Genomic DNA, 57,671 nt, shown 5'->3' on the forward strand with positions numbered 1-57,671 from the left:
TGTGTCTCTCTCTTTTAAAACTCCGTGCACCTCTGTGTAACCTATTGAATAATACTATATCTGTTCAAAATACCTTCTCCGTTCCCAATCCGTCACCGACTTGTCGTATGCTCTTTGTTCAGTTTTGAAGAAGTGGCTGTAATGTTCAATCACCTCTTTACCAAATGTATTTCTTGCAAATTCACTATTCTCAAACATCGCTGTGGCTTCTGCCAAAGTATACGGAACCCTTGGCAAATGCGCTGCGGCATATATGTCTCCTTCAAAAATTTCAGGTGGTTCAATTTTGTTTTTAATACCATCAAGTCCCGATGCAAGCGATGCCGCAAATGCGAGGTATGGATTACAGTCCGCTCCCGGAATCCTGCACTCAATTCTTAAACTTGCTCCTTTTCCTACCACACGGAAACCGGCTGTACGGTTATCATAGCTCCATGCCAACCTGGTTGGTGCCCACGATCCGTCTACAAAACGTTTATAGGAATTGATCGTTGGCGCATAAAACGGCATCACATCAGGGACGTGTTTGATCCAGCCTCCTAAGAACCACCTGAAGATATCCGACCCTTCAACTGGCCCGAACTTCTCATTTCCTACAAAAGCATTTTTACCATCTTTCCAAAGACTCATGTGAATATGGCTGCTTGACCCTGCCTGATCGGTGGCGAATTTGGCCATAAATGTTACCGATAAGCCCATTGAATCAGCAACCTCTTTCAGGCATTGCTTGTATACGATGTGATTATCTGCCATAGGTAACACCTCCGAATACCTCACATTTACTTCGTGCTGACCAAGTCCCCATTCCCCTTTTGAAGTTTCAACAGGTACTCCCGAATATTTCAAATGTCTGCGAACGGCGGATGTAAATTTCTCGTTACGTGTTCCTTGTAAAATATGGTAGTCTTCCAGATAATAACCTGCGGGTTTCAGGTTCTGATAATTTTGCTCAAACGCCTGTTTGTAGCTGTTTTCGAGTAGATAATATTCAAGCTCAGAAGCAGCAAAACAGCTTAGTTCATTACTTTGGAGCTCTTGAAGTTGTTTTTTCAGAATAGAACGCGGAGCTATGGATTCCGGCTCATGTGTTTTGTCGTTGTGCAGATCGCACATCACCATTGCCGTTTTTTCGAGCCAGGAAGCAATTCGTAACGTAGCCATGTCGGGCACCATATGAAAATCCCCGTAACCCAGTTCCCAATTGGCATAGTCGTAACCCGGCACGGGTTCCATGGTAATGTCGGTTGTCAGCAAATAATTGCAGCCATGTGTTCCTGAGTCGCAAACGCTGTCGAGGAAATACTCTGCATCAACCCTTTTGCCCATCATTCTGCCATAGTGATCGGTAAAAGCAACGACAACTGTTTCCAGCATATCATCTTTCACAAGCTGTTTAAACCCTTCCAGTGTTAACATATTCCGTTATTTTGTCAGGACAGCATGGTCCATTTTCATTTGAGAAAAAACATTACCTTAACTTATCGATCTGCGTATTCATCGGAAATTTCAACATCACTTTTTTACCAGATGCTTTTTCCAGAATGGGTGTGAGTATCTTGGTCGCGTTCTCTTCGGTCTGCTTCAAAATACCCATATCCAATGCTGACTTCTGAATCTGTTTTTCAGCCTGTTTGTAGGCTTCCTGCACCAATTTCGCTTCTTCTGTAAATGCGTATTCAGTGTTGTAAACCTTCGATTTATCGTGGTCAATTTTGAAAACACATAGTTCCGGTTCAGGCATATGGACAACCAGTGTTTCCTGCTCAGACGTAATATCGGCGATGTTGATTTTGGTCATATCAATACATCCAATAGCTTCTCCCTGCACGATCAAAACAGCTTTTGCATTTGGAAGCCACATTTTAACGATCTCCTGCTCTACTACATCTTTGAAATTGTACTTAACAAGTTCCAGCTTACCCATGGCAGTAATTTCCTGTAACACTACCGTATGCATCGTTTCTGTTTTGTCCTCTTCCGAAAATATTCCCGAGAGCCATCCTCCGCTCCCAACGTTTTTCCAAAGAGACTGAATCCCCAGCAACAAAAGCACCAATACAATTAACCGCACCAACCAGGACAACAACCGCATAATATTTAAGATAAAGGGTACATCTACAATTTCGCCAACGGCTCCTGATCCTGATGATGGAGCCGGGCCATGCGCTGAGCTATAACACTCGCCGAAATCAACTGAAGTGCGTGATAAAGCATAATTGGCAATAACATAACACCTGCATTTGCACCCGAAAATAACACTTTTGACATCACTGCGCCTTGTATCAACGATTTTTTTGAACCGCAGAATACAGCCGTAACCTCATCTTCTTTACTGAAACCAAGTATGCGACAGAAAAATGTCAGCAAAAAATACACCGCGAAAAACAAAACCAGCATTCCTACACCAAGCAACACAATATCCTTTGCCTCGAACTCACTGAATAAATGCTCTCCAAATGATTCACAGAACGAAGTGTACACAATCAGCAGAATGGATGACTGATCGAAATAACGGATGTTTTTTTTATATTTTTCAGCAAACCCGCCCCATTTTTTGTTCATCAAAATTCCAAGCGCTACCGGAAGTAATACTTGCAAAGAGAGTTTTCCGACTACCGACATAATATCATAATGTCCGGAATTTGTATCCAGCACCACGCCCATCCAAAGCGGTGTTATAAAAACACCCATTAAGCTGGAAATGCTGGCATTAAAAATTGCCGCCGGAATGTTTCCTCCCGCGATGGAAACCATAACCACAGAAGAAGAAACGGTGGAAGGAAGCGTGGTTAAAAAGAAAATAGCCAGCCACATCATTTTATGATCTTCCCCCTGAAATAACGGGCGAAAAGCCAGTGCCAGCAGAGGAAATATTACAAATGTGGATATGTGTACCAGGGCATGTAATTTCCAGTTGGCCAACCCTGCACGCAGTTTATCGGGACTGAGCCTTAGTCCATAAAAAAAGAAGATCAGCGATACCGCGTAGGTAGATATTTGGGCAAGAGGTACCGGGCTCTCTTTCATTCCCGGATAGGGCCAGAGATATGCGAGACCAATCATGCTGATCAATGCTAACATAAAACCATCTAAACCCGCCTTTTTTGCTGTATCCAGTATCCTGTTCATTGTTCAATTCTTAATTCGCACAATCGGTCACCTGCCAATATAATACTTCCGAAAAGCCTGGCAGGCAAAGGAAAGTTAAATGTATGCTAAATAAAGTCACTAATACTGGTTTTGACAAATAATGCTTTAAACCGCTAAATCGCTATATATGGTAGATTATTTTCAACGTTATTTGTTTTCTTTGTTCAAATAATTCACTCACTTCCTTACTATTCATTAGGCTTAACAGATGTCTCTACTCAACAAAGGATTACTATTATGCAGCTTTTTATTCGTTTCGTTTTCACCGGTGCAGGCGCAGTGGAAACTGGTATGGTCCGACGAATTTAACAAGGACGGAAAACCCGATCCCGCCAACTGGAAAGCTGAAAAAGGGTTTGTGCGAAATCATGAACAGCAGTGGTATCAGGAAGATAATGCCTATTGTAAAGATGGAAAACTGATCATAGAAGCAAGACGCGAAGCGATAAAAAATCCAAAATTCGTAGCCAATAGCAACAATTGGAAGGAAAACAGGGAATATTCTGAATATACCTCAGCCAGCATCATCACACAGGGAAAACAAAGCTGGCAGTACGGCCGGTTTGAAATGAAGGCAAAAATAGACACCCGCCTGGGAATGTGGCCCGCTTTCTGGACGTTGGGAAATGAAGGTGAATGGCCTGAAAACGGAGAAATTGATATCATGGAATATTACCGTGGAGATCTCCTGGCTAATACGGTACATGGTTCCATGCAAAAATGGAAAGGGAATTGGCACACCACCAAGAAGCCAATTTCAGAATTTAACGATCCAAAATGGTCCGAAAAGTTTCATGTGTGGAGAATGGATTGGGATGAGAAAAACATCAAACTTTATGTCGACGATATTCTTCTGAGCGATGTAGATCTCGAAAAAACTTACAATGACAAAGACCCGTCAAAAAATCCTTTCCGCCAGCCACATTACATTTTACTTGGAATGGCCATTGGTGGAGACAACGGCGGCGATCCATCCAAAACCGTTTTTCCTGCAAAATACGAAATAGATTATGTGAGGATTTACCAGAAGTGATAAAGAGAGCTTAAAAGGTGAAAAGCTAAGAAGGAAAGAGATAAAAGAATTTTCACAGAAAGGTATTTTATGCTCTCTGAAACTCTATCTTAAACCGCGCGACAGTGTGTTCAAATTGTAACAGGAAGAATTTTTTGTAAAAGGAAAAGGTGAAATGAGACTTTAAAAAGTTTCGTTTCACCTTTTTTGTTATTTGTGAGCAATTTTACAAATAAGATTTACTTGTTAAGCAATATAATTTGTTAAGAATCAAAAAGATAACCCTCTAAATTCAAACGACTACTCCTGATTTGAGGGGCAAAATTGCATCATTGTAAAATCTCCCCCTCAATCATAAGTAGCTCCTCCTCCCATTCACAGAAAAAATCCGTAATTTTGCACTCCCAAAAACAAGAAACAGAGGATCTTTGTTATAAAGAAAAGCTAAAAGCCAACCGTATGACGGACCACGCTAACAGCTATAAGCTTATTTATGAAATACAACGAATTTAAAAACCTGAGCTATCCACAGATTGCAGACGATGTACTGAAATTCTGGAAGGACAACAAGATATTTGAAGCTTCCGTAGATACACGTGAAGGATCACCTTCTTTTACATTTTTTGAAGGACCACCGTCAGCGAACGGAACACCTGGTATTCACCACGTTATGGCTCGTTCGATCAAGGATATTTTCTGCCGTTACAAAACTTTACAGGGTTTTCAGGTAAAACGTAAAGGTGGCTGGGATACACACGGACTACCCGTTGAATTGCAGGTTGAAAAAGAACTGGGCATTACCAAGGATGATATCGGTAAAACCATCTCCATCGCTGATTACAACGAAAAATGCCGACAAACGGTAATGAAATTCACAGATCAATGGAATGATCTTACTGAGAAAATGGGATACTGGGTTGACCTGGACGATCCGTACATTACATATAAAAGCGAATACATCGAAAGTTTGTGGAGTTTACTTAAAAAGCTCTACGACAAAGGATTGTTATATAAAGGCTACACCATTCAGCCTTACTCTCCGGCGGCAGGAACCGGGCTTTCGAGCCATGAGCTGAACATGCCGGGTACATACAAGGATGTAAAAGACACCACCATTGTGGCTATGTTTAAGGTAAAAAACCAGGAAACATATCCGGTATTTGCCAATACATCAGGACTTGATATCCGGATTCTTGCGTGGACTACCACACCCTGGACTTTGCCTGCAAACTCAGCGCTGACTGTTGGTGCAAACATCAATTATGTACTGGTTAAAACCTTTAATCCATATACCTACGAGCCGGTTCATGTGGTTCTTGCCAAGGATTTGATCGGAAAATATTTTTCTGACAAATATCAGGATGGCGACTTTGACGGATTTGCCGCAAGTGATAAAAAGCATTTGCCGTGGTCTGTGGTTTCAGAGTTTAAAGGTAAGGATCTGGAAGGAATTGAGTACGAGCAATTGATGCCTTATATCCAGCCCGAGCTACCTGCATTCAGGGTTATCGTTGGTGATTTTGTTACAACAGAAGACGGTACGGGTGTGGTACACACCTCCCCTACTTTTGGCGCGGACGATTTCCGGGTGGCGCAAGCCAACGGGATCCCTTCCATCATGGTGAAAGACGAAACGGGCAAAGAGGTGCCGATCGTGGATCGCCAGGGACGGTTTGTGAAAGAAATCACGGATTATGCAGGTCGTTTCGTTAAACCTGAATATTATTCTGAGGCTGAGCAGAACGATCCTGAATTCCGTGCTACGGATGTATTGATCGCGATCAGACTGAAAGAGGAAGGCAAAGCTTTCAAAGTTGAAAAATACGAACACCCTTACCCACATTGCTGGCGTACGGACAAGCCGGTATTGTACTACCCGCTCGACAGCTGGTTTATCAAAACCACTGCCGTAAAAGACAAACTGGTAGAATTGAATAAAACCATCACCTGGAAACCGGAAAGTACCGGAACGGGCCGTTTTGGAAACTGGCTGGAAAATCTGGTTGACTGGAACTTGTCGCGTTCGCGTTACTGGGGAACTCCGTTGCCGATCTGGCGCAGTGAATATGGTGAAGAAAGATGTATTGGTTCTATCGAGGAACTGAAAGATTTGCTGGAAGAAGCCATCATTTCCGGGCATTTGACACGTGAACAGGCAGCTCATAACTCCGAATATCTGCTCAAATTGCAGCATGGAGATTACGATCTGCACCGTCCTTATGTGGATACGATCGTGTTGATATCTCCATCCGGACATGTCATGCACCGTGAGCCGGATCTGATCGACGTATGGTTCGATTCAGGTGCAATGCCGTATGCACAGTGGCACTATCCATTTGAAAATCAGGAGATATTTAACCAGAGTTACCCAGCCGATTTTATTTCGGAAGGTGTGGATCAGACACGTGGTTGGTTCTTTACTTTGCATGCAGTAGCAGGAATGCTGTTTGATTCCGTTGCATTTAAGAATGTCGTTTCAACTGGTTTGGTTTTGGATAAAAACGGTAATAAGATGTCCAAACGTCTTGGCAATGCCGTTGATCCGTTTGAAACTCTTGGAAAATATGGCCCGGATGCAACGCGCTGGTACATGATCACCAATGCGGAACCCTGGGATAACCTGAAATTTAATATTGATGGTATTCAGGAAGTACAGCGGAAGTTTTTCGGAACGCTGGTGAATACTTATAATTTCTTTGCACTGTATGCCAATTTGGATGGTTACAACTTCCATGAGGCTACATCGGTACCGGTTGAACAAAGAACGGAACTGGATCGATGGATTTTGTCCAAACTGAATACGCTGATCAAAGAAGTGGGCGAACAGTTTGATGACTACAATCCGACAAAAGCAGGCCGTTTGGTACAGGATTTCGTTACGGACCAATTGTCCAACTGGTATATCCGCCTGAACCGTCGTCGTTTCTGGAATCCTTCCAGCGAACAAGGATCTGGCCTAACGGAAGATAAAAAAGCAGCTTATGAAACGTTACAACATTGCCTTGTAACTGTGTCTCAACTGATGTCGCCTATTGCTCCATTCTTTGGAGAATGGTTGTACAAAAGCCTGACGGACGGAATCAGGGATGAAGCGAAGAAGGCCGATTCTTTATTGAAATTCGATTCCGTGCATTTGACGCACTGGCCGCTTGTAGAATACCAGGCCATTGACCTGGATCTGGAAGAAGCAATGGAAATGGCTCAGTCGATCAGTTCGTTGGTACATTCGATTCGTAAAAAACATAAATTAAAAGTACGTCAGCCGCTTTCAAAAGTATTGATCCCGGCATTGACAGAGAAAACCAGTCGTCAGATCAAACAGGTTTCTGCCATTATTTTGTCAGAAGTGAATGTGAAAGACGTTGATGCGATTAATGACAACGACGGATTTTTCCATAAAAAGGCCAAACCTAATTTCAAGGTTCTGGGTCGGAAGTTTGGAAAAGACATGCAGGCAGTTGCTGAAAAGATCAAACTTTGGGACAATACGGAAATAGCTCAACTGGAAAAAGATGGTCAGTACATGATCATCGATCTTCAACCGGTAGCTGTTATTTTACCCGAAGAAGTGGAAATCTACACGGAGGACGTTCCGGGATGGCTTGTAGCAAGTGAAAACGGTCTGACTGTTGCGCTTGACATTACCGTTACGGAGGAACTGAGGCTGGAAGGCATTGCCCGTGATTTTGTAAACCGTATTCAGAATCTGCGTAAAGACAGTGGATTTGAGGTTACGGATAAAATCAAAATTACGCTTCAAAACAACGATGAGTTGTTGGCAAGTGCAGTTACTGCCAATAAAGAATACATCTGCCAGGAAGTACAAGCTCTGGATCTAGATCTGGTTGGCGACTTAAATGGTGCAGCCAGTGAGATCGAAATGGATGAGTTTTTATTGAAGGTGAAAATTGAGGTGGTTTCGTAATGGTTTATTAACACGGAGTTACACAGAGGTAAAAAAGGAGAGCCGCGGAGATAAATTTTCTTCTCTGTGAAACTCTTATTAATCTCTGTGAAACTCTGTGTCACCTTAAATGTTTAATAACTATGCAACTAAAAAACGCAACAGCTCTTATTACCGGCGGTGCTTCGGGACTTGGAGAAGCCACAGCCAGATTGTTCCTTTCCGAAGGATCTAATGTTGTTGTTCTGGATGTTAATGAAACTGCTGGTAAAAATTTAGAAAATGAGTTTTCTGGTAAACTGAAATTCATCAAAACCAATGTGTCTGATGAAGTAGATGTTAAACTGGCCATTAACTCGGCGCTGGAAATATTCGGTTCAATAAACATTGTGGTGAACTGTGCGGGCATTGCACCAGTTGGAAAAACTGTTGGAAAAACGGATGGTGTATATGGTCCGCATTCTCTTGAAATTTTTGATAAAACAATCCGTATCAATCTTATTGGAACGTTCAATGTAATTCGTTTGGCGGCATTTGCCATGGAGAAAAATGAAGCCAACAGTGAAGGAGAACGTGGCGTGATTATTAATACAGCTTCTGTGGCGGCGTATGACGGTCAAATTGGTCAGGTTGCTTATGCGGCAAGTAAAGGTGGTATTGTCAGTATGACGCTTCCTATTGCTCGGGATCTTGCCAAATCAGGCATCCGTGTCATGACCATTGCGCCGGGATTATTTGAAACGCCTTTGATGCTGGGGCTGCCTGAAGAAGCCCGCCTGTCTTTGGGACAGCAGGTGCCGTTTCCTGCACGACTTGGGAAACCTCATGAATATGCCCTCTTGGCAAAATCCATTGTGGAGAATGTGATGTTAAACGGAGAAGTGATCCGACTGGATGGTGCGATCAGAATGGGACCAAGATAAGAACATGATAGAAACAGCTCACTCATACAAGACTAAATTTCCCATTTTTCAGTGGTTATTTCTGGCGTTTTTGTCGGCCGGCCTTGCCAATGGCACATTTCAGTTTCAATCAGTAAGACCTGTTCCGACTGTTGAAAATGTTATCTCAAACAGGTCAAATTTTACAAAGACTGCCGGAACAATCCGTTACAGCAGCTTTACCAAAAGCCCATATATACCTCAAACGATTCGTTTACAAACAATCAGGCTGGATTCCCTCTCTCAAAAACTAGAAGTAAGCTCAACAATCTCCTTCCAGCTTTATCCAACCACAAATCATTTTCAGTCCTGCAATAAGTCGGTTTTTACGGCCAGATGTACTACAACTTCTCCTGACGAAGACCTCATTCATTCCTGAGTAAGAGTCATTCCCTATTATCCGTTTGCCTGTTCTGCAACTGAACTGTGCTCCAATTCCAGTGTACTGCACCTGGAACGTAACGGTATTTCTTACATTTTAAAGGAATAAAAAATGAAGTTAAATTGTGTTTCTCACACCGTTGTAAAATGGCTGAGAAGGTTCGTCATTGCATTCATGCTGGGCTTTTCCAATGTCCTGAATCAGGAAACCAGAATGATTGACGACACCTTTTTCAAGATTGAACAGACCTCCGAAGATAAGGATGATCAGCAATAGCAAACCATTCACTAAACCATTTTGATCCCAATTTCACGGTAAATTCTGAATTCTTCCCGTTCGTCCGGCTGATCAGTTACTATTGTTGTAAGCTGGTTAGTCGGACAAACATAATATGCTTCCGCTGTATCCAACTTTTCCATAGTGGAAAGCGCAACAACTTCACGCGACGATTCGATCATAGCCCTTTTCACTTCACTTTCTTCAAAATCAGGTCCGGTAACTCCTAGCTCCGCATGAATGCTGCAAATTCCTAAAAGACATACATCAGCCCGAAATTTTCTAAAAAACTGGATGGTTTCGTTTCCAACCGTAACAAATGAATTTTTCATAAGTCGCCCGCCAGCAAACAGCACTTCTACTTTTTCATGTTCTTCAAGGATGTTGGCAATAGGAAAACTATTGGTCACAACTGTTAACCGTATATCTTTTGGCAGCGACTGCGCAATAAGCAATGCTGATGTTCCCCCGTCGAAAATAACGACCTGCCCATCCTGTAAAAACTGCAATGCCTTCTTTGCAATTATTTGCTTTTGTTCGCTTCCGTAACCAATCCTGTCCCGAAAATGATGCGGTCCCGGAGAATGTGGAACAGCCCCTCCTCTCACGGATTTCAATAATCCCTGATCGGCCAGCTCTTTTATATCTCTCCTCACAGTGTCCTCTGAAACCTTCAAAAGATCACTCAGCTGCCCCAATTGCACTTTTTGTTCCTGATTCAGCTGTTCTAAAATCAACTGAAAACGTTCTTCTTTTAGCATACTCAAATTCGATATTTTGCAAATATAGAAAAATAAAACCGCAAATTATTGCAATATATTGCAAATTTTAAATACATTTGTTGCACAATAAAGCAACACATATCATGAGAAAAACAATAGCTATTGACATGGACAATGTCATTGTGGACATTGAAACCAACTGGATCAATTTTTACGAAAAGGAATTTGGAGTGAAGATCAACAAGAAAGATTTATTGGGAAAACCAGAGGACGAAGCCTTCCCGGATGCCGTTGCGGCACGCAGTTTATTATACAAACCCGGTTTTTTCCGCAACGCACCTGTAATGCCAGGCGCAATTGAAGCATTAACAGAACTCGCACAGGACTTCGAGATTTACATTGTGTCAGCAGCGATGGAATTCCCCAATTCATTGGCAGAAAAGTACGACTGGCTCGCCGAACATTGCCCTTTCATTTCATGGAGAAACATCATTTTTTGCGGAGATAAAAGCGTTATTGCCACCGATTTCCTGATTGACGATCACTTGAAAAATCTGGATTTTTGTAAGGGAACACCCGTCCTTTTCACAGCAGGACACAATATCAATGTTACCAGACACCAGAGAGTGAATAACTGGACGGAAGCCGTGGCGTTTATTAAAGGAAGTGTTGCGGTAGAAGAATTGGCATAAATAAAGGTGATACATGGAAGTGATCACCTTTATCTGACTACCAACACAACGATTACTCAATCCGGTCTTACATTTTCCTATTTACATAGGGCATAGTTTAAAATTATTTGAGGTACAATTATCTCAGTATTTTCTGTACAATTACCGGCTGATCCTCCGATTTAATACTGAGAAACATGATACCGGAATTGAGTCGGGACATGTCGTCTTTTATATGGTTTTTCCCGTCAGAAATCTGCCGGTCCCATGTTCTCACCTTATTACCCATTACATCAAATACGGTAATGGTAACCAACCTGCTTCTGTTCGACACCAGATCATAGGAGATATCATTTCCATTGATCAGGGTCTGGCAGTTTACAAGGGCGAGGCCTGATTTAAAACTGTTGTTTTTGATATAAACAATTCTGCTGAAAGTTGACTTTCCATCCAGCTCAGCCATTTGAAGTTTATAATAATAACCTCCCGTTTCATCCGTGATTTGATCATCTTTAAACTCGTATAGAAACTGATCACGCCCTGTATTTTGGGATGATACCGCACCAATATCAAAAAATTGAAACCCGTCTTCACTTCGCTGTACCGTGTAGGATTTCATCCCAGTTTCGTTTACAGTTCGCCACTGTAACAGATTGTGGCTCTCTAAACTTTTTCCATTGAAAGAGATCAGATCAACAGGCAGCGAACTATTATTACTCATTTCTCCTCTGAAAACAACGCCATAATCTTCCACCTGACCATTCACCGGATTGTGGCAGGCACTGCCCGGTTTTGTAGTATCAGTAATGATTCTTAACCTCAATATTTTGTTTGTAGTAATTTGAAATGGCGTTGTAAATCTGAGCCAGGAATTTGCGGCAGTATTGTAAATAAGGTGTCCCGCCCATGTATTGTCAGTTGCAATCACCCGCTCATCGGACTCATTAAACATGCCATCCCCATTGTAATCAATGTAAATGCTTACATATTCCTGTGCACCTGCCTGGCCTACATTAATGGTAAAATCGTAGGATGTGTTCTTTTGCAGGTCTGCAATCTGTGAACAGGATCGATCAACGTACCTTGCTCCGTCCGTTGCAGCATTACCCGACGAAAAAGAAATTTCATTCAATCCAAAATACTTAATACCACCCGTCCCTCCGGCACCGGAAGGGATAACACACGACTCTTTGTTAAGAGCAACATCGTTCACAATAACGCGCCCCGGAATGTGTAAAGTGTTGGTGTTGTCAGCTGTTAAACTCACATCGTATACACCCGCAAGGGCATAAGTCACAGGGACCTGTGCCACTGTGGAAGTGGATGGACTTCCCGACGAGAATCCCCAATTACGAGCTTGGCTATTTGTTGATTTATCCTTAAACAAAACACTTCCCCCAACGCAAGCCGCACTAGGTGAGATCGCGAAATCCGGCGTCACGGAGGGTGAACAGCTTTTGAAACAGCTTCGTATTGAAATTTGGTTGCTAATGTCTGACTTGGAAACGGGCGACCAGTTTATTGACATATTTACCGATGGCGCCATGATTGTTGCAGAGCGGGATGCATCGTGATCAGCTCCAAAATTGTGGCCTATTTCATGCGCTGCCAATACGGCCATTGCAGCCATGTTCCCACCAAAGTCCTGCAAAGCATTGTACCTGCCAGCGGTGCAAACCCCACGCACCCAGGCTATTCCTACTGCCGCAGCATTAAAATCCCTGTTTGTCCACAACTGCCCAATCCCATAATCGACCTTAAAGTTGCCAGCTTCGGCCCAAGCTGTAAAATTCCATAACACAGTTGAAGGATCTGTTGAATCAGTTAAAGGCAGAAACGGCTCAGCTGATGGTGCCTCGGCAATGTATTGCGCCACAATACGAAATTCAATATTGTCAGAGAACTCATGCCGGTAAAGTACAGCTACGTTGTTCATAATGGCAATGTTGTGATTAAATGCAGCCGAAGCGCTGCCGTATTTAGTAAACATGGACAGATCGGACGCAATAGCAAGTTCCACAACTTTGCAGCCGTCAGCCGCAACCCGAGCCGATGATTTTGTTTCTTTAAATTCAGCAACCTTGCTTTCCGTATCTTCCACACCACACTGCGCACCTTCCAGAGGAATGACATCACTCGAATTATAAACTACTACTACATCGGAATCGGTTTCTCCATTCAGATATTGTGCCTGCTCCACATACCAGGTCTGCCCGCCATCGGTGATCGCCGCTGAAAAAAAACCATGGTCAACAGTCATCGATATACGTCCCCTTCCTCCTTTCAAAATACCTGAATAACTTCTCGCTGATGACACCTTTCTTTTTATTTCCCCACCCTCTCCTGCAACAATTTCAACGTAAGCAGGAGCAAGCAATTCATTCTTTTCCAAGTCGAATTCCCAACTAAGCTTATCCGAAAATGTCAGTTTGAAGCGTTTTTCGACACTTTTATTAAGTTGTTTATAAATATTACCTACATCTGCTTTAAACAATTCGTGCTGCTTAAATTTCCCTTTGAGATCAAAACCGCTGGTCACGGCCGGTATACGAAAATCAATCCTTTTCTGAGCTATACTGGTAACCGCGCATAGCGTCAGAATTCCTAACAGACAGAGCGTTTTCATAAAAGAGGATTTAATGATAGTAGATAGACTGCTTATCACGCATTAACAGATACCAATATCAATATGTAATATTAATTAGGTATGTTAAAGTACTCAAATGTAGTATTATTAATAACTAATTCTAATCAATATAAAGAATTTATTTATTAAATAAAGTGTCGTTAAGAAGAGCAACAAGCAGTGCCAGGTAAAACCCTGGTTACAAGAATATTTAAAAGGTTTAACCAATAGATATGAAGGAAAAACAGAATTGAAGAAACATTTATTTGGAGGACCTTTTTCAATCTTTACACAGGTTATCCCCATAACGAAGCCCTTATAAAACAAAAACAGGAAGCCCTTCCAAGCTTCCTGTTTTTGTTTTACGAAACGCACTTAAAATACGATCTAAACTTTATTTTTCACCTGTTCTTTTAATTGCAACAGCTCATCACGAAGCCTTGCAGCTTCAAGAAAATCAAGATCTTTCGCCGCAGATTCCATTTTTCTCTGGGTTTCGGCGATCAATTTCTGAAGGTCATTTTTACCCATGTATTGCACTACCGGGTCAGCAGCGATGCGAATTTCGGATGGCTCTACATATGCCCTTCTCGGTTTGGAGTCGGCAACGGATGTTTGTTCCATAATGGCCTCCCGCGATTTAAGAATCGTTTTTGGCACAATACCATGAGCACGGTTGTATTCCAGTTGAATACTTCTACGCCTGTTCGTTTCATCAATAGCCTGTTCCATAGAACCGGTCATTACATCGGCATACATAATTACTTTTCCCCGATCATTACGCGCGGCGCGGCCAATCGTCTGGATCATGGAACGTACATCACGAAGAAATCCTTCTTTGTCGGCATCCATAATCGCAACCAGCGAAACTTCCGGTAAATCCAAACCTTCTCGTAACAGGTTGACGCCAACCAAAACATCAAATACACCTAAACGCAACTCTCTCAGAATTTCCACCCTATCAAGTGTTTTTACTTCTGAGTGAATATAACGGCACTTAATACCAACACGATCAAGGTACTTACTCAATTCCTCAGCCATTCTTTTGGTCAAAGTTGTGATGAGCACCCTGTCGCCCATTTCAATACGTTTGGTTATTTCGTCGAGCAGGTCATCTATCTGATTCAAACTTGGCCTCACTTCTATTTCAGGGTCCAGCAAGCCGGTTGGACGAATAATTTGCTCAACCACAACACCTTCCGATTTTCTCAATTCATAATCCGCCGGTGTGGCACTTACGAATATGGTCTGCGGGGTCATATCCTCAAATTCCTGAAATGTAAGCGGTCGGTTGTCCATTGCTGACGGCAGTCGGAAACCATATTCAACCAACGACTCCTTGCGAGACCGGTCGCCACCCCACATTGCACGGATCTGAGGCATGGTTACATGACTTTCGTCCACCACCATCAGGAAATCTTCCGGGAAATAATCTAAAAGACAGAACGGCCGTTGCCCTGGAAGACGTCTGTCAAAGTATCGCGAATAGTTCTCAATACCTGAGCAGTAGCCCAGTTCCCGCATCATTTCCATATCGAATTCCGTGCGTTCTTTCACACGTTCCGCCTCTGCAAGACGTCCTTCCTTTGTAAAATATTTGATCTGCTGAACAAGATCATCCTGAATTTCCTTGATTGACTGATTAAGCACATCGCGACCGGTTACAAACAAATTCGCCGGAAAAATAGCTACTGCTTTGTCATTGGAAATCTTCTTGCCACTTTCAGGTTCAATTCGCTGGATTTCTTCTATTTCATCGCCGAAGAAAATGATACGGTAAGCAAAATCTGCATACCCCGGAAAAATATCCACTGTATCACCTTTCACACGGAAAGTACCCCGGCTAAATTCTACTTCGGTGCGACTGTATAGTATTTCGACCAGCCTGAACAGAAACTGATTTCTGCTGACAATGTCTCCAAGTTTTACACTGACAATACTTTTTTTATACTCATTCGGGTTTCCTGCACCATATATGCACGATACAGAAGCTACCACCAAGACATCACGCCGCCCGCTCATCAGTGAAGAAACAGTGTGTAATCTCAGCTTATCAATTTCCTGATTGATCATCAGGTCCTTTTCTATATAGGTATTGGTGCTGGAGATGAACGCTTCGGGCTGATAATAATCGTAATAGCTTATAAAATACTCAACTGCGTTATTGGGGAAAAACTGCTTAAATTCTCCGTAAAGCTGTGCAGCTAGCGTTTTGTTATGACTCAAAACCAGCGTAGGTCGGTTAATTTCAGCCACCACATTAGCAACCGTAAAAGTTTTCCCCGAACCGGTTACACCAAGTAACGTCTGCGCGGGCTCGCCGGCGTTGACACCATGCAAAAGCTGCCGGATCGCTTCCGGCTGATCGCCGGTTGGTTTGTATTCTGATGTGAGTTCGAAATTCATAACATGTGATGATGCGTAAAAGCTTATAACCTAAAATACCCCGGCAGGTTTCTTGCCAGGGTATATTGGTAACAATATCAATAACTATGCCTGTTCCTGCAAAATCGCTTGTGCCTTTTCAACAGCTTGTTTTTCCTTCCAATGCTGCCAGCCAAGACCAAGTAACTTCGTCATGCTTTTATCAACAAACGTATGGCGAACGATATTCATACCACCACGCATTGCTGTGAATATAGAATTGTTGGCACGCAAAGCCAGACTGAATCCGCCATCGATGTAACGAATGTAGTGCCACCAAAGTGATGGAATAAAAATCGTTTCACCGTGTAAAAGCGTCGTCTCATGTCCAACCAATCCTTTCAATGCCGGGAATTTGGCATAATCCGGATTAATCGGATCCACTTTACTCATTACCGTGAACGGATGATGATAAAGCCTTGCGCTATCTTCGGGCGCAAACAAAATCACCTGCTTCCTGGTATGGAACTGCGTCAGAAACACATTGGAACAGTCCATATCGTAGTGGAGGTTCGTAATTGCACCTTGTCCTCCGAAAAACACAAATTTGTAGGATTTCAGAAAGCCATCCATGATTGTCGGGAAAATGATATCTTTTTCCAACGAAGGTGCTTTTTTGAATATATCAAACAAAAACAACCGAAGGTCTGTGGGACCGGCTTCAATAGCCGAAAGATATTCGCCAAACTTCATCGTTTTGGCGGTTTGGAAATATTTATCTGCGTCGTGCACGTGGTTATCTACCAAAGGCACTTCAATTTGCCCGTGATTTTCTCTTAGCCACTCGAAAGTCCATTTTTGCATTGCCGGCCAATCCTTCATCAAATCCGTAAAAACAACGGGGCGGCTTGGTTTTAAATAGTTTTCGATGAACTCTTCACGGGTAAGTCCGCTACGCTTTTCTATGGGCACTAATTTCATGACAGAAACTGAATTAATGGTAAGCTACTGAATAAAAGGATCATAAAAGTTACAATGTGTATGCTTCTAAACCTGTTACAGAACCAAACGGGTCAGATGTAGCTGTGAACTTTAACAGTCGACACGGATAGATAAGTTCTGTAATTCCGTTAATTCTGATATCCGGTCCAAATTTATTAAAGAGATTTGAGAAACTACATTATTTTCATACTTAATATAAAATTATCTCTTCTAAGTTTATAGATTATCTATTATATAAAATTAGCAAGATCCTCCGCAATTGTCATTTTGAAATATCCTCTCCTATTCGACATCATCTCGCTCTTTATATAACTGTGAAATTTTGTATCCTGATAACGTATAGAATAGCAAATTCGTAAATTGGGAATCAAAATTGAAAACATGGATACCGAAAAAGACGATACTGAGAACATACTTGACGTACAGGGAGCACAGATGAAAAAACTTCATGACATTGTGCTGCAATCCATAAAAGATCAGGATGTGCTACTGAGTAACCTCTTACACCCACCGGCAGAAAAGTCAACAACCGGCCAGAGAATTTCAGATCAGGTCGCCAAATTCGGAGGCAGCTGGACATTCATAATTACTTTCTCCGTCATACTGATCGCCTGGATCGCTTATAACTCAGTGGTACCGGCATCTGCTCAGTTTGACCCTTTTCCTTTCATTCTGATGAACCTTGTTCTGTCATCCGTTGCAGCATTGCAAGCACCAATTATTATGATGAGCCAGAACCGGCAGGAGGAAAAAGACCGGATCAATGCGGAAAACGACTACATGGTAAATTTGAAAGCAGAGCTTGAAGTACGCAGCCTGCACCAGAAAGTGGATCTTTTGTTGGAAGAACAAATCAAAACTTTGTTCGAAATTCAGGCCAAACAGGTCGAAATGCTTAAAAAACTGGATGAAAAAATTGACCTTGTACTAACGAAATAGTCATTCAAAAAGCCGCAACCCAAAATGGAAATTAATTACAACAACAAAGTTTTCAATCCGGTTTCTAACTCAGAAAACGGTGAGGTAGATCTGAGTATGCAGTTCAGATACAAACAGGAAGGCAACATAGTGACGTCAACTTATGCTGGCGGGAGGATCCGGTCAGGACATCTGATCGCTCTTGTGGACGAAAATGGCGGACTTGACATGAGATATCATCAGATTAACACACACGGTGAAGTAATGACCGGCATCTGTAAATCAGTCCCTGAAATGATGCCGAATGGAAAAATACGTTTATATGAAAAATGGAAATGGACGGCTGGCGATTTTTCTGAAGGTGAGTCAGTTCTTGAGGAACAATAATTGCTGGTCATTAGCTGTTGGCTATTAGCTGCGAGCGGCTAGCTGTGAGCCACTAGCTGTGAGCGACTAGCTGTGAGCAATTAGCGCGCATACTGCAATTCACATAACTGAACCCATTTTCTCTAACTTATCCACAACTTTTCATCATGAAACACTTACTCACACTTTTTATATTCGTTATCATTCTAAGTTTTGGCAACGCACAAGCTCAGACAACCCGCATCGTTTCCGGATCGACCAGTTTCAGTGTAAAATTCATTCTTGGAACCTGTGATGGCACATTCGACGCACCCAAAGGATCGGCTGTTTTTGATGAAAAGAATCTTAAAAATTCGTCTTTCAATATCACGATTGCTGCCACTTCATTTAAGACCAACAACAATTCGCGCGATAAGGATATGAAAAGTGAGAAATACTTTTTTGTATCCAAATATCCCGAAATTCATTTCAAATCGTCCAAAGTCGAGAAAACCGGCGGTCAATACCAGGCGACCGGCACACTCACAATCCGCGACGTTTCTAAAACTGTAACCCTACCGTTTCAGGCAAAGAAAAATAACGACGGAGGTTATTCCCTATACGCCAAGTTTGACATCAACCGACTGGATTACAACATCGGCAGCAAAGACTGGAAACTGAAAGATATTGTGTCGGTTGATTTAAAGGCTGAAATCCGATAGAACTGAGTCCTGGGATAAACACCTCTTTGCAACAGACTTTTCCTCACACAATTGATCCCGTCTTTCTAAATCAAAAATCTTAGGTGGTTTGCGCTGTACCTGATGCAGACTAAATGCCTATGCATTCCTTCCGCTGCTCATAACTACAACAGCTAAAAAACTTTTAATTTCAGTTTACTTTGTAATTAGTCTAAATACCATTTCCTTTGCGTCTATATAATTGGTCTAAATTGCAATTACACTCATGAAATACCTTTCCCTTCTGGCAATCTGTTGGATATTCGTCTGTACTGAAACCAATGCTCAGACTAATAAAGGGGTCATTTCAGGAAAGGTTCTTAGTAAAGAAGGTAAACCAATTGAGGGAGTAAACGTAGTACTGAAACCATCGGACGCCGGACAAGCGACCGATGGCAATGGTAAATATTCCATTACAGTGCGTGAAGGATCATATAAAATTGTCATATCCAATTTGGGTAATGATAAAATAGAAAGAACTGTACAGATCAAAGCCGGAGAGACGGTATCACAGGAGGATATAGTTTTAGGTGAATCACCCGCTATCTTGAAAGATTTGGTAGTTACGGGACAATTTGAAGCCCAGTCTTTAAAAAATTCAGTATATCAGGTTCGAACCATTGACAGTGAACGTATAAGGCTGCGCGGTGCTACAAACGTGCAGACTATTTTGAACACCGAGCTAGGTATGCGGTTTACGAATGATCCTGCAACGGGCGCAAGCGACATCGAACTGATGGGAATGACTGGGCAGAATGTCAAAATACTTCTTGACGGTATTCCGATGGTTGATCGTGGAGGAACGCGGGAAAGTTTGGGGCAAATAGACATCAACACCATAGAGCGAATTGAAATTGTAGAAGGCCCCATGTCCGTAATTTACGGAACGGATGCACTTGCAGGGGTGATCAATATCATTTCAAAAAAAGGTATACATCAAGATAATCTGATGATTACGGCTCGTATTCAAGAAGAAACAGTGGGCAAGGAATACAACGCATTTACCAAAAACGGAACGCACAATCAACATATTGGTGCCATCTGGCAAAGAAAGGGTTTTCAGCTATCAGGCAACTTTACCCGCAATGATTTTGGCGGATGGCAGGGAGATTCCACTGGTCGGAGCAAGTCCTGGATGCCTAAAAGTCAAGCATTGTATACAGCTTCGGCAGGCTACAATGCGGACAAGTGGAACGTTTGGTATCGATTCAATGGAACCGACGAGACAATTAGTTTTTTGGGACCTGTCAACGAGAACTTAAACCTTGCGGGCGATACAGATTACATCTCGAAACGCTGGTTTCATCAGGCTCAGGGGGAATTTAAAGCGAACGAAAAACTGAGTTTCAATGCCGCGGTGTCCTACACAGATTATAGCCGGAAGACTTTAAATACGCAAATTGATTTTGAAACAGGCAAACGTACCCTCGCGATAGGCGCTTCACAGGACAAGTCAATATTTACTACGGCATTTTTCAGAGGAACATCGCTTTACAAATTTTCTCCGAATTTCACCTTGCTGGCAGGAATTGATGTAACAAACAACAATAGTTCAGGAGACCGTATTCTCGGCTCTCCTACTATCAACGAATATGCGCTATTTCTGGCTCCGGAAATTAAAATCACACAGAAAATTAAACTGAGCCCCGGATTAAGATTCTTACAAAACTCAGTGTATGATGCGCCTCCGGTGATTCCTTCCCTTAACGGTAAAATTGTACTGAACAAAAAACTTGATTTCCGTTTCGGCTACGCCCGTGGTTTTAGATCACCGGCATTGCGTGAACTTTACTTCAAATTCAAGGATGCGTCCCACGACATTATCGGCAACGAGAACTTAAAAGCTGAGTATTCCAATAGCTTCAATTCTTCATTTGTACTCCAATTGGCAGAAAAAACAGACCTGCGGTTAAGTTCAACGCTAGGTGCATTCTACAACGTGTTTCATGATCAGATCACGACCGGAACAGTCGCCGGAAATGCATCGGTATCCACTTATTTCAACCTGAACCTCTTTAAAACAAAGGGACTAACCCTTGAAAATAAGTTGTACTGGAAAAACATCACGGCAACGCTTGGCGGCTCTTACATTGCACGCTATAACCGGCTTTCCGAATCTCCCCAGGAACTTGGTGATACCCCCCAATTCACCTGGTCGCCGGAAATCAATACCAACCTTTTATACAGTTTCCCAAAATTAGGAGCTACTGTTAACTTGTTTTACAAATACAACGGAAAACGTCCCAGCTACCAGACAATCACCTTACCAAGTAAAGAGGTTGTTGCTCGCCTGGCAGAAACCGAAGGATACCACATGGCTGATCTGACGTTAACGAAAACCATCTCAAAATACATCAATGTGATAGGCGGAGCCAGAAACCTGTTTAATGTGACCAGCATCCTGAGCACATCGCAAGGTACTGGCGCCCATGATCCCGGCAATTCCATTCCTACATCCTACGGTCGCTCCTATTTTCTCGGTCTTACTGTAAACTGGTCAAAAAATTAATTAATACCCTTTCAAACAAATAAACAATTATGAACAAATTAGTTAAATACCTGTTAGTCATTGCATTTCTGTTATCGTTTAATGCTTGTAAGGACGACGAACCACCACTACCTGATAACGTTGCAGGTTTTGAAAGCACAGAACTTGGGTTTGACAATACTAAAACCGAGGTGGAGGTTAAAATCACGCTTAGTCGTGCAGAAACCGCTGCTACTGCTATTAAAGTGGATCTTACACCAACAAAACTGGTCTACGGAACAGACTTCACAACAGATCCTGTTACAACAGCGAATAGCATCAATGTAAGCATTCCTGCCGGGCAAACTTCCGCCACTATTAAGGTAAAGAAAACAGCCGGGATTACCTTGAATGGTGACGAGAACATCGCTATGAAGATATCCTCAGTTGCTACTCCTGCACTTACCGGAACAAATACTAATTTAAAACTTTCTTTTTCCGCGATCACTTCGACCGGATCCAACGTAACATTGAATGGAAAAGTTGGAGATGTAACTTATGCCAATTCAGTTTATTTTGATTTGAGTGGAAGCAACCAAACTGGTGTTGATCGCAAAAGCTGGAACCTTGGATTTTATAGCGGTGCGGATTTTAGAGTGATATTGAATCCCGCATATCAATCAACTGCAAAAGCAACTACTAAAACTGATATCAATGCGGTAACATTAGCAGATTCAGTTGGCATTGCGTTGAATCACAATGTTGAAGATCCTACAACAGTTTCTGTTGCCGACGACTGGACGGGCGATCTTACCAAAACAGCTATTGCAGAAATCTCAGCAACAGAAGCGGAAAACAAAGTTTATGTTTACTCATTTGAAGGAAATAAGTCTGCCGACAAATGGTTTAAAGTTAAAATCACACGTAACGGAACCGGATATAAAGTACAATATGCACGTCTGGGATCTACCACGATCAAAACGCTGGATGTTGCCAAAAATGCTGATTTCAATTTTGTATTCGCATCTCTTGAAACAGACAAAGTGGTATCGGTGGAGCCTCGTACAAAAAGCTGGGATTTCTCATGGAGCTATAGCACATACAATTCTGGCTTAAATACACCTTACTGGGTTCAGGATTATGTTGCGATCAACAAGCTGGGAGGAGTTTCAGGCGCACAAATTATGAATACGACTGTAACCTATGCAGATTTCAAAGAAGCTAATATTGCAGCTGTAACGTGGTCGACTGCTAATGATGTGATTGGTACAAAATGGCGCGGTGCTGCTGTACCAGGCACTACAACTCCGGCAGGTGTACGCACCGACAGATTTTATGTAATTAAAGATGGTGCGGGCAATGTGTACAAAATTCAGTTCCTAAGCTATACCAACACGGATGGCGGCGAGAGAGGCAAGCCAACTCTGAAATACGAACTTGTCAAAAAAGGTGCATAACCTTAATTTATAACTGAATAAGCAGAGGGAAGCCGCCATAGCTGGACTTCTCTCTGCTTATTTAAAACCATATCAAAAATTATGATAAAATTAGTTCTTAGCTCCTTGATTGCACTGGGAGCCAGTGACGCAAATGCGATGTCTGTAAATACCCGGACTGAAACTGTATCTCCTGCAAAATCGGAGATCGTGGTGGTGAAAGACCTCAATGCCAATACCAAACCATATATCTATTTTAGTCTGGTTACAGGAAAAGATGTTCCTGCAGGTGATTCAAAAACGGATAAATGGGATGTTGCATTTAGCAAAACGACCATTACTGTAAATGGTGGTACGAGCGGTCCCGGTCAGGGCGGCGCACAGGTTTTGGAAAAATCTTTTGATCAGGTTTCAGAAGCTCCGAAAGACGGCTACAAAACGGATGGAGAAAGCGGGAGCGCTATTCCGGGCGGCAGCGGCAATTCATGGTACAAGTATGACATGAGCGTTCATGCTATTTTACCTATTGTGGGCAGAACCATTCTTGTAAAAACTGCGGCAGGTAGATTTGCCAAAATAGAAATAATCAGCTACTACAAAGGTGCTCCGGAAGAAGTACCAACTGAAGAGTCGAGCTATTTTACCTTCCGTTACAGCCTGGCTGACGAAAACGGTAAGTTTTGATTTTTTTTGCCACGGATGCACCAATGTTCACGAATTATGACTGGTTTTAAAACTTTGGGAATCCGTGGCATTAAGGCCAGCCCCTCCTTTGTAAATCAATCCCAGAGCTTTGTCAACCACGTTTTTATAACGAATTTGGTTTGATGTGCGTAGCGGAACTTATACTTGACTTCGTCAAGATCTTCGATCAGTTCGACATTTAACATCCCTACTTTTTCCAGTACGCGGATGGATGCCGCATTGTTAATATTGACAAATGCAATAACGTCTTTTGCCCCAATTTGCTCTCTTGCAAAACGGATCAGCCCCTCAGCAACTTCGGTAGCAACACCTTTTCCCCAATACTCCTGCCGGATACGATAACCAACCTCTATCTCCTCGCCCACTTTATCCAGTTTGGCTGCACCAATGAGTGTACCCGTAACTTTCTCTCTGACAAAATAGCGACCTAAATTAACGTCAAGGACATTTTCCAGCAAAAAAACCTTAAACATTTCATCGGATTCTTCTCTTGTCAGGGCGTATCCGGTTACAAATTTCATCACTTCTTCATTACAGCTTAAACTGTAATATTCCTCCTGGTCACCATCGACCATCTTTGTAAGTATGAATCTATTTGTCTGCGGCAGGTTGCTACTCATAATGCCTAAATTACGAGCACTTTTGTAAAATAAAAACTGCCTTTATGCAAAAAAGTGCGGATCAAAAACTGACCCGCACTTTAAGTTGAAATTATCACAACGCTTAACTTCTACAGAATATAAAATCTTGATGGCGCAACAGCTTCCGGCATATCGTACTTTTCGCGCATCATCTGTTTAAGGTCTCTTTCTATGTTTCGGGAAATAGACAAAACTGGTGTATCCGTCGGTTTATTTTCAAACGGATCCTGCAAATGAATGGCCATTTTTTCGATCAGGAAGAAACAAGCTGTAATCACCACAAGCACCGGAACCATCAGAAATCCAAAAAGCTCAACAAGTCCGAATGGCAGAAGTAAAATAAAGAAATGCAAAGCAAGGTGTATGTATAGACTATACGTTGCAGGAAAAACTGTGTTTTTGATCCTCTCACATTTCCCCATGGAATCGCAAAGCTTGGTAAGCGTTCCGTCAATTTCAATCTGCTGGTATGAGTTCACCCAACCCTGCTTTAATGCGTTGTTTAGATCACGGGCATGCAGCTGCAACAATCCAATGTGTTTGTTGTCAAACTCTTCCACAAATTCAGCTTCTTCCGCAGAAACAAACTTACGGATCAACGGCATCGGGTCATTTTTACGCAAACCTTTTCCAAGCGCATAACACCAGGCAATTTGCCTGTTAATCATACGGTGTTTGAAAGGCTTTATGTTATCGTTGTCATACGGATCTTCCATCAAAAACAGGATTTGCCGCGCCAGAGTACGCGAATCGTTCACGATAGCGCCCCATACAATACGTGCTTCCCACCAACGGTCATAGGCCTGGTTGGATCGGAAGGCTAAAAGGAGTGATATAATTGTACCCAACACGGTATGAATCGTCATGGGTATCGATATACTCGTAATATGATAATTCTGATAAATGACCTCAATCAAAATACCATAGATCGCTACGAACAGAACCTCATATTTGATCTTTCCGAATACATATTTAATCGGTATGTTCTTTTTAAGCAGCATAATTTATAAGCTTTAAAGGTGATTCAAAGCATTCATTTCCGACGGGAATCATTTCTCCTGACCCATATCCGCAAATTCCGCTTCGTTAATTGCGTCTGTGTTGATCAGACGTATTCCGCTTTTTCTAAGAACGGGCATTGCATCAATACTGCTTTTGCTAAGTTTCGGAATTCCGTAACTTTCTGAGTATGCAATTCCGTCTGCTTCGTTGTAGTCGAGGAAATTTTTAAAACCGGCTAGTTTACCACCGTAGAAGAATTCAGTTTTAACACTTACCAGATGCGGATGCATGCTTTTCAGAATGCTTACCTCCCTGTTAAATTCGTCTGACACAAATTCGTATTCTTTCTTTCTGTAACTTAAAAAAAGCAAGTCCTGAATATCATCAGCAACATAAAACAAGTGAGTGAAAATTATTCTAACCTCATTTTTTTCATTTCTGACAATTGCTTCAGCAACCTGTACCGAATCCAGACTAAAATCACTTGGAATTACTATAGTTTTCATAATCCTACCGTTTTGATTAACAATGCTTTTAAGTCATTTAATTGACATTACAATGTTACGGCGGGCATATTAGCACCAGCTAAAAACAGGATTATAATACGATGTGTATTTTATTAGAATGAAATAAGAATATTAAAATCAGATAAGAGAATCAGTATCCGAAAGGCAAATATGTGATAAAACGGGTACCTACTCCCACTACACTTTTGACCATAATACTCCCCTGATGCATCTTAATGATGTTATTGGTAAGCGGAAGACCAATTCCATATCCTTTATATTTGTTGGTATTGGAAGCTCTGAAAAAAGGAACAAAAATTTGAGCAATTTCCCTGTCAGGAATGCCTATACCCTGATCTGTTACCTCTACAACAATATTTGAACCCTCATTTCCTATTTTAACTGACACTGGCTTATTATCTGAATATTTGCAGCTATTAAGTACAATGTTGGTAAATGCTGCCTTCAACAACGCCTCGTTTCCATTCACTTCCAGCTTCTTTTCATCATCTGGCAAATCATCAAAATTGATCTCAACACTATTGGTAGGCAAGATCTGATCAATAGCACTTTTAACGGAAAGTATAAGTTCGTCAATACGAATCTTGTCCCATTGTTCACGTTTACCATCAAAACCCGTTTGCGCCAGACTAAGCATACTGCTCGTAAGATGTTCAAGTTTCTCAGCTTCTCTAAAAATCATTTGGAACGATTCACGGGCTTCTTCCGGAATTTGTGGTAGTGACAAGCCAATCTGAGCCTCACCACTAATTACGGTAAGGGGAGTCCGAAACTCATGAGAGGCATTACTCACGAAATTATTCTGCATATCGAAGGTGATTTCGAGCCTGTCCAGCATGTCGTTAAACGTGTTAGAGAGCGCATCTATCTCATCTTTTGTACCATCAATCGTAAGCCGCTGATTGAGATTATGGGCATTAATACCTTTTACATTTCGGATGATGCGTCTGATAGGTTCAAAAATCTGATTTGAAAACAGTTTACCGAAGGTGAATACGAAAATCATGGCGATAAAAAAACCAATAACCATCAGATTTTTAAGATTATCCATTTCCTCCAATCCGTAAAGATCTACTGCTTTGGATATGACAATCAGATTTTTGCCCTCCTGCGTAATGTTGAGACCAACATAAGAAGTATCATTTTCAAAATAACGGGCAGGTTCTTTTCTAACAATCTGATCGTAAAAGGAAGGTGGAACCGGCAACTGTGCCTTCAACTGGTTCACCTTCTCAACCTCACCGGAGCGGATGATGTTGTGCTGCTCATAAGGAAGGTCTCCCAGATGCTTTTCCTTGATGTCGTAATAAATTGAAGTCTGGGACTTGTTTTCGTGCAGAGATGCATGTCCGACAATGTCAGCCCGAACCTCCAGACGATGAAAAAAGCTGTTTTCTATTCCCTTTCTTGTGAAGGTATAAATGAAAACACTCAGCGCCAGAATAATCCCTGCTGTCAATATTGTGAATATAAGGGCAATTCTATTTTGAATCTTCATAAGTCTGGCGCAATACGTATCCCATGCCGAACACCGTATGAATGAGTTTGACTTTATGTTTCTTATCGATTTTCTTTCTCAGATAATTAATGTAAACATCCACAACATTCGTACCCAGATTGAAATTTATGTCCCAGACATTTTCGAGTATCTCCATTCGGTTGAGAACCTTGTTCTGGTTCATCAGCAAAAATTCCAGCAGTCTGAATTCAGTTGCTGTCAAATCGATCGGCTGTCCATCTCTGGAAACCGTTTTGGTAACTGTGTCCATCACCAGATCTCCAATTTTCAAACCTGAAACAGGTTTTTCCTTTTCCGCTTCCTTTCCTCTTCTTGTTAAGGTGCGCAACCTCGCTTCCAGCTCAGCAAGTTTGAAAGGTTTTGTCATGTAATCGTCTGCACCGGCATCCAGTCCCGACACGATGTTTTCGGTTGTACCCAATGCCGTAAGCATCAGTATAGGCGTAGCAATTTCGGCTGACCGCACTTTTCTGCATACCTCCATTCCGTTGATCACGGGTATCATCAGATCCAGTATTATAATATCAAATTCGTGCTGAAGAGCCATTTGTAAACCAGATTGCCCATCCATGGCAACGGCAATTTCGTGACCAGATGCGGAAAGACTTCTCTGAATTAGCGAGATAACACTCGGCTCATCTTCAATTAACAGTAATTTCATAGTTGCAATAAGAGGTTATACCAGTGCGGGTTTCAAAAGTGACAACCCGCTTTTGGAGTAAATAAATCCCTTTCCGGCGACCTCGGCTCTATTTATAGTTTAACAATTATCCAGTCCGGTGACCAGTAATATAGCAAAAATATGGTTTTGTCGACTCCCTTTTCAATCTATTCCCCAATTATATAGATGCTACAACAACATACGAACCTGGTAGTCGAAACCCTTGTTTAACAACCATTAACATTCTAAGAAATTTTTAATCTTCATTCAAATTATTATATTTGGATTATTACTAAGATCTATCAAATTTCCGTTCTTATAATTCCAATCATTCTTGAATTCATTATAAAAGTATGAATTTTTTAATGTACTGATATTCGTCAGCATCATGATAAAAAGAACTTTTGTATTGTTTTTTTGCCTGGTACAAGTCCTGGCTCTTTCGCTGTTCCCTGAACAGTCCAGGGCTTCCTATAAGCCAGATGTACTCGCAAATGGTTTCGTAACTTACGTTGTTGCGAATCAGGAAGTATTAGAAGAATTTGATATATGCCAGGACGAATGCCCCGTTGATTCGCCCATCATTCAGGCCAATGAATGTGAATGGAAAGAAAGCCTCGCCGATATGCTTCGTCACAGGCACTCTTCCTACCGATTCACATTATTTGAAACAGCTCCATCGTCATTTATTGATTTGATTCCCGGCTTTAAAGGCCTTTCCAAGGCCCTTAAACCACTTTCTGTTTATTTAAGCATTACGGTCCTACCCGACTATTATAGCTTTCTTCATCGTCTTTGCCCGTTTTAAATTCCTGCCGCAAGCAATTTTATTAGAGCCTATGTCATGCCAGTTATGGAGTAATCTATAACGCTGCATTTATGCATTTTTCTGTGTCCTTCATCCGGCACACCAATCTGCCATGCTCATCCCTCACTCAATCGGGCGCCATCAGTCCGGAAAGAGCATTATTGTTAAGTCATTTAATATTCAATAAAATTTATCTACTCATCATGAAAAATCACATTTGGCCAGGATTTATTTTGTTCAGTGTTTTCCTTGCGGGATGCGCTACACAAAGCCAGGATACGTCGGAAACGAGCGACAGTGTAAGGACCATACCAGTTACAGAAATTAAACCTCAGCATACCAAGCTTCACAGGGAATATGTTGGGGATATACATGCTGTGAAAAACGTTGAAATATATGCACGTGTGAAAGGATACCTGGAAGAGGTATACGTGGACGAAGGCAAGGAAGTCAAAAAAGGGCAGGTTCTTTTCAGGATTAATAATGCCGAATATGAATCGCATCTTGCAAAAGCCAAGGCAACACTTCAAAGCGCTATTGCTGACGCAAAAGGGGCAGAACTTGAACTAAAAAGGGTTCGTCTGCTGGTTGAAAAAAATGTAGTTGCCAAAACGGAAATAGAAGTTGCGGAAGCAAAACTTGCCGCTGTCAACGCGAAGATTGAAGAAGCCAGATCGGAAAAAGCGAATGCCGCTTTACACCTTTCTCAAACACAGATTCGCGCACCTTTCGACGGTATTATAGACCGCATTCCTTACAAAACAGGAAGTTTGATTAACGAAGGAACTCTGCTTACTACGCTTTCGGACACCAAAAATGTGTTTGCCTATTTCAATGTTTCTGAGAATGAATACCTTGAATATGTAAAAGCAAGAGGCAAAGCAGATAACAAAGAAGCCGTTGTGGAACTTGAACTGGCAGACGGTTCTTACTTCAAACACAAAGGAAAAATCGAAACTATGGAAGGCGCATTTGATGAAGGAACGGGCTCTATTGCTTTCCGTGCTCGTTTTTCGAATCCGGAAAAACTCCTGAAACATGGCTCAACAGGAACCATCCGCCTTACCAATTCTGTGGACAATGCCATATTGATTCCTCAAAAAGCTGCATTTGAAATACAAGACAAGAATTTTGTCTATGTGGTACAAAAGGATAACAAAATTAAAACCCGCAGTTTCACGCCTCAGTCGAGGCTAGGAGATTACTATGTGATAAAATCAGGATTGGAACCTGGCGAAACAATTGTGTACGAAGGGTTGCAGGGGCTCAAAGAAGGAGCTACAATTAATCCCAAAACAATTTCGCTCGACAGCGCCAATAAGTCTGCCAGCACTGTTGAACTCACTGCTCGCTAGACCACTTCGTTCCACCTGAATCAAAAATCATGTTTCAAAAATTTATAGAAAGGCCAGTGTTATCACTGGTCATATCAGTCTTTATAACCCTGCTTGGGCTTTTGGCCTTTTTAGACCTGCCCGTTTCTCAGTTTCCCGACATCGTACCGCCATCGGTGGTTGTAACGGCAACCTACACCGGAGCCAACTCGGAGGTTTGCGTAGATGCCGTAGCCGTGCCTTTGGAAAAAGCGATCAACGGTGTACCCGGCATGACCTACATGACCAGTGTCTCCGGTAATGACGGGGTAACCACCATCACCATTTCTTTCAACGTAGGTGTAGATCCCGACCTGGCGGCAGTAAACGTTCAGAACCGTGTTCAAACCGTTATTGACGAACTCCCCGAAGAAGTAATTAAAGCCGGTGTAACCACCGAAAAAGAAGTAAACAGTATGCTGATGTATCTGGACATCATGAGTTCAGATTCAACAGTAGGTGAAGATTTTGTATACAACTTCGCCGATATCAACATTCTGAAAGAGCTAAAAAGGATAGACGGCGTTGGTAGAGCGCAAATTATGGGTAGCAAGGATTACTCCATGAGGGTGTGGCTTAAACCAGATCGCATGAATGGTTACAACGTGTCCGCCGACGAAGTAGTACAGGCCATCCGTGACCAGAACGTAGTAGCAGCTCCTGGAAAAACAGGGGTAAGTTCAGGAAGAGAGATTCAGGCTTTGCAATATGTTTTGAAATACACAGGAAAGCTGTTCGAACCTGAACAGTATGAAAATATAGTATTGAGATCCAATCCGGATGGCTCCATGCTCAAACTGAAAGACGTTGCCGACATCGAGTTTGGAACGCTTGAATACGACATGGCATCCAAGTCGAATGGAAAACCTTCGGCTTCTATTATGATTAAACAACGGCCGGGATCCAATGCGCAGGAAGTAATTGCCAATATCAAGTCGAAAGTTGCCGAACTTAAAACGAGCACTTTCCCCCCCGGCATGGATTATTTCGTTTCTTATGACGTATCCCGCTTTCTTGATGCATCCATTCACGAGGTAGTTCGCACGCTGATCGAGGCCTTTATTCTCGTGATTATCATTGTATACCTTTTCCTGCAGGATTTCCGATCTACACTGATTCCCGCACTGGCAGTTCCGGTTGCTTTGATTGGAACATTCGCTTTTATGCAGCTATTTGGATTTTCTATCAACCTGCTTACATTGTTCGCCCTGGTATTAGCCATCGGTATAGTCGTGGATAATGCCATTGTCGTCGTCGAGGCCGTTCATGCAAAAATGGCCGAAAAACATCTTGATGCCCGACAGGCGACCATTGAATCCATGAAAGAAATGAGCGGGGCTATCATTGCGATTACCCTGGTAATGTCAGCGGTGTTTGTTCCCGTCGCTTTTATGTCCGGACCTGTTGGTATATTCTATCGCCAGTTCTCTATCACACTCGCCATTTCCATTGTCATATCCGGTATCAACGCATTGACCTTAACACCGGCACTTTGCGCCTTGATGTTGAAAAATACCCATGGGCAACCATCCAAGAATACACTGCTTGACCGGTTCTTTAAAGGGTTCAATAACGGTTATGATGGTATTTCAAATAAATACAGAGGCTTGCTTTCCATGATCGTAAACCGACGGGTAATTACAGTAGGGTTGCTTATTGCTTTTTGTGTTGGTACTTACGGGATCAACAGCATACTGCCTACTGGTTTTATCCCTACGGAAGATCAGGGCGTAATTAACGTTAACGTGACCACGCCGGTAGCGGCGACGGTAGAAAGAACCGAAGCCGTTTTGGATGAAATACAGAAAGTGGCGGAATCGTTGGGTGCCGTGGAATCGGTTTCATCTCTCTCAGGATATAGTTTGATCACAGAATCGGCCGGATCATCGTATGGTATGGCCATGATCAACCTGAAACCATGGGATCAGAGAGATGTATCCGTAAAGGATATTATTGCCGAAATGGAGAAAAAAACCAAGCACATCACCGATGCGGATATTCAGTTTTTCCCACCTCCTACTGTTCCGGGTTTTGGTAATTCCAGTGGTTTTGAACTAAGGGTGCAGGACCGGACCGGAAGCGACGACCTCCAGAAAACGGCGGATATTACCAATCAATTCGTGAAAGACCTGATTGCTTCACCTGAGATTGCAACAGCGTTCAGCAGCTTTGATGCGAGTTTCCCGCAATACATGATTCATGTGGATGCTGAAATGGCGGCAAAAAAAGGGGTTTCTGTGGATATTGCCATGAGCACACTTCAGACTTTGATAGGAAGCCTATACGCTTCTAATTTTATCAGATTTGGCCAGATGTATAAGGTGATGGTGCAGGCAGATCCTGATTTCAGAAAAAACCCTGAAGATATACTAAAACTGTATGTAAAGAATAACCGCGGAGAAATGGTGCCATTCTCGACGTTCATCAAGCTGGAACGCGTATATGGTCCGGAGCTTTTGACGAGATACAACATGTTTACCTCAGCCATGATCAACGGTGATGCTGCACCTGGTTTCAGTAGTGGAGATGCCATTAAAGCGGTGGAACGTGTGGCAGCTACCAGTCTGCCAAGAGGTTTTACTTACGAATGGTCGGGTATGACGCGAGAAGAAATCCTGTCTGGTGATCAGGCGATATACATTTTCGGGGTATGTCTCATATTCGTATATCTACTGCTCGCGGCACAATATGAAAGCTTCCTGTTGCCATTGCCGGTAATACTTTCTCTGCCAACCGGTATTTTCGGAGCATTCCTTGCACTGAAATTAATGGGACTTGAAAACAACATTTACGCGCAGGTTTCGCTCGTCATGCTTATTGGATTATTGGGTAAAAATGCCATCCTGATTGTTGAGTACGCGATTATCCGCCAGAAAGAAGGTCGCTCAGTTGTTGAAGCCGCGCTCGAAGGAGCCACAGAAAGATTACGCCCAATCCTGATGACTTCCTTCGCATTCATAGCTGGTTTGATACCCCTTGTCATGGCCAATGGTGCCGGTGCAATCGGTAACCGCTCCATTGGTACGGCTGCGGCAGGCGGTATGCTCATCGGAACGCTGTTCGGGGTTATCGTCATTCCGGGACTGTATGTGCTTTTTGCAGGAATGATAAAAGTCAAAAAACCTGTGGTGATGGAGGCAAAAGAAGAAGTGTTACAGGACTAACACGGCATACAACAGAGCGGTCAGATTCTTCTGGCCGCTCCAACATTCTAAATCAGACATTCATAATTAATGAGAACATATAAAAATTATGCTTTGCTGGCTGCAACAATTTTGGTGGTTAGTAGTTGCAAACTCACCCAACCCGTTCAGCATCAACAGGCAATAAAAACGCCTGCTACCTACGCAGGGCAGACCGATTCTACCGGCATTGGAGAGATTAAAAGAAGTGTATTCTTTACGGACAAAAAACTGGTCGCACTCATTGATACCGCCATCCAAAACAACCTGGATCTGAAGATGGCTGTTCAGAGAATTGAAATGGCCCGATCTAATGTATTGTTTGCAAAGGGTGCCCTGTTACCTACCGTAAGTGTAGAAGTATCCGGAGGCGGACGCAAATTCGGCGACTACACCATGGACGGAGTTGGTAACTATGATACCAATTTCTCACCCAATATTGACAGCGACCGAAGACTTCCTGCCCCGTTCATGCCGGATTATTTTGCAGGACTTCGCAGCTCATGGGAAGTTGATATTTGGGGTAAATTGAAAACGCAACGAAGAGCAGCATACACCCGTTTTTTGGCAACGGATAAAGCCAGACAGGCAATTACAACCAGTTTGGTAGCACAGGTTGCAAGTCTTTATTACGAACTGTTGAATCTGGATGCCGAACTGAATATCATCAAAAAGAATATCGCTTTGCAGCAAACGGCTGTGGAAACAATCGGGATACAGAAGGAAGCAGGCCGTGCTAATGAGCTCGCAGTACGCCAGTTTCGGGCACAGCTGCTTAATACCCAGGCGTTAGAAATAGACATAAATCAGCGCATTATTGCAACCGAAAATCAACTGAATTTGCTCTTGGGACGATTCCCTCAGTCAATTTCAAGAGGAAATACGTTGGAACAGGTATTCCCTCCGCAGATACAGGCAGGAATACCATCCCAAATGTTAAGGCAACGTCCGGATGTGCAGCAGGCCGAACTAGAAATGCTTGCTAACTACAACGACCAGCAAGCAGCTCGTCTGGCATTTTTACCATCGCTGAATATTACAGCAATGCTTGGGTTTAATGCATTTAAGAGCAATCTCATTTTCAATCCGGGTTCAATTGCTTACAACGCGATCGGAGGACTTGCGGCTCCGTTAATCAACAGAAAAGCACTTAAAGCCGGGCAAAACAGAGCTGAGGCAACAAGTCTCGAATCGTTGTACAACTACAATAAATCCATTCTTACAGGATTTCAGGAGGTAAGTACAAGCCTCAATAAAATAGAAAATTCGAGAAAAATTACTGAATTCAAGAGAGAAGAAGTTACAGTACTCCAACAGGCAGTGGCAACTTCCAGAGATCTGTTTCTGACTGGTTATGCTTCGTATCTTGAGATAATCATGGCACAAAGAAGCGTACTTGAAGCAGAAATTACGCTGACAAACGTACAAACGGACCAGTATCTGGCTCTTGTTGAGCTGTACCGATCAGTGGGCGGCGGCTGGGAATAACCTGGATTGACCCACAGAAAAAAGCGCGAACGGATTAATTTCCATTCGCGCTTTTTGTATTTCCCTGTATGACTATGCTTTCCTTGAAATTGTCTTTAAAAACATAAAGGCAACGACCATTTCTGCCAGAACTCCGACAGCCATCAAGCTACTTCCAACGGCTTTATAGGAATAGCTGGATATAAAAATATAGCTTCCTGTAACCACAAAGGCCATTGCCACTAGCATTAGAATAAATAACATTTTCCGACTCATGCCTTTCAATTTTTATGGATTGACTTAAACGCCCGACAACCAAAGTTAGCGGGCGTTTAAATTAAGCGTTTATCTTATTTTTTCTTAGTCCCTGCCAAACTTGGTTCCTTGGAAATTTGTATCAGGTCCACCAGCATACGACCAGTTTCTTTAAGATAGATGTCCTTTTTCTTTTTCACTTCTTTGGGAGCTTCTGCTGCCTTTCCATCCAGTTCCTCTTCGTCCTCGTCTCCTTCTTCACCCAATTGCTTCATCGCAGCACGTTTCTTTTCAGCTTCTTCGCGTTCCACTTTGCGCTTGGTTTCCTGAAGAGAAACAATCTTGTTCTCACGCGCTTTTTTAAACTCATCCAAAGTTTTCACCAAAGTCTTCAATTCTTCGTCCGACTTCAAACGCTGGCCGTACTTGTCTTTAAGCTGAGATACAATTTTATCGTTCACATTGCTTGTAACCTCGTATCTCGAAGACGCGATCTGATCCCAGGGCAATGCACTTGCCTGTGAGCCTTCACCGTACTCATTGGTTTTAAATGCTGTTGGCAATTCCAGATCCGGCATAACTCCTTTCAACTGCGTGCTACTTCCGTTGATACGATAGAATTTAGCAACCGTTAGTTTAGCCTCTCCAAGCGGTTCAGGATATTTAGGATCGTATTGATTCAAGTTGATCAGCGTCTGAACAGTCCCTTTACCATAGGTTTGCTCACCAACAATAATTCCGCGTTTGTAATCCTGAATAGCTGCTGCGAAAATTTCAGAAGCCGAAGCACTGAAACGGTTCACCATCACTGCCATTGGCCCATTGTATGCAATCATTGGATCGTTATCCGACTGTACATCAATTTCTCCCTGGCTCTCTTTTACCTGAACAACAGGACCACGGTTGATAAACAAACCAGTCAACGAAATCGCTTCTGTTAACGAACCACCACCGTTGTTACGAAGGTCAATCACAATTCCGTCGACATTTTCAGTCTGCAGTTCCGTAATCAGTTTCTGAACATCGCGGGTCGTGCTTGAAAATTCCTTCTCTCTCTGCTGCGCACCTTCAAAGTCACGATAGAATAGCGGAATATCAATTACACCGATCTTGTAATCCTTTTTGCCAGAATTGATGGAAACGATTTCTTTCTTGGCGCGTTGCTCTTCGATTTTGATCTTTTCACGAACTAGTCTGTATTCTTTTGGAGGTGTTCCCGGAAGTGCATCTGCAGAGATAATCTGAAGACGAACCACAGTTCCTTTTGGCCCTTTGATCAGCTTCACTGCGTCATCTACAAACCAGCCTACGATATCGACTATTTTACCTTCATCGCCCTGTGCAACTCCGGTAATTTTATCTTCTTTCCTAAGTTGCTTGCCTTTAAATGCAGGTCCACCCGGAATTACTTCCTTAATTTTAATGTAGTTGTCTTCTTCCTGTAGCAATGCACCAATACCTTCCAGCGACTGGCTCATATCCTGCTTGAAACGATCAGCAGCAGTAGGTGCCAGATAGCTCGTATGGGGATCCAATGCCTCCGCATAAGAATTCATGAACATTTGAAAAACCTGCTCTGTACGAATTCTTGCCAATGCGCGGTCTCTGTTTTTATAACGATCGCGTAAAGTACTCGTAATTGACGAATCGGCCTTACCTGATAGTTTCAAATCCAGCGCTTCGCTTTTCAGGTATTTGCGCCATGTATCATTCAGCTCGTCCGAACTTTTTGCCCAGGGAGCTTTTTCCCTGTCTGTGTTGATAGACTCATCTGCCGAGAAATCAAACGGCTTTTCTTCCTTTAAAAGAGCCTGGATGTATTCACTACGCTCCTTATAACGCTTTCTGAATACATTGTACATGTCAAACGGTACATCCAATTCCTTTTTGATCAGATAATCATCGAATGAAAATTTGTACTTCTCAAAATCCGATATGTCCGAAGCCAGGTAGTAAAGACGACCGTGGTCAATCCCATCAATGAAATTATTAAACATAATCGCTGACAACGAATCATCGAGTTTTGTCTTGCGATAATGGTAGTTCGACAAAATTCGTGTAGTCAGTTCCTCAGCTTTATACTGAGAAGCAATCGGTTTAATATCTTCTTTTGATGAGCTGTCCGCGAGAGAAAATGTTCTTTTCTCCTGATCAGGGCCACTCTGCCAACCCAACAACACAACCGGAATAAGAGTTATTAAGTACTTTTTCATCGTTGAATGTTCTATTTAACTATGTCCAATAATTCAACCTCAAACACCAACGCCGAATACGGAGGTATCTGAGCGCCCGCAGCTCTCTCGCCATAAGCAAGCTGATACGGGATAAACAACTTCCATTTAGAACCGACTGGCATCAACTGAAGAGCTTCTGTCCAGCCTTTAATAACCCCATTCACCGGGAATTCAATCGGTTCGCCACGATCAACGGAGCTGTCAAAAACCGTTCCGTTGATTAAAGTCCCGTGGTAATGCGTTTTCACTTTATCTGTCGCAGTTGGCTTTGCACCTTCACCTGCCTTAATAATTTCATATTGTAAACCGCTCTCAGTAGTAACTACACCGGTTCTTTTCTTGTTTTCTTCCAAAAACTTCTCTCCTTCTACCCTTACAACCGCTCCCTTTTCTTCCATTTCTTTTTGCTTAACTGCTGAAATTTTTTCGAAATAAGACTGTAAAAACATATTAGCTTCTTCCGGCGCAAGAGCCGTTTTATCTCCCTTCAACGCAGCACTGATCGTTTTAGTGAGAATATCGGTGTTCAGGTTTCCAATTCCCTGTGACGCTACTGAATTGGAAAAGCTTACTCCAATTGCCGCAGACAATGAATCCATTTGAGTTTTGAGAACAACCGGTGCAGATGCTGCTTTTACCGCTGGTTTTGCTGCCGCTGCCGGTGCTTTTTTTACAGCAGTAGCGGGTTTAGTAGGTTTTTTAGGTGCTTGCGCAAAGCTTTGTGTAGTCGCAAATATTCCACAAACTACACCTGCTAAAATCATTTTTTCTAATTTGTACATTCTGCTAAAAGATGGTCTGTAAGCTAAGTTTTGATCAGTAATTGTTATAAACGAACTCAATTACAACAAAAACACAATTAGTACCTAAAAAAGTTTTAAAAACGTTCATATTGCCTGATAAGCGGTAATTTAAATTAATTACGACCGCAAAAGGCTGCAAACTTGGAAAAATCTAATTTTCACAGGCAGTTTTTTGCATAAAACATTCTTTTTTTCCCAAAATAAAAACCTACCTTTGCGGCTGATTTCAAAATCTTACTACTATACTCTAAATAAGTCAATTATACTATGGTATCTGTTAGACCGGATGAAGTTTCGGCCATCCTGCGTGAACAACTTGCAGGCGCTAAATCTGAAGCGGAACTCGAAGAAGTAGGAACCGTCCTTCAGGTTGGTGATGGTGTTGCCCGCATTTATGGCCTTTCACAGGTTCAGGCAGGTGAGCTTCTTGTTTTCGAGAACGGCTTAAAAGCACTCGCCCTTAACCTTGAAGAAGACAATGTCGGTGCCGTTTTGCTTGGTGATTCAAGTGAAATTAAAGAAGGTGACACCGTGAAGCGTACGAAAGAGATCGCTTCTGTAAAAGTCGGAGAAGGAATTATCGGACGTGTTGTAAACACACTTGCGGAGCCAATCGACGGTAACGGCCCCATTCAGGGAAAGACTTACGAAATGCCTCTTGAGCGTAAAGCGCCGGGTGTAATTTTCCGTCAGCCTGTTACAGAACCTCTTCAGACTGGTATTAAGGCTATCGATGCCATGATCCCTATCGGTCGTGGACAACGCGAGTTGATCATTGGTGACCGTCAGACTGGTAAAACAGCTGTTGCCATTGATACCATTATCAATCAGAGAGAATATTTTGATAAAGGCGAACCTGTATTCTGTATCTACGTTGCTTGCGGCCAGAAGGCTTCAACCATCAAAGGTATCGAAGCAACCCTTCGTCGCTACGGCGCAATGGATTACACTGTAATCGTTGCAGCTGGCGCATCAGATCCATCTCCAATGCAGTTTTATGCTCCGTTTACAGGTGCAGCGATTGGTGAATATTTCCGTGATACTGGTCGTCCTGCTTTGGTTGTTTATGATGACCTTTCAAAACAAGCGGTTTCTTACCGTGAAGTTTCTCTGCTTCTTCGTCGCCCTCCGGGTCGTGAAGCATATCCTGGGGACGTATTCTATCTGCACAGTCGCCTATTGGAACGTGCTGCAAAAGTGATCGCAGATGATAGCATTGCAAAAAACATGAACGACCTTCCGCCTTCTTTGAAGGACATCGTAAAAGGTGGCGGTTCATTAACTGCACTTCCAATCATTGAAACACAGGCTGGTGACGTTTCGGCATATATTCCTACCAACGTAATTTCTATTACCGACGGACAGATATTCCTTGAATCCAACTTGTTCAACTCTGGTATCCGTCCTGCAATCAACGTAGGTATTTCGGTATCCCGTGTGGGTGGTAATGCACAGATCAAGTCAATGAAGAAAGTTTCGGGTACCCTGAAACTGGATCAGGCTCAGTTCCGTGAATTGGAAGCTTTTGCGAAATTCGGTTCGGACCTTGATGCTGCTACTAAACTTGCTATTGACCGTGGACGTCGTAACCAGGAAGTATTGAAACAACCTCAGTATGCTCCGGTTCCGGTTGAACATCAGGTAGCAACTGTTTATGCTTCGACTAAAGGTCTTTTGGATAAAATACCTGTTGAACGCGTAAAAGAATTTGATAAAGAATTCCTTACAATTCTTTCTGTTCAGTATAAAGATACTTTGAACGCGTTGCGTGCTGGTAAACTGGATAACAGCGTAACCGACGTGATTGAGAAAGTTGCAAAAGAAATCGCAGCTAAATATTAAATTTTTAGTGACTGGCCGTAAGTTCTAATACCGGGCCAGTCACTAAGAATTATTGAATGAGGAATGCTTAATGTTCTGAAAGAAATAAAAGTTAGTTGAATTAATCTTCACCAGTAGAAATTTCGGTGTCGTCTTGTTAATACGACAGTTTTGTACTAGGTGGTTACTATTCGAGGTTCTCACTACCCTTCCACTTCATTCAGATGTCCAAATTTGATAGCTTAAAAAAGATTCCGGTTCTTGCAGATTTAATTCGCGCAGTTGGAAAATATAAGACACGCGTACCAGCAGGGCATTTTTACAGCCCTATTGTATCTCCCCGTGAAATTCTCGAAAGGGAAAGCCAGGTGTATGGTGAAATACCAAGAGTACTACCAGGAATAGACCTTAGAGAGGAAGCACAGGTTGAATTAATGAAGGAGTTTGCTTCTAAATATTACGACGCAATCCCTTTTCCAATCAATCAGGAGTCTGGATATCGGTACTATTTCAGAAATAAGTACTTCATCCACGCCGACGCCACCACTTTGTATTGCATGTTGAGGCACTATAAGCCAAAACATGTCATTGAAGTAGGTTCAGGATTTTCATCGGCCGTGATGTTGGATACAAATGATCTGTTCTTAAATAAGGCCACTAAGTTTACATTTATTGAGCCTTTTCCGGACAGATTGTATTCTCTTATTCAGGAAGGAGATCGCGTTAACAGTGATATACAGGTAAAAAAGTTGCAGGATGTTCCTGTTGAAACTTTTGAAAAGCTTGGAGAAAACGACATTTTATTTATCGACTCCTCCCATGTTTCTAAAACAGGCAGTGATGTTAATTATTTTTTGTTTGATATTTTCCCAAAGCTTAAACCAGGTGTAATCGTTCACATTCACGACATCTTTTACCCGTTTGAATATCCAAAAGAATGGGTCATTTATGGAAACGGACGATTTGGCTGGAACGAAATTTATCTTTTGAGAGCGTTTCTCATGAATCAGAATGAATTTGAAATAATATTTCAGAATGATTTTGTCCAAACGTTTCATAAGGAATGGCTGTCTGAAAACATGCCCAATTATGTTAATCAAGGAAGAGGCGGCAGTTTATGGCTCAGAAAACTCTGAGAAACACAAACTGCATTTAGAATAGATAAGATTCCTTGTGAATAAAAAACGTGCGTAAGAAACAAACCGCAGACGCTTTAATTGCAAAATAGACAATGGCAAGTTTAAAAGAAGTACGTAACCGGATTGTATCGGTTAATTCTACCCAGCAAATTACAAAAGCCATGAAAATGGTGGCTGCGGCTAAATTGCGCAGGGCTCAGGATAACATTATCCAGATGCGCCCTTATGCACAAAAGCTGGGAGATATGCTTTCTACCGTTTCGGCAGGAGCAGAAAGTTCATCGGACAGCCCGCTTAAAGCAGCTCGCCCGGTTGAAAAAGTATTGATTATTGTAGTTACTTCTGACCGTGGACTATGCGGTGCTTTCAATACAAATATTGTAAAAGCAACGCTTCTTCTTATTGAAGAAAAGTATGCGGCACAAGCAGCAAAAGGTAATGTTGAAATATTTGCTATTGGCAAAAAAGGAGCTGAATCTTTCGTTCGGAAAGGCTTCACTGTCAATACAAGTTATACTGATTTGTTCACAAGACTGAGCTTTGTTGCAGTGAAGCAGGCTGCCGAAGAAATTATGACCGCCTTCACAGAAGGACGTTATGACGCGGTGGATTTGGTTTTCAACGAATTCAAAAATGTAGCAACTCAGATCATTCACACGGATCGTTACCTTCCTATCGTTTCGGATAATTCTTCGGCCAAAACAAAAAATACCGATGTTAATTACATTTTCGAACCGACAGAGGAAGAGATTCTTGCAGAATTGATCCCGAAATCTTTGAAAATACAGCTTTACAGAGCTGTTTTGGAATCATACGCCTCAGAACAAGGGGCACGTATGACAGCGATGGACAAGGCTACGGAAAACGCCCAGGATCTAATAAAAGAACTGAAGCTTGTTTACAACCGTACCCGTCAGGCTGCAATTACTACCGAAATCCTCGAAATCGTGGGTGGAGCAGAAGCTTTGAAAGCTTAATTTCACCAAGAGTGTTGATAAATGAAAACGAGCGGATCAATCGATTCGCTCGTTTTTTATTTTTATCTTTATGAATACTTTTTATTCTGAATGGCGCAATGCTTTTCTCTAATTACGACTACGACATGGTTTATTTAATGGACAGAATTACATTGGACCCTGATTTATGTAATGGCAAGCCAACTATTAGAGGCAAGAGAATTACGGTTCAAACGATTCTCGAACACCTCGCAGCCGGTGACAATAAAGAAACCATTCTGGAACAATTTCCGTCACTTGAGTCTGAAGACATCGACGCTTGTCTGAATTTTGCAGCGCAAATGGCTGCGAGAAACTTTGACATCTATCCAATTGCAGCATAGTATGCTAAAATATCTGATAGACGTTAATCTTCCCTATTATTTTGCTCTCTGGAATACTGCTGAATTCATTCACCAAAAAGATATTAATGATGAATGGCTGGATTCTCAGATATGGGATTATGCAAGGCAAAATAATCTGACCATACTCACAAGAGATGCTGATTTCTCACTGAGAATAGCTACCAACCAGCCTCCACCCAGAGTCATCCATTTTCGGCTTGGAAACATTAAAGCGGCGGATTTTTATCTACTTTTAAATCGTAACTGGAATACGATTTCTCATCTAAGTATGGTTAATAAGTTAGTAACCGTTTATCAAGACAAAATACAAGTTCTATCCTAACATTTTCAAAAGCCAAAAATCGATATGTCTTTTTCTTTCAGTTCAAAAGTTACTCTTTACCTGCTTTTAGCATTCATCTCCACGAATGTATCTGCCCAAACGGTGGAAGATATCATAGCCAAACACATCAAAGCCATGGGTGGCGCGGAAAAATTAGCTCAGCTTCAAAGCGTAAAAATCTCGGCTGATATGAAAGTGATGGGCATGGAAATGCCAGTTACGACAACCATCATTCAGGACAAGGGATTTCGTACAGAAACTACGGCTCAGGGCATGACTATCGTTCAAGCAGTAAGCGGCAATTCGGGATGGATGATCAACCCGATGGCGGGACAAGGCAAGGCAACTGCCATGCCCGAAGAGGCCGTAAAATCGCTTATCGGGCAAACAGACCTGACCGGTCTTTACAATTACAAACAGAAAGGATACACAGTGACCCTTGACGGCGAGGAAGATCTGGCGGGTGCGAAGGTTTACAGAGTTACAGCAACGCTGAAAAACGGCGTGAAGCAGGTTAACTATATTTCAAAAGACACATTCTATATTCTTAAAATTGGCGCCTCGATGTCTGTAAACGGTCAGGATGTAAAAACAGAAAGCGCACAGTCTGATTTCAAACAAATTGACGGCATCACTTTCCCTTTCTCATCCGAAGTAACTACCACGGCAATGCCCGGAATGGCAATGGTAAATAAGATTACCTCTGTGGAAGTGAACCCCAAGATTGACCAGAGCATATTTGAGATGCCGAAGGAGTGAGGAGAGAAGTTACAGGAGTTATGAATGTAGACTCCCTGGTATAACGATAGCTATCTCTTTTCACAGCCTCGAAATAATTAGATTTAAATCCGGAATTTTAAAATTTCGGATTTTTTTTGTGATGTTTGAAACTATTTTTTAAAATTACATGTATATACATTAAATGTAAATACACTAATTAAAACATACAAAAAATGGCAGCTTCAACATGGGTAATTGACCCAACACATTCCGAAATTCAGTTTAAAGTTAAACACCTTGTTATCTCTACTGTAACAGGCTCTTTTAAAAGCTTTGAAGGAAGCGTAACCACCGAAAGCGAAGACTTCGATGGTGCGACTGTTTCTTTCTCAGCTGATACTACAAGCATTGATACCAACCAGGCTCAGCGCGACGAACATTTGAAATCTGCCGATTTCTTTGAAACAGAGAAGTACCCAACGATATCATTCACAGGTAATCTTGCTAAAAAAGGAAGTGACAGCTATACACTAAAAGGTGATTTGACGGTAAAGGATGTTACAAAACCATTCGAATTTGCCGTAGAATATGGCGGTAACATGACCGACTTTTATGGCAACAACAAATCAGGTTTTGAAATTTCGGGTAAAATCAACCGTAAGGAATTTGGATTGACCTGGGGAGCTGTTACAGAAGCCGGCGGAGTTGTTGTAGGTGACGATGTGAAACTGATCGCCAATGTTCAGGTTGTAAAGCAATAAGATCTGCTTCACACCTTAATTTATTATTGAAAGTTACAGATCAGGAATGTACACATTCTTAGTCTGTAACTTTTTATTTGTAACACATTGTGCAAAACTCCATATCGTACAATTGATTTAAGCCAGATTCAGGGCTAAAAACAGGAATGCTCGTCAATTTGTTACTATTTTTGACGAAAAAAGAACTCAATCTTGATAATAGAAACACGTGCATATGCCCGGGCAGGTCTTTTGGGCAATCCTTCCGATGGTTTTTACGGAAAAACCATCTCCATTTCGGTAAGGAATTTTGGTGCTTCCATCTCCCTTTACGAATCTCCTGAACTGCATATTGAACCTCAGCCACAAGATGTGAGCACGTTCCGGAGTATTTATCATCTTCGCGATTCGGTGAGTATGCTTGGCTACAATGGCGGGATTCCGCTTATTAAGGCTGGTATCAAAAAGTTTGGCGATTATTGTGAGGAAAACAATATCAGGCTACCCAACAGGAATTTCACGGTACGATATCGCTCCTCTATTCCCCGCCAGGTAGGAATGTCCGGATCGAGTGCCATTGTGGTAGCTTTGTTCCGTGCTTTGATGCAATTTTACAAAGTAGAAATCCCGATAGAAATTCTTCCTCAGCTGGTGATGGTAACCGAAACGGAAGAACTTGGTATCACCGCCGGCTTGCAGGATCGGGTTATCCAGTGTTATGAGGGTTGTGTTTACATGGATTTTGATCAAAAAATGATCGCAGAAAAAGGCCACGGTAAATACGAACGAATTAACCCGGAACTACTGCCCAAGCTTTACGTCGCCTACAATACCAATCTTAGCAAAGTCTCCGGAAAGGTGCATAGCGATGTAAGAACCCGGTTTGACAGAGGTGAAAAGGAAGTGATCGACACCCTGGCTGCTATTGCTCAAAAGGCAGAAGACGGACAAAAAGCTTTAATGGAAGGAAGGGCAGAAGATTTACACCAATTAATGAATGAAAATTTCGATTTGAGGTGTAAAATTTACAACGTTCCTGAATCGAATAAACGCCTGGTGAATGCCGCCAGAGCGTGCGGAGCTTCTGCTAAATTCGCAGGATCGGGAGGAACCATCATTGGAATTTACCATAATGATGATATGCTGAACCAACTATTTGTAGAACTTAAAAAGCACAATGCAAGGGTGATTAAGCCGTTTGTGGTTTGAGAGCTGTTAGCTGTTAGCTGTTAGCTGTTAGCTGTTAGCTGTTAGCTGTTAGCTGTTAGCGAGAATTGTTCATTACAGGGGTGAGTTCCTGAAACAAAAATTAATATTACAGATTTACCAGAAAAAAATTTATATACCTGAAAGCCTTTGCGCTAAAAGCGGTTTACCGCGCGCTAATTGCTAACAGCTAATACACAAAATATGATTCGTAAAGCCGTTATACCTGCCGCTGGACTTGGAACCCGGTTTCTGCCAGCAACAAAATCGATGCCGAAAGAAATGCTTCCTATTATCGACATTCCAACTATTCAATATGTAGTACAGGAAGCTGTTGACTCAGGAATTGAAGATATTCTTATCATTTCCGGAAAAGGGAAAAGAGCCATCGAGGATCACTTCGACCGCAATGTGGAACTGGAAAGTCGCCTTGAAGAAAAAGAAGACCTGATGTGGTTCAATGAAATGCGTCGGCTTGCCGACATGGCTAATGTACATTTCGTTCGTCAGAAAGAGGCAAACGGACTGGGCGATGCCATTTATTATGCACGCCATCACGTGGGTAACGAACCATTCGCTGTGCTTTTGGGAGATACCATTATGGACTCGGTGATTCCGGTGACGCAACAATTGATGGATACCTATGAGCAATACGGCGGTTCTGTTATTGCGGTGGAGGAAGTTCCGGCTAACAAAGTGAACAGATATGGCATCGTGGGCGGAACGTCGTTGAGTGATACCATTATGGAGCTTTCTACCCTGGTTGAAAAACCGGCTATTGATCTTGCACCATCTAACCTGGCTATTGCTGGACGTTATATTCTGACTCCTGAAATTTTCAGAACCATAGAGCAAACGCCAAAAGGAAAAAACAATGAGATTCAGCTTACTGATTCGATGCTGCTGCTTCTGAAACGCGAGAATATATTCGCGCACAGAATTGAAGGCAAACGCCATGACATTGGTGACAAACTCGATTACCTGAAAACGACTGTGGAATTCGCCCTGAAACGTAAAGAATTTGCAGAGCCATTCAGGAAGTTCCTTATCGAACTGCTTGCCGCAAATTGATGTGGAGTGAGTCCTGAAGCAATAAATAGATTAGAAAAAACAAGAAGCCCGCTTTTAAAAGTTGGCTTCTTGTTTTTTATTTACCTGAAACTTTATTTTAAAGATCGTGCAAAATATCATCATCAGCGGAGCTTCCGGGAATTTGGGTCAGGAAGTGGTTCAGAAACTTTCTGCATTGGACACCCACCTGTTTGTTACCACAGGGAGTCATTACAAAGGGGAGTTCGATGCGCTTTCAGGAGTCGACAACTTCGGTATCGATCTGCTGGATTCGGATGCATCTCATTCTTTTGTTCAAAAAGTAATTGACCAGGCTGAGACCATTCATGCAGGAGTATTTCTCGTCGGCGGTTATGCTCCCGGCGGTCTGGCAGAAACGGATGATGAGGATCTGGAAAAGATGATTCATCTCAACTTCTTCACCGCATTTCACCTGACCAAACCTTTGATAGCACATTTCAAAAAGCAGGGAGGTGGACAGCTTATTTTTATCGGAGCAAAAGGCGCTGTAAGTTCCAACCAGGGAGATGCCAATTTTGCTTATACATTGTCAAAATCTCTGTTGGTTAAAATGGCCGACATGATCAATTCAGAATACGAATCTGAGGGCATTACAGCCACTATGATCGTCCCGGGCATTATCGATACGCCTGTTAACCGCGAAGCAATGCCAGATGCTGATTTCGACAAATGGGTACCTCCTACTGATATTGCCGAAAGTATCGCATTCGTTTTGAGCGAAACGGGACAAAAACTGAGACAGCCGGTTATAAAAATATACAATCAATCCTGATCGTCAACCAGCTGTTTGCTGTTAAAACAGGTCAATTGAATCATCATTCAATAATGTGATCTTGACCTGAGAAATGGTACTACGCTGTTTTTTAAGCACCGTAAACTCATAACGCTTGGTTTTGAGTTTTTCTCCAACCGCTGGTATACGACCAAATTTCCAGATCAGATAGCCAGCCAGTGTTTCATAATCACTTTCTTTGTAGATATCGTGTGGTAATTTGTCGTTGAGATCGGTGATTGATGCTGAACCAAGAACCGTATATGAATTGTCAGCTTCGTTCTTCACAATAGGTGTCTCGTTATCATATTCATCCTGAATCTCCCCTACCAGCTCTTCAAGAATATCCTCCATTGTAACGATACCATCCACACCACCATATTCATCAATAATTACCGCCATTTGCTGACGGTTCAGTTGAAAATCACGCAACAAAGCGCCAATGGGTTTGGACTCGTGAACGGTTGAAACAGGACGAAGCATTTTTTGCAAAACAATATCATTGCCTTTACGCATTTGCAGAAGCAAATCTTTAAGGTGTAACACACCCACAATCTGATCCAGCGTATCCTCATAAACGGGAATTCGGGAATAACCTTCCTCAATTACCTTTTCAAGTTTGGCCTCATTAAAGTCATTTATATCAATCCCGAATATTTGCGTGCGGGGAATCATAACCTGCTTGGCAATACGTTCCGAGAAATTGAAGGCATTTTTGATCAGATCATAATCAGCTGCTTCTATCATTCCGCTTTCTTTCTGCTGCTGAACGAGATAACGAAGTTCGTCGCTGCTGTGTACTTCGCTCCCGTGCGTAGGAGTAATACCGATTCCCTTCAAAATAAAATTCGCAATCCCATTCAAAACCCAGACAACCGGCCTGAACACAATGTAAAATGCATGAAGCGGATACGAAAGGAATAACGTGGTAGACTCAGGACGCTGTATCGCAATTGATTTCGGGGCAAGTTCACCAAAAACAATATGTAAAACCGTAATAATGGCAAATGCTGCCGGAAGAGCGATCTGATGCGCCAATTCAGGATCAAGAGAAATTCCTACCAACTCCATTCCACCAATGAGAATTTTGGAAACAACCGGCTCCCCAATCCAACCCAGACCTAGGCTGGCAAGCGTAATTCCAAATTGTGTGGCTGCAAGATAACCGTCCAGATTTGCTACAATTTTTTTGGACAAAATCGCCATGGCATTGCCATCCTGAGCTTTTTGTTCCAATTGCGAAGCACGGATCTTGACGATGGCAAACTCTGCTGCGACAAAGAACCCATTAAGAAAAACGAGGACTAGGGTAATTATAACCTGAGTTATCATTTGATGTTATTCGGAGTGAATTGGGTGTTGTGATACTAGTCTTCATGCTTTTTTCCATCCTCTGCCGGTCCTCTCATATGAATAATAAGCCCGTTCAGGAAGTTGCGCAACAATTGATCACCACAAGGCTTATAATTTTCGTGCCCCTCTTTACGAAACAGTGCACCCAGCTCACTAGCGGTCACTTTAAAATCCACAAGACTCAGAATATGGATAATTTCGTCGTTACGAAGGTGTAACGCTACGCGGAGCTTTTTAAGGATATCGTTGTTGGTCATTTTTAGTCTTTTTTTGTGCAAGCTCTCAATATCTTCCTAATAATCCAATTATTGTCACTCCCATTAGTCAACAAAAGGAGGCTGCCTTTTAAGGAGGCAGCCCCGATTCATATTTATTCAAACGCAATAAAGTCTAGTCTTTAGCTTATTTTTCACATAGAAGATAATCTCTAAGCATAATCCGTGCAGCTACAATTTACTTAAGTAGCCACATCTTTTGATTAAAATCATCATTGCCGCCAAATTGCGATTGAATGGCCTTTGACAGGTTCGCATTGTTATAATTCACCTCACTGTCCGGATACATCCATCTTACCGGTATCTTATCCTTTTCAGTATTGTTGTTTGACAAAGGATTAACCGGAAAAACAGGAAAACCTGTACGACGGTTTTCGAAATAACTATCGTACCCCGACTGAAGAAAAGTACCCAGGTATTTCTGGGTAATGATTTTTTCTAATTGCTGTTGCATAGTCCCGGACAATTTAACTTTATCCGACGCCAGATAAGTCGTAATATAATCAGCCGTGATTTTACGATTATGATGAAAATCAGCATTGTCTGGCGTGGTGTTGGCTACAAATTGCATTCCGGTACGGATCGCGTTTTCGTAATAAGTACTGGTTGGTGTTCCTGTAATCCATCCTCTTAATGAAGCCTCTGCCAGCATGAATTGTAAAACAGAATAGCTTATTTGGTAATAAGGCTCTGAGTTGGCAAGTTCCGAATAGCGTGCATTCAGATTGGAATAATCTTTTGACGAAGCAACCGCCGTCAGGTCAGAGTAAACAACCGACGGGTTCACCGCCACGTAGGCAGCATAGCTTGATGTACTTACACCGGCTGCCGTTTTAACTGGTGATGGCGCTGCGTAATAGAAAAGGCGGTAGTCTTCCAGATCCTTTAATTTATCCACAATCATGGTCGACATCACCGGGTAGATAAGCCCCTGGTTATTTAACTTGAACCACGGGAAACGCTGTCCGGCCACATCAGAATAAATTATCTGAAAATTATCGGCAGAGCTTTCAAAAATTGGCTTAGTAGTAGCAATCGTATTGAAGCGTGCTTTTACGTTTAAATCCGTATCGGTTTCCTTAGCGGACAGGGTTAGTAATACCTTCAAAGCGAAAGTATTTACAACCTTACGCCATTTGGTAACATCCCCAGCATAAATAGGGTCCCCTGCGAATTTCGTACCCTGAGCAAATGCCTGATCGGCTTCTTCAAGCTCCTTCAATATACCTAAAAACACTTCTTTCTGGGTGGAATACTCCGGACTGATAACACCGCTTTCACCTTTCAAAGCATTGCTATAAGGGATGTCTCCCACACGCATCGTAAGTTCATAGAATTTCCACGCCCTAACAAACTTCCCAAGTCCTGTAAAAGAGTTTTTCAGTCCTCCATCAGGAGCCAGATTAACCATTTTTTCTACGTTGGTCAGTATCACCAGGCCATCAAAGCCTTGTTTCCCCAGATTGTTGTACTGGAGAGAATTAGGAAACTCGGTATGACTAATTGCTTTAGAAAGCAATGCCGGGTCCAAAAAGCTGCTATTTGACGCTACATTCAGGATAAGACTGGTTGCCAGCATTTCTGACGACACCGAAGTTGCTGCATTGGGATTGGTATTAATCTCTGCGAAGTCGGAGCAGCTGTTTAGCGCTAACAGAGCTCCAGCGATGAGAATATATTTAGCGATGAATTTCTTCATGATATGATTCATTAATATTTATCAGAATGTAAGTTGAATACTACCACCCACGTAGCGTACGGAAGGAGAAGAAAGTTGGGAGTCATTTGCTTTATCTGGATCAGCAAAGCGGAAGTCTTTCGTCCACATCCACACGTTTTGCCCCGTAAATGACACAGACGCCGATTTGGCACCTACATATTTGGCCACAGACGATGGAAGTGTGTAACCCAGCGAAAGTTCACGAAGCTTAAAGAAAGTAGCATTAGTTACACCACGTGTACCATCTCCATAACGACGAGCGTAGGTTTCATAAGACACCTTGGTTGTGTTAGGAGCATATTCTCGGGAATCACTCGTAATGTTACCAAAGTTGTCAAAAGCCACTGCACCAGAGGTCACCACTACGCCTTGCCCCACGTATGACTTATCTTTGTTAACAACTTCGTCATAGCGCCACTTGTTATCCGAATCGGGATGGGCACCGGTATCCCACATTTTGTAGGATGAGTAGTTGTACAACAGACCACCTATCCTGCCATCGAACGCTGCATTGAAAGTGAACTGTTTATAACGGACGGTATTGGAAAGACCAAAAATAAATTTTGGATCATTAAAACCGTATAAGCTGTTGTAAGAACTTGCCTGGGTGAGGCCATTTGCCTGGTGGATCAAATTACCCTGAGGATCTTTCAGCCAAGTAGCGCCTGTGTATGTGTCTGTCCGGCCTCCTTCTTTGGTCCAGTTATTTTTGGCAGAAAATTGCGAATCTAGTGATTTGAAGTAGCGGTGGTTATACGACCAGTTCGCTGTTGCATCCCATTGCCAATTTCCTGTTTTCAGGATCTTAGTCTCAAGCGTAATTTCCATTCCCTTGCGTACGTACGTCTGATCAATGTTAATCAACGTCGAATTAAAGCCGGAAGCATGAGATATTGCTGCACTGGTTTGTATATTGTAATTGTATTTATTAAAGTAAGCAACATCCAGCTTGAAGCGCTTTTTCAGAAAGTAGGCAGCAGTACCAATTTCCCATGTACGGTTCGTTTCTGCAATTACATTGCCTGCGTCGGTAATTGTACCCGGATAAGTTGCTGCATTTAAGCCGTTCCATACTCCTGTTACTGTATTGTAAGTATTGTTTGTGGCATATACACCCAAATCGGATTTAGCCACGGTCCAGGAGCCGCGAACTTTCCAGAAATCAAGCCAGCCAGGCAGAACATTAAAAAACTCACTCACTACCACACTGGCGCCTGCCGAAGGATAAAAGTAACTGTTTGTATTGGAAGGCATGGTTGAGCTCCAGTCATTACGCCCAGTTACGTCCAGAAAGAATGTATTGTCGTATGCAAGGCTCAATTTACCCAGAAGACTGTTTACCTGCTTACGAAAGCGAGGATTAGAGGCCGCAGTAATGGGATCAACTACGCTTACATTTGGTCTTTCCACCGAGTTGTTTAGCGAGTAGTATCCTGGAATAATTAATCCACTTCTGGTTGCACTGTAAAGATAATTATTGTCAAATTTATAGATAGTACCACCAGCCAGGGCATCAATTCCTAATTTGCCAATCGTTTTATTGTAAGTGATAAAGGCGTCCCCGTTAAAGCTATAACCATTTCTTTTTGCAATGGAATACAATCCAGAAGCATCCCAGCCTCGGGTCGAAAGAATTCCTGGCGGGTTTCTACGGGTTTCATTATTTTGGTATAAGTCAAATCCGGGGCGAACGAGTATTTTTGCGCCTTCGAATAGCTCCATTGTCGCTGTGAAACTGGCATTCATTTTATTCTCCTCAATTCCATTCAACTTTTCATACGCCATCATGTAAGGGTTGTCGTACCAGGCATTATAGTGCCAGTTTTGCTTCAAGTTAGGTGTAATCCAGTAGTTGTCTTTGTAAGACGCGAGGTTGTACTCGGGTCCCATCCACATCAAAATATTATAAATGTAGCCTTGTGCATCGTAGCCCGAACCGGCAACTTGCGGTGCAGTAAGCCGGTTGTATCCGATCTGGCTGTTTAAGTTAAACTTATCACCTACCTTCATTTCACCACTCACACTAAAAGTTGTGTTATTGGATTTAAGATTTGGATATTGCCCCTTGTTGTAAACATGGCTGACCGACGCTCTGAAACTTCCGTTTTCGCCGGTTTGTGTAACACTTATGTTGTTATTGGAGATCAGGCCCGGCACGAGAAAGTCCTTAAAATTATCTTTCCCAACAGAACGCAGTTCAGAATTTCTCATTTCCTTCGCAATTGGATCCCACTGGTCGGCCATGGTTCCGTTATCCAGTTTGGCTCCCCAAATGTAGTCCGTCGGGCTATAGGTACTACCTAGCCCGGCACTATAGGAGTGTTGCACCTTAGGGAGCATCAGAAATCCCGCATTAAACATATTATTGGTATTAACCGAAACGGTGAGACCTTTGCTGTCATCGCTGCGTTTTGTGGTAACAATTACCGCACCGCTACCTCCTCTTGAACCATACAATGCTGCTGCGGTTGGTCCTTTTAATACGTTAATACTTTCGATATCGTCCTGATTCAGGTTTTTGAGCGATATATTTCCGTAGGGAACCCCATCTATAACCAGCAAAGGTGTTTCACCCCGAAGATCCAATGTAGGTGCCTCATTAAATTCAGTACTGTTTTTAACCCACAATCCTGACACTTTGCCGGTTAACGAGGTAGCAAGGTTAACTCCTTTCACAGTCTGGAGGGAGGCGCCACTGATTTTTTGCACTGAGTACCCCAACGCTTTTTCCGCAAGTTTCATCCCGAGTGCCCCCGTTATGAGAGCCTCATCCAGATTTTGAACATCCTCCATAAGTGAAACATCGATCTGCCTTCTCCCATTAATTTTCACCTCCTGTGCCGCATAACCTATAAACGAAAAAACAAGTATCCCGTCCGAAGGAGCATTCATGCTGTACTTCCCTTCGGTATCGGTAATTGTTCCGTTGGTCGACGATTTCAGTAGGACATTCACACCAGGAAGCGGCATTCCCTGTATGTCCTTGACAGTACCTTTAACGGAAATTTGGGCAAAGGCGAGCCCCGGAATAACCAAAAAGATTATCCAGAAAAGAGTAAAGATCTTTTTCATAGAACTAGGGGTTGGTTGAGGTTAAATTTAACAAACTGAGTACTTAATACTTAAACACCTATACTAATATACGTAATATAATGTTTAACCGAAAAACATAGAGACTAAGTACACCTTAGTTTACTATAAGTGAATGGTTTAAGTTAGAAACTACACTAATTAATATAGGATTTGTACATAAATTTCATAGCTGAAAACTTAATAGAAGATGTTGCGAAGCCACTAGCCCACTGCAACGATTTTATCGTCCGCATCCGGAACCATTATCTAAGCCAATACATCACCCCGATTTCGCGGTGCAAGATTAAGAAAAAAGTGAATGTGCGAAAAATAAAGCCCCCTGCACTATTTTCAACAATCTGATTCTTAGAATCTTAAAAATGATTATTAACAATTATTTCATTTTAAACTCAGTCAGTACCAATTGTGTTAACATTGATAATAGCCTCTGAATAATTTAGCTCTAGCCGGAATCTCCTGTCATCAATTTTGTTTATCTTAGTTTTCAATTCAAGAGATATATCACATTTTCGATTATGATACTTCAGCCAAAATCTCAGGTTATACCACAAAACTTCGAAGAATTCCTTCTTTGGGAGCCTGTTGACGGTTTCAAATATGAATGGAACGATGGTGAAATTATCAGATTCGAAAAAATGAAGAAAAAGCATCTTGTCATTGTACGAATACTTAACAGGCTTTTCCTAACAACAACCGCTCATAGAAATGGTGGTGAGTTGATGACGGAGCAAGACGTTATGTTGACTGGAATTCAGATGCGCCGACCAGATCTGGCTTATTTCAGCGGTTCACAAATCGATAAGAGTATTGGTGCAGAGGAGCCTATACCCGAATTTATCATAGAAATTGTTTCTCCGACTGATGATGCCACAAAAGTTGAAGAAAAACTAGCAGAATATTTTAAGTCGAGCGTGAAAGTAGTTTGGCACATTTACCCAGACAATGAAGTGGTTTATGTCTACACCTCACGCAAGCAAGTTACCATTTGCACGGACACCGATATATGTAGCGCCTCTCCTGTTCTTGCAGACTTTGACATATCCGTCAATGATCTTTTTGCACTGCCGGTTTGATAATCAAAGAGAAATAAAAGTAAAGAAGTCAACCTCACCGGGTTGGCTTCTTTACTTTTACGCCTTAAAATATATTCTAAACAGTAAAAAACACGACTATTTGTCTCTTACCTGAAAAATTTAAGCATTTACTAAATGACCCCGAAACGTTTCTTTCGAAAACCTGTCGTATTGATCGGACTAGCCACTATTGCAGTTGTATCATGCATGAAAATGTCCCCCACCGGCACCTCTTCTAAAACCAACAGCAGTGCGCTGATAATTCGGGAAGACGCTGCCACCGGAAAGGCCAGAGCCAAAGAAATTCGTGAGAAAACGGCGGTTAAAGTGGCTGACGGACTCAAACTGGATTTGTGGGCTTCTGATTCCCTTGCTCCTGACCCGGTATCCATTTCCGTTGACGACCAGGGGCGCGTGTATCTGAACAGAACGAACCGTCAGAAAAATTCAGAGTTTGATATACGAGGTCACCGCAACTGGATGACGCAGTCTATTGCCATGCAAACTGTGGAAGATCGCCGGGCATTTTTGCGCAGCACTTTTGCTCCTGAAAAAAGCAAAGAAAACAGCTGGCTTAAAGACCTGAATGGTGACGGATCGCATGACTGGAAGGATCTGACCGTAGAAAAAGACGAAGTGTGGCGACTGGAAGATACGGACAATGACGGAATCGCGGACGTATCCATGCGCGTGCTTGAAGACTTTTTCGAAGAAGTTTCCGACGTAGCCGGTGGTATTCTGGTTCGTGCGAAAGATGCTTTCGTTGCCATTGCTCCGGATTTATGGCGCGTTGAAGACACCAACAATGATGGTGTTTATGATAAAAAAACTTCTATAAGCCACGGTTATGGCGTTCACATCGGTTTCGGCGGACACGGCATGTCGAACCCTATTGAAGGGCCGGATGGTAAAATATATTGGAACATCGGAGATATTGGCGCCAACATTACCACGGCAGAAGGTGTAAAACACGAACATCCCAACTCCGGAATCATAGCCCGGTCGAATCCAGACGGAAGCAAATTCGAAATCTTCGCAGATGGACTTCGTAATACGCACGAATTTGTTTTCGATGAGTACGGAAACCTGATCAGCTCAGACAACGATGGCGATCACCCCGGTGAAAGCGAACGTCTGGTTCACGTTGTTGAAGGCTCAGACGCGGGATGGCGGTCCAACTGGCAATACGGAAAGTATACGGATCCTAAAAACAATGGTTATAAAGTTTGGATGGAAGAAAAGCTATCTGTGCCTCGTTGGGACGGGCAAGCTGCGTATATCATTCCCCCTATTCAGAATTTTCATAACGGACCAACCGGAATGCAGTACAATCCGGGAACGGCTCTTGGTAAAGAATGGAAAAACAAATTTTTCCTTGTTGAATTCGTAGGAAACCCGGCCCGTTCGCCAATATGGGCTTTCGGACTGAAACCTAAGGGAGCATCGTTTGTATTGGATGGAGAAAAAAATATCCTCAGCGGTATTTTGCCAACCGGGATCCGTTTCGGTCCGGATGGCGCATTGTATGTTGCCGACTGGATTAATGGCTGGGATACCAAAAATTATGGCCGTGTTTGGAAACTGGATGTAACAGACGAGAAAAACGACCTGAAAGATCTTCGAGTTGAGACAAAAAGACTCATGCAGTTGAATTATACCACGCAGTCAGACGAGATCCTGCTTTCGCTGCTATCCAATCCGGATATGCGCATCAGATTAAAATCTCAGTTTGAGCTTGCAACCAGAGGAGCAAAAGGTGCAGCTGTATTCAGCAAAGCCATCGCTCAAACGAACAGCCAATTAGCAAGAATTCACGCCATCTGGGGAATGGGACAACTGACCCGTCAGGATAAGTCTTACAGCAACGCGTTACTTGCTTTGTTAAAAGATTCAGATGAAGAAATTACTGCACAAGCTGCCAAAGTTTTGGGTGACGAATACATTTCAGAAGCTGGCCCAATGCTGATACCTATGCTTTCAAGCAAAAATCCACGTGTGCAGTTCTTTGGTGCACAGGCTTTGGGCAGAATTAAAGAAAAATCGGCTGTTGCTCCTTTGCTGGAAATGATCAAAACCAACAATGATGCAGACGTTTACCTTCGTCATGCAGCAGTACTGGCTTTGTCAAGAATCGGTGAGGTTGAACCAATTGTAGCATTGGCCAACAATTCCAACAAATCACTCCGTACAGCTGCTGTTTTGGTTTTGCGCAGATTGAAAAGCGAAAAAGTGAGCTTGTTCTTGCAGGATAAAGATGAGTACATAGCAACAGAAGCAGCCAGAGCAATTAATGATGATTTGTCTATTCCTGGCGCTTTGCCTGCTTTGGCAGCCACATTAACAGAAACCAGATTTACTTCCGAACCTTTGCTTCGCCGGGCAATCAACGCTGCTTTGAGGGTTGGAACGGACCAGCAACTTGACAATCTGATCGCTTTTGCAAAAAGGAAAAATACAGATAAAGTAGTTCGTGCGGAAGCACTTGCTGCACTTGGAACCTGGGCAAGCCCTTCGGTGATGGATCGCGTGGATGGACGTTACAGAGGCGTGATTCAAAGAAACCCGGCGATTGTTAAAAGTAAGATCCAGCCAGTAATCGCTGATCTTCTTGCAGATAACGATGTAACGATTCTGATCGCTACGGCCCAAATGCTTACCAATCTAGGCGTTTCGGACAACAACGATACGCTTGCGAAACTCTTAAACGATCACAAAGATCCAAAAGTAAGAGCTGCCATGCTTACGGCTCTTAATGAGCTAAAATACACCGACATGGAATCTGTGATGAAAAAGGGAATGACGGATTCTGATGCGGATGTTCGTACGGCTGCTTTGGGAATGGTGGGTAATGT

General features: G+C 42.4%; 46 protein-coding genes (1 of these 46 cut by a window edge). 28 read left to right on the top strand and 18 right to left on the bottom strand.

Going from position 1 to position 57,671, the window contains the following annotated elements; all coding sequences use genetic code 11:
* Positions 1-54: 54 nt before the first annotated feature.
* The 3 genes from LZG71_RS24105 to LZG71_RS24115 are packed head-to-tail and all read right to left on the bottom strand — an operon-like array spanning position 55 to position 3,129.
* Positions 55-1,416, bottom strand: coding sequence for a glutamine synthetase family protein (locus LZG71_RS24105; protein WP_233824781.1), 1,362 nt, complete (start codon positions 1,414-1,416; stop codon positions 55-57).
* A gap of 52 nt (positions 1,417-1,468) precedes the next feature.
* Positions 1,469-2,092, bottom strand: coding sequence for a DUF4230 domain-containing protein (locus tag LZG71_RS24110; protein WP_233824783.1), 624 nt, complete (start codon positions 2,090-2,092; stop codon positions 1,469-1,471).
* Between the two features lie 23 nt (positions 2,093-2,115).
* Positions 2,116-3,129, bottom strand: a complete 1,014-nt coding sequence (locus LZG71_RS24115) for a bile acid:sodium symporter family protein (RefSeq protein WP_233824785.1) — start codon at positions 3,127-3,129, stop codon at positions 2,116-2,118.
* 229 nt (positions 3,130-3,358) lie between these two features.
* Here LZG71_RS24115 and LZG71_RS24120 point away from each other — a divergent pair, with 229 nt between their 5' ends.
* From LZG71_RS24120 to LZG71_RS24140, 5 genes are all read left to right on the top strand, one after another.
* On the top strand, positions 3,359-4,183 hold the full coding sequence (locus LZG71_RS24120; protein WP_233824786.1) for a family 16 glycosylhydrolase: 825 nt from the start codon (positions 3,359-3,361) through the stop codon (positions 4,181-4,183).
* Positions 4,184-4,655: 472 nt separating this feature from the next.
* The gene (gene ileS, locus LZG71_RS24125; protein ID WP_233824788.1) at positions 4,656-8,087 is read left to right on the top strand and encodes an isoleucine--tRNA ligase; all 3,432 of its coding nucleotides are present in this window, start codon (positions 4,656-4,658) and stop codon (positions 8,085-8,087) included.
* A 122-nt stretch (positions 8,088-8,209) separates the two neighbouring features.
* On the top strand, positions 8,210-8,989 hold the full coding sequence (locus tag LZG71_RS24130) for a 3-hydroxyacyl-CoA dehydrogenase (protein ID WP_233824790.1): 780 nt from the start codon (positions 8,210-8,212) through the stop codon (positions 8,987-8,989).
* A 4-nt stretch (positions 8,990-8,993) separates the two neighbouring features.
* Entirely contained in the window at positions 8,994-9,386 is a 393-nt protein-coding gene (locus LZG71_RS24135; protein WP_233824792.1) for a hypothetical protein, read from the top strand.
* A 114-nt stretch (positions 9,387-9,500) separates the two neighbouring features.
* Positions 9,501-9,665: a hypothetical protein gene (locus LZG71_RS24140; RefSeq protein WP_233824794.1), complete on the top strand. Its 165-nt coding sequence runs from the start codon at positions 9,501-9,503 to the stop codon at positions 9,663-9,665.
* A gap of 11 nt (positions 9,666-9,676) precedes the next feature.
* Here LZG71_RS24140 and LZG71_RS24145 read toward each other — a convergent pair whose 3' ends face one another.
* Positions 9,677-10,426, bottom strand: coding sequence for a DeoR/GlpR family DNA-binding transcription regulator (locus LZG71_RS24145; protein ID WP_233824796.1), 750 nt, complete (start codon positions 10,424-10,426; stop codon positions 9,677-9,679).
* A gap of 104 nt (positions 10,427-10,530) precedes the next feature.
* Between LZG71_RS24145 and LZG71_RS24150 the strand changes: the two genes are divergently transcribed.
* On the top strand, positions 10,531-11,079 hold the full coding sequence (locus LZG71_RS24150; protein ID WP_233824798.1) for a 5' nucleotidase, NT5C type: 549 nt from the start codon (positions 10,531-10,533) through the stop codon (positions 11,077-11,079).
* A gap of 118 nt (positions 11,080-11,197) precedes the next feature.
* On the opposite strand, the gene LZG71_RS24155 is transcribed toward LZG71_RS24150, so the two are convergent.
* The 3 genes from LZG71_RS24155 to LZG71_RS24165 form a co-directional block, all read right to left on the bottom strand.
* On the bottom strand, positions 11,198-13,684 hold the full coding sequence (locus LZG71_RS24155; RefSeq protein WP_233824800.1) for a M12 family metallo-peptidase: 2,487 nt from the start codon (positions 13,682-13,684) through the stop codon (positions 11,198-11,200).
* A 387-nt stretch (positions 13,685-14,071) separates the two neighbouring features.
* Entirely contained in the window at positions 14,072-16,090 is a 2,019-nt protein-coding gene (gene uvrB / locus LZG71_RS24160; protein WP_233824802.1) for an excinuclease ABC subunit UvrB, read from the bottom strand.
* An 84-nt stretch (positions 16,091-16,174) separates the two neighbouring features.
* Positions 16,175-17,029, bottom strand: a complete 855-nt coding sequence (locus tag LZG71_RS24165) for a cupin-like domain-containing protein (protein ID WP_233824804.1) — start codon at positions 17,027-17,029, stop codon at positions 16,175-16,177.
* A 402-nt stretch (positions 17,030-17,431) separates the two neighbouring features.
* On the opposite strand from LZG71_RS24165, the gene LZG71_RS24170 reads away from it, so the two are divergent.
* From LZG71_RS24170 to LZG71_RS24195, 6 genes are all read left to right on the top strand, one after another.
* Complete coding sequence (locus tag LZG71_RS24170; RefSeq protein ID WP_233824806.1) at positions 17,432-17,989, top strand: DUF1003 domain-containing protein; 558 nt, start codon at positions 17,432-17,434, stop codon at positions 17,987-17,989.
* Between the two features lie 24 nt (positions 17,990-18,013).
* Positions 18,014-18,355, top strand: coding sequence for a n-acetylglutamate synthase (locus LZG71_RS24175; RefSeq protein WP_233824808.1), 342 nt, complete (start codon positions 18,014-18,016; stop codon positions 18,353-18,355).
* A 146-nt stretch (positions 18,356-18,501) separates the two neighbouring features.
* Positions 18,502-19,035, top strand: coding sequence for a YceI family protein (locus tag LZG71_RS24180; protein WP_233824810.1), 534 nt, complete (start codon positions 18,502-18,504; stop codon positions 19,033-19,035).
* A gap of 244 nt (positions 19,036-19,279) precedes the next feature.
* Positions 19,280-21,562, top strand: coding sequence for a TonB-dependent receptor (locus LZG71_RS24185; RefSeq protein ID WP_233824812.1), 2,283 nt, complete (start codon positions 19,280-19,282; stop codon positions 21,560-21,562).
* 29 nt (positions 21,563-21,591) lie between these two features.
* Positions 21,592-22,977 (top strand): HmuY family protein, encoded by a 1,386-nt coding sequence (locus LZG71_RS24190; protein ID WP_233824814.1) that lies wholly within the window; start codon positions 21,592-21,594, stop codon positions 22,975-22,977.
* An 81-nt stretch (positions 22,978-23,058) separates the two neighbouring features.
* Positions 23,059-23,640, top strand: a complete 582-nt coding sequence (locus LZG71_RS24195; protein WP_233824816.1) for an HmuY family protein — start codon at positions 23,059-23,061, stop codon at positions 23,638-23,640.
* A 95-nt stretch (positions 23,641-23,735) separates the two neighbouring features.
* Here LZG71_RS24195 and LZG71_RS24200 read toward each other — a convergent pair whose 3' ends face one another.
* The 5 genes from LZG71_RS24200 to LZG71_RS24220 all read right to left on the bottom strand — a co-directional run bounded on the left by LZG71_RS24200 (position 23,736) and on the right by LZG71_RS24220 (position 28,011).
* Positions 23,736-24,281 carry a GNAT family N-acetyltransferase gene (locus LZG71_RS24200; RefSeq protein ID WP_233824818.1) on the bottom strand — a complete coding sequence of 182 codons (546 nt, stop codon included), beginning with the start codon at positions 24,279-24,281 and terminating at the stop codon, positions 23,736-23,738.
* A gap of 110 nt (positions 24,282-24,391) precedes the next feature.
* Positions 24,392-25,303 carry a bestrophin family protein gene (locus LZG71_RS24205; RefSeq protein ID WP_233824820.1) on the bottom strand — a complete coding sequence of 304 codons (912 nt, stop codon included), beginning with the start codon at positions 25,301-25,303 and terminating at the stop codon, positions 24,392-24,394.
* Positions 25,304-25,351: 48 nt separating this feature from the next.
* Positions 25,352-25,810, bottom strand: coding sequence for a hypothetical protein (locus LZG71_RS24210; protein ID WP_233824822.1), 459 nt, complete (start codon positions 25,808-25,810; stop codon positions 25,352-25,354).
* 151 nt (positions 25,811-25,961) lie between these two features.
* On the bottom strand, positions 25,962-27,329 hold the full coding sequence (locus LZG71_RS24215) for a HAMP domain-containing sensor histidine kinase (protein WP_233824824.1): 1,368 nt from the start codon (positions 27,327-27,329) through the stop codon (positions 25,962-25,964).
* Complete coding sequence (locus LZG71_RS24220) at positions 27,313-28,011, bottom strand: response regulator transcription factor (RefSeq protein ID WP_233824826.1); 699 nt, start codon at positions 28,009-28,011, stop codon at positions 27,313-27,315. The genes LZG71_RS24215 and LZG71_RS24220 overlap by 17 nt, the downstream gene beginning before the upstream one ends.
* 388 nt (positions 28,012-28,399) lie before the next feature.
* On the opposite strand from LZG71_RS24220, the gene LZG71_RS24225 reads away from it, so the two are divergent.
* The 4 genes from LZG71_RS24225 (at position 28,400) to LZG71_RS24240 (ending at position 34,862) form a co-directional block, all read left to right on the top strand.
* The gene (locus tag LZG71_RS24225; protein ID WP_233824828.1) at positions 28,400-28,819 is read left to right on the top strand and encodes a hypothetical protein; all 420 of its coding nucleotides are present in this window, start codon (positions 28,400-28,402) and stop codon (positions 28,817-28,819) included.
* Positions 28,820-29,022: 203 nt separating this feature from the next.
* Complete coding sequence (locus LZG71_RS24230) at positions 29,023-30,174, top strand: efflux RND transporter periplasmic adaptor subunit (RefSeq protein ID WP_233824830.1); 1,152 nt, start codon at positions 29,023-29,025, stop codon at positions 30,172-30,174.
* A 29-nt stretch (positions 30,175-30,203) separates the two neighbouring features.
* The gene (locus tag LZG71_RS24235) at positions 30,204-33,356 is read left to right on the top strand and encodes an efflux RND transporter permease subunit (protein WP_233824832.1); all 3,153 of its coding nucleotides are present in this window, start codon (positions 30,204-30,206) and stop codon (positions 33,354-33,356) included.
* Between the two features lie 69 nt (positions 33,357-33,425).
* Complete coding sequence (locus LZG71_RS24240) at positions 33,426-34,862, top strand: TolC family protein (RefSeq protein ID WP_233824834.1); 1,437 nt, start codon at positions 33,426-33,428, stop codon at positions 34,860-34,862.
* A 329-nt stretch (positions 34,863-35,191) separates the two neighbouring features.
* Here the strand turns inward: LZG71_RS24240 and LZG71_RS24245 are convergent, their stop codons facing one another.
* Both LZG71_RS24245 and LZG71_RS24250 read right to left on the bottom strand, forming a co-directional pair.
* Positions 35,192-37,309, bottom strand: coding sequence for a carboxy terminal-processing peptidase (locus tag LZG71_RS24245; protein ID WP_233824836.1), 2,118 nt, complete (start codon positions 37,307-37,309; stop codon positions 35,192-35,194).
* Positions 37,310-37,320: 11 nt separating this feature from the next.
* Positions 37,321-38,112 (bottom strand): FKBP-type peptidyl-prolyl cis-trans isomerase, encoded by a 792-nt coding sequence (locus tag LZG71_RS24250; protein WP_233824838.1) that lies wholly within the window; start codon positions 38,110-38,112, stop codon positions 37,321-37,323.
* Between the two features lie 288 nt (positions 38,113-38,400).
* On the opposite strand from LZG71_RS24250, the gene atpA reads away from it, so the two are divergent.
* From atpA to LZG71_RS24300, 10 genes are all read left to right on the top strand, one after another.
* Positions 38,401-39,975: a F0F1 ATP synthase subunit alpha gene (gene atpA, locus LZG71_RS24255; RefSeq protein WP_233824840.1), complete on the top strand. Its 1,575-nt coding sequence runs from the start codon at positions 38,401-38,403 to the stop codon at positions 39,973-39,975.
* A gap of 203 nt (positions 39,976-40,178) precedes the next feature.
* Positions 40,179-41,090, top strand: a complete 912-nt coding sequence (locus tag LZG71_RS24260) for a class I SAM-dependent methyltransferase (RefSeq protein WP_233824841.1) — start codon at positions 40,179-40,181, stop codon at positions 41,088-41,090.
* A gap of 95 nt (positions 41,091-41,185) precedes the next feature.
* A complete protein-coding gene (gene atpG, locus LZG71_RS24265; RefSeq protein WP_233824843.1) occupies positions 41,186-42,070 on the top strand; it encodes an ATP synthase F1 subunit gamma in 885 nt (294 codons plus the stop codon).
* Positions 42,071-42,207: 137 nt separating this feature from the next.
* Complete coding sequence (locus LZG71_RS24270) at positions 42,208-42,432, top strand: DUF433 domain-containing protein (RefSeq protein ID WP_409013665.1); 225 nt, start codon at positions 42,208-42,210, stop codon at positions 42,430-42,432.
* Position 42,433: 1 nt separating this feature from the next.
* Positions 42,434-42,775, top strand: coding sequence for a DUF5615 family PIN-like protein (locus LZG71_RS24275; protein ID WP_233824847.1), 342 nt, complete (start codon positions 42,434-42,436; stop codon positions 42,773-42,775).
* A 24-nt stretch (positions 42,776-42,799) separates the two neighbouring features.
* Positions 42,800-43,534 (top strand): outer membrane lipoprotein-sorting protein, encoded by a 735-nt coding sequence (locus LZG71_RS24280; RefSeq protein WP_233824849.1) that lies wholly within the window; start codon positions 42,800-42,802, stop codon positions 43,532-43,534.
* Between the two features lie 194 nt (positions 43,535-43,728).
* The gene (locus LZG71_RS24285; RefSeq protein WP_233824851.1) at positions 43,729-44,256 is read left to right on the top strand and encodes a YceI family protein; all 528 of its coding nucleotides are present in this window, start codon (positions 43,729-43,731) and stop codon (positions 44,254-44,256) included.
* 192 nt (positions 44,257-44,448) lie between these two features.
* Positions 44,449-45,444, top strand: a complete 996-nt coding sequence (locus tag LZG71_RS24290; protein ID WP_233824853.1) for a mevalonate kinase — start codon at positions 44,449-44,451, stop codon at positions 45,442-45,444.
* Between the two features lie 201 nt (positions 45,445-45,645).
* A complete protein-coding gene (gene galU, locus LZG71_RS24295) occupies positions 45,646-46,512 on the top strand; it encodes a UTP--glucose-1-phosphate uridylyltransferase GalU (RefSeq protein ID WP_233824855.1) in 867 nt (288 codons plus the stop codon).
* Between the two features lie 106 nt (positions 46,513-46,618).
* Positions 46,619-47,305, top strand: coding sequence for an SDR family NAD(P)-dependent oxidoreductase (locus LZG71_RS24300; RefSeq protein WP_233824857.1), 687 nt, complete (start codon positions 46,619-46,621; stop codon positions 47,303-47,305).
* A 21-nt stretch (positions 47,306-47,326) separates the two neighbouring features.
* On the opposite strand, the gene LZG71_RS24305 is transcribed toward LZG71_RS24300, so the two are convergent.
* The 4 genes from LZG71_RS24305 to LZG71_RS24320 all read right to left on the bottom strand — a co-directional run bounded on the left by LZG71_RS24305 (position 47,327) and on the right by LZG71_RS24320 (position 53,725).
* Complete coding sequence (locus LZG71_RS24305) at positions 47,327-48,637, bottom strand: hemolysin family protein (RefSeq protein ID WP_233824858.1); 1,311 nt, start codon at positions 48,635-48,637, stop codon at positions 47,327-47,329.
* A 35-nt stretch (positions 48,638-48,672) separates the two neighbouring features.
* Positions 48,673-48,915 (bottom strand): DUF1456 family protein, encoded by a 243-nt coding sequence (locus LZG71_RS24310; protein ID WP_115832882.1) that lies wholly within the window; start codon positions 48,913-48,915, stop codon positions 48,673-48,675.
* A gap of 196 nt (positions 48,916-49,111) precedes the next feature.
* The gene (locus LZG71_RS24315) at positions 49,112-50,632 is read right to left on the bottom strand and encodes a SusD/RagB family nutrient-binding outer membrane lipoprotein (protein WP_233824860.1); all 1,521 of its coding nucleotides are present in this window, start codon (positions 50,630-50,632) and stop codon (positions 49,112-49,114) included.
* Positions 50,633-50,653: 21 nt separating this feature from the next.
* The gene (locus tag LZG71_RS24320) at positions 50,654-53,725 is read right to left on the bottom strand and encodes a SusC/RagA family TonB-linked outer membrane protein (RefSeq protein WP_233824862.1); all 3,072 of its coding nucleotides are present in this window, start codon (positions 53,723-53,725) and stop codon (positions 50,654-50,656) included.
* 536 nt (positions 53,726-54,261) lie between these two features.
* Here LZG71_RS24320 and LZG71_RS24325 point away from each other — a divergent pair.
* Entirely contained in the window at positions 54,262-54,819 is a 558-nt protein-coding gene (locus tag LZG71_RS24325) for a Uma2 family endonuclease (RefSeq protein ID WP_233824864.1), read from the top strand.
* Positions 54,820-54,954: 135 nt separating this feature from the next.
* Positions 54,955-57,671, top strand: part of the annotated coding region (locus LZG71_RS24330; protein ID WP_233824866.1) for a HEAT repeat domain-containing protein (this coding region is incomplete at its 3' end). 495 nt of the annotated region lie beyond the right edge of the window; 2,717 of its 3,212 annotated nt are in view.

This window comes from Dyadobacter sp. CY312 (assembly GCF_021390535.1).
Lineage (GTDB): Bacteria > Bacteroidota > Bacteroidia > Cytophagales > Spirosomataceae > Dyadobacter.

Coding starts and splice junctions, on each gene's coding strand:
- LZG71_RS24180 (WP_233824810.1), top strand. CDS start 18,502: ATGAAACACTTACTCACACTTTTTATATTCGTTATCATTCTAAGTTTT.
- LZG71_RS24205 (WP_233824820.1), bottom strand. CDS start 25,303: ATGCTGCTTAAAAAGAACATACCGATTAAATATGTATTCGGAAAGATC.
- LZG71_RS24320 (WP_233824862.1), bottom strand. CDS start 53,725: ATGAAAAAGATCTTTACTCTTTTCTGGATAATCTTTTTGGTTATTCCG.
- LZG71_RS24195 (WP_233824816.1), top strand. CDS start 23,059: ATGATAAAATTAGTTCTTAGCTCCTTGATTGCACTGGGAGCCAGTGAC.
- LZG71_RS24325 (WP_233824864.1), top strand. CDS start 54,262: ATGATACTTCAGCCAAAATCTCAGGTTATACCACAAAACTTCGAAGAA.
- LZG71_RS24135 (WP_233824792.1), top strand. CDS start 8,994: ATGATAGAAACAGCTCACTCATACAAGACTAAATTTCCCATTTTTCAG.
- galU (WP_233824855.1), top strand. CDS start 45,646: ATGATTCGTAAAGCCGTTATACCTGCCGCTGGACTTGGAACCCGGTTT.
- LZG71_RS24275 (WP_233824847.1), top strand. CDS start 42,434: ATGCTAAAATATCTGATAGACGTTAATCTTCCCTATTATTTTGCTCTC.
- LZG71_RS24115 (WP_233824785.1), bottom strand. CDS start 3,129: ATGAACAGGATACTGGATACAGCAAAAAAGGCGGGTTTAGATGGTTTT.
- LZG71_RS24190 (WP_233824814.1), top strand. CDS start 21,592: ATGAACAAATTAGTTAAATACCTGTTAGTCATTGCATTTCTGTTATCG.
- LZG71_RS24165 (WP_233824804.1), bottom strand. CDS start 17,029: ATGAAATTAGTGCCCATAGAAAAGCGTAGCGGACTTACCCGTGAAGAG.
- LZG71_RS24250 (WP_233824838.1), bottom strand. CDS start 38,112: ATGTACAAATTAGAAAAAATGATTTTAGCAGGTGTAGTTTGTGGAATA.
- LZG71_RS24150 (WP_233824798.1), top strand. CDS start 10,531: ATGAGAAAAACAATAGCTATTGACATGGACAATGTCATTGTGGACATT.
- LZG71_RS24310 (WP_115832882.1), bottom strand. CDS start 48,915: ATGACCAACAACGATATCCTTAAAAAGCTCCGCGTAGCGTTACACCTT.
- LZG71_RS24200 (WP_233824818.1), bottom strand. CDS start 24,281: ATGAGTAGCAACCTGCCGCAGACAAATAGATTCATACTTACAAAGATG.
- LZG71_RS24215 (WP_233824824.1), bottom strand. CDS start 27,329: ATGAAGATTCAAAATAGAATTGCCCTTATATTCACAATATTGACAGCA.
- atpG (WP_233824843.1), top strand. CDS start 41,186: ATGGCAAGTTTAAAAGAAGTACGTAACCGGATTGTATCGGTTAATTCT.
- LZG71_RS24230 (WP_233824830.1), top strand. CDS start 29,023: ATGAAAAATCACATTTGGCCAGGATTTATTTTGTTCAGTGTTTTCCTT.
- LZG71_RS24110 (WP_233824783.1), bottom strand. CDS start 2,092: ATGCGGTTGTTGTCCTGGTTGGTGCGGTTAATTGTATTGGTGCTTTTG.
- LZG71_RS24240 (WP_233824834.1), top strand. CDS start 33,426: ATGAGAACATATAAAAATTATGCTTTGCTGGCTGCAACAATTTTGGTG.
- LZG71_RS24175 (WP_233824808.1), top strand. CDS start 18,014: ATGGAAATTAATTACAACAACAAAGTTTTCAATCCGGTTTCTAACTCA.
- LZG71_RS24245 (WP_233824836.1), bottom strand. CDS start 37,309: ATGAAAAAGTACTTAATAACTCTTATTCCGGTTGTGTTGTTGGGTTGG.
- LZG71_RS24280 (WP_233824849.1), top strand. CDS start 42,800: ATGTCTTTTTCTTTCAGTTCAAAAGTTACTCTTTACCTGCTTTTAGCA.
- LZG71_RS24170 (WP_233824806.1), top strand. CDS start 17,432: ATGGATACCGAAAAAGACGATACTGAGAACATACTTGACGTACAGGGA.
- LZG71_RS24210 (WP_233824822.1), bottom strand. CDS start 25,810: ATGAAAACTATAGTAATTCCAAGTGATTTTAGTCTGGATTCGGTACAG.
- LZG71_RS24120 (WP_233824786.1), top strand. CDS start 3,359: ATGTCTCTACTCAACAAAGGATTACTATTATGCAGCTTTTTATTCGTT.
- LZG71_RS24130 (WP_233824790.1), top strand. CDS start 8,210: ATGCAACTAAAAAACGCAACAGCTCTTATTACCGGCGGTGCTTCGGGA.
- LZG71_RS24285 (WP_233824851.1), top strand. CDS start 43,729: ATGGCAGCTTCAACATGGGTAATTGACCCAACACATTCCGAAATTCAG.
- LZG71_RS24140 (WP_233824794.1), top strand. CDS start 9,501: ATGAAGTTAAATTGTGTTTCTCACACCGTTGTAAAATGGCTGAGAAGG.
- LZG71_RS24145 (WP_233824796.1), bottom strand. CDS start 10,426: ATGCTAAAAGAAGAACGTTTTCAGTTGATTTTAGAACAGCTGAATCAG.
- LZG71_RS24260 (WP_233824841.1), top strand. CDS start 40,179: ATGTCCAAATTTGATAGCTTAAAAAAGATTCCGGTTCTTGCAGATTTA.
- LZG71_RS24155 (WP_233824800.1), bottom strand. CDS start 13,684: ATGAAAACGCTCTGTCTGTTAGGAATTCTGACGCTATGCGCGGTTACC.
- LZG71_RS24305 (WP_233824858.1), bottom strand. CDS start 48,637: ATGATAACTCAGGTTATAATTACCCTAGTCCTCGTTTTTCTTAATGGG.
- uvrB (WP_233824802.1), bottom strand. CDS start 16,090: ATGAATTTCGAACTCACATCAGAATACAAACCAACCGGCGATCAGCCG.
- LZG71_RS24220 (WP_233824826.1), bottom strand. CDS start 28,011: ATGAAATTACTGTTAATTGAAGATGAGCCGAGTGTTATCTCGCTAATT.
- LZG71_RS24185 (WP_233824812.1), top strand. CDS start 19,280: ATGAAATACCTTTCCCTTCTGGCAATCTGTTGGATATTCGTCTGTACT.
- LZG71_RS24235 (WP_233824832.1), top strand. CDS start 30,204: ATGTTTCAAAAATTTATAGAAAGGCCAGTGTTATCACTGGTCATATCA.
- LZG71_RS24225 (WP_233824828.1), top strand. CDS start 28,400: ATGATAAAAAGAACTTTTGTATTGTTTTTTTGCCTGGTACAAGTCCTG.
- atpA (WP_233824840.1), top strand. CDS start 38,401: ATGGTATCTGTTAGACCGGATGAAGTTTCGGCCATCCTGCGTGAACAA.
- LZG71_RS24315 (WP_233824860.1), bottom strand. CDS start 50,632: ATGAAGAAATTCATCGCTAAATATATTCTCATCGCTGGAGCTCTGTTA.
- ileS (WP_233824788.1), top strand. CDS start 4,656: ATGAAATACAACGAATTTAAAAACCTGAGCTATCCACAGATTGCAGAC.
- LZG71_RS24270 (WP_409013665.1), top strand. CDS start 42,208: ATGGACAGAATTACATTGGACCCTGATTTATGTAATGGCAAGCCAACT.
- LZG71_RS24105 (WP_233824781.1), bottom strand. CDS start 1,416: ATGTTAACACTGGAAGGGTTTAAACAGCTTGTGAAAGATGATATGCTG.